52 protein-coding genes and 6 pseudogenes (2 of these 58 only partly in view) are annotated in these 57671 nt (G+C 44.7%); 21 read left to right on the forward strand and 37 right to left on the reverse strand.

The window, feature by feature from the left end; translation table 11 throughout:
- The 6 genes and pseudogenes from ACQY1Y_RS10080 to ACQY1Y_RS10105 form a co-directional block, all read right to left on the reverse strand.
- A protein-coding gene (locus ACQY1Y_RS10080; RefSeq protein WP_430014496.1) for a DUF6973 domain-containing protein crosses the window boundary here: on the reverse strand, positions 1 to 4109 show its 5' portion. Its footprint begins 3736 nt before the window's first position; only the first 4109 of its 7845 coding nucleotides appear in the window; it begins with the start codon at positions 4107 to 4109; its stop codon lies beyond the left edge, outside the window.
- Positions 4106 to 4618: a hypothetical protein gene (locus tag ACQY1Y_RS10085; RefSeq protein ID WP_430014497.1), complete on the reverse strand. Its 513-nt coding sequence runs from the start codon at positions 4616 to 4618 to the stop codon at positions 4106 to 4108. The genes ACQY1Y_RS10080 and ACQY1Y_RS10085 overlap by 4 nt, the downstream gene beginning before the upstream one ends.
- Positions 4619 to 4732: 114 nt before the next feature.
- On the reverse strand, positions 4733 to 5101 hold the full coding sequence (locus ACQY1Y_RS10090) for a clan AA aspartic protease (protein ID WP_287744787.1): 369 nt from the start codon (positions 5099 to 5101) through the stop codon (positions 4733 to 4735).
- Positions 5098 to 5373, reverse strand: coding sequence for a hypothetical protein (locus ACQY1Y_RS10095; RefSeq protein WP_079209427.1), 276 nt, complete (start codon positions 5371 to 5373; stop codon positions 5098 to 5100). The genes ACQY1Y_RS10090 and ACQY1Y_RS10095 overlap by 4 nt, the downstream gene beginning before the upstream one ends.
- A 60-nt stretch (positions 5374 to 5433) precedes the next feature.
- Positions 5434 to 5532 (reverse strand): annotated as a pseudogene (locus ACQY1Y_RS10100) (addiction module protein); the annotation flags it as partial.
- Positions 5533 to 5669: 137 nt separating this feature from the next.
- Complete coding sequence (locus ACQY1Y_RS10105) at positions 5670 to 5918, reverse strand: Ycf34 family protein (protein ID WP_002760106.1); 249 nt, start codon at positions 5916 to 5918, stop codon at positions 5670 to 5672.
- 94 nt (positions 5919 to 6012) lie between these two features.
- Between ACQY1Y_RS10105 and ACQY1Y_RS10110 the strand changes: the two genes are divergently transcribed.
- Positions 6013 to 7230 (forward strand): CCA tRNA nucleotidyltransferase, encoded by a 1218-nt coding sequence (locus ACQY1Y_RS10110; protein ID WP_430014498.1) that lies wholly within the window; start codon positions 6013 to 6015, stop codon positions 7228 to 7230.
- A gap of 225 nt (positions 7231 to 7455) precedes the next feature.
- On the opposite strand, the pseudogene ACQY1Y_RS10115 reads toward ACQY1Y_RS10110, so the two are convergent.
- The 4 genes and pseudogenes from ACQY1Y_RS10115 to ACQY1Y_RS10130 all read right to left on the reverse strand — a co-directional run.
- Positions 7456 to 7869 (reverse strand): annotated as a pseudogene (locus ACQY1Y_RS10115) (nitrilase-related carbon-nitrogen hydrolase); the annotation flags it as partial.
- 21 nt (positions 7870 to 7890) lie between these two features.
- Positions 7891 to 7998, reverse strand: a pseudogene (locus tag ACQY1Y_RS10120) (DUF4282 domain-containing protein); the annotation flags it as partial.
- 45 nt (positions 7999 to 8043) lie between these two features.
- Positions 8044 to 8586 carry a hypothetical protein gene (locus ACQY1Y_RS10125; protein ID WP_002803048.1) on the reverse strand — a complete coding sequence of 181 codons (543 nt, stop codon included), beginning with the start codon at positions 8584 to 8586 and terminating at the stop codon, positions 8044 to 8046.
- A gap of 322 nt (positions 8587 to 8908) precedes the next feature.
- Positions 8909 to 9994, reverse strand: coding sequence for a hypothetical protein (locus ACQY1Y_RS10130; protein ID WP_430014499.1), 1086 nt, complete (start codon positions 9992 to 9994; stop codon positions 8909 to 8911).
- A gap of 300 nt (positions 9995 to 10294) precedes the next feature.
- On the opposite strand from ACQY1Y_RS10130, the gene ACQY1Y_RS10135 reads away from it, so the two are divergent.
- Positions 10295 to 11794 (forward strand): NACHT domain-containing protein, encoded by a 1500-nt coding sequence (locus ACQY1Y_RS10135; protein WP_430014500.1) that lies wholly within the window; start codon positions 10295 to 10297, stop codon positions 11792 to 11794.
- The gene (locus ACQY1Y_RS10140; protein ID WP_430014501.1) at positions 11787 to 13109 is read left to right on the forward strand and encodes a tetratricopeptide repeat protein; all 1323 of its coding nucleotides are present in this window, start codon (positions 11787 to 11789) and stop codon (positions 13107 to 13109) included. Before ACQY1Y_RS10135 ends, ACQY1Y_RS10140 begins: the two co-directional genes overlap by 8 nt.
- Positions 13110 to 13218: 109 nt before the next feature.
- On the opposite strand, the pseudogene ACQY1Y_RS10145 reads toward ACQY1Y_RS10140, so the two are convergent.
- Positions 13219 to 13350, reverse strand: a pseudogene (locus tag ACQY1Y_RS10145) (ISL3 family transposase); the annotation flags it as partial.
- A 292-nt stretch (positions 13351 to 13642) separates the two neighbouring features.
- On the opposite strand from ACQY1Y_RS10145, the gene ACQY1Y_RS10150 reads away from it, so the two are divergent.
- Positions 13643 to 15079 (forward strand): NADP-dependent isocitrate dehydrogenase, encoded by a 1437-nt coding sequence (locus ACQY1Y_RS10150; RefSeq protein WP_004158424.1) that lies wholly within the window; start codon positions 13643 to 13645, stop codon positions 15077 to 15079.
- A 567-nt stretch (positions 15080 to 15646) separates the two neighbouring features.
- Here ACQY1Y_RS10150 and ACQY1Y_RS10155 read toward each other — a convergent pair.
- The 9 genes from ACQY1Y_RS10155 to ACQY1Y_RS10195 form a co-directional block, all read right to left on the reverse strand.
- Positions 15647 to 16138 carry a hypothetical protein gene (locus ACQY1Y_RS10155; protein WP_004158426.1) on the reverse strand — a complete coding sequence of 164 codons (492 nt, stop codon included), beginning with the start codon at positions 16136 to 16138 and terminating at the stop codon, positions 15647 to 15649.
- An 813-nt stretch (positions 16139 to 16951) separates the two neighbouring features.
- On the reverse strand, positions 16952 to 17221 hold the full coding sequence (locus ACQY1Y_RS10160) for a hypothetical protein (protein WP_004158427.1): 270 nt from the start codon (positions 17219 to 17221) through the stop codon (positions 16952 to 16954).
- Positions 17222 to 17286: 65 nt separating this feature from the next.
- Complete coding sequence (locus ACQY1Y_RS10165) at positions 17287 to 17685, reverse strand: hypothetical protein (RefSeq protein ID WP_149106483.1); 399 nt, start codon at positions 17683 to 17685, stop codon at positions 17287 to 17289.
- Between the two features lie 440 nt (positions 17686 to 18125).
- On the reverse strand, positions 18126 to 18530 hold the full coding sequence (locus tag ACQY1Y_RS10170) for a hypothetical protein (RefSeq protein WP_043998521.1): 405 nt from the start codon (positions 18528 to 18530) through the stop codon (positions 18126 to 18128).
- Positions 18509 to 18892, reverse strand: coding sequence for a DUF433 domain-containing protein (locus tag ACQY1Y_RS10175; protein ID WP_004158430.1), 384 nt, complete (start codon positions 18890 to 18892; stop codon positions 18509 to 18511). The genes ACQY1Y_RS10170 and ACQY1Y_RS10175 overlap by 22 nt, the downstream gene beginning before the upstream one ends.
- Before the next feature lie 506 nt (positions 18893 to 19398).
- Complete coding sequence (locus tag ACQY1Y_RS10180) at positions 19399 to 19863, reverse strand: DUF29 domain-containing protein (RefSeq protein ID WP_430014502.1); 465 nt, start codon at positions 19861 to 19863, stop codon at positions 19399 to 19401.
- Positions 19864 to 19879: 16 nt separating this feature from the next.
- Positions 19880 to 20338: a DUF29 domain-containing protein gene (locus ACQY1Y_RS10185; RefSeq protein ID WP_287730241.1), complete on the reverse strand. Its 459-nt coding sequence runs from the start codon at positions 20336 to 20338 to the stop codon at positions 19880 to 19882.
- Positions 20339 to 20381: 43 nt separating this feature from the next.
- Positions 20382 to 21365, reverse strand: a complete 984-nt coding sequence (gene msrP / locus ACQY1Y_RS10190) for a protein-methionine-sulfoxide reductase catalytic subunit MsrP (protein WP_430014503.1) — start codon at positions 21363 to 21365, stop codon at positions 20382 to 20384.
- An 85-nt stretch (positions 21366 to 21450) separates the two neighbouring features.
- Complete coding sequence (locus ACQY1Y_RS10195; RefSeq protein WP_430014504.1) at positions 21451 to 22836, reverse strand: cytochrome P450; 1386 nt, start codon at positions 22834 to 22836, stop codon at positions 21451 to 21453.
- A gap of 263 nt (positions 22837 to 23099) precedes the next feature.
- Between ACQY1Y_RS10195 and ACQY1Y_RS10200 the strand changes: the two genes are divergently transcribed.
- Entirely contained in the window at positions 23100 to 23855 is a 756-nt protein-coding gene (locus ACQY1Y_RS10200) for a TVP38/TMEM64 family protein (RefSeq protein WP_103113244.1), read from the forward strand.
- Between the two features lie 5 nt (positions 23856 to 23860).
- Here the strand turns inward: ACQY1Y_RS10200 and ACQY1Y_RS10205 are convergent, their stop codons facing one another.
- From ACQY1Y_RS10205 to ACQY1Y_RS10215, 3 genes are all read right to left on the reverse strand, one after another.
- A complete protein-coding gene (locus tag ACQY1Y_RS10205) occupies positions 23861 to 24484 on the reverse strand; it encodes a ribonuclease HII (protein ID WP_430014505.1) in 624 nt (207 codons plus the stop codon).
- Positions 24481 to 26652: an Rne/Rng family ribonuclease gene (locus tag ACQY1Y_RS10210; RefSeq protein ID WP_430014506.1), complete on the reverse strand. Its 2172-nt coding sequence runs from the start codon at positions 26650 to 26652 to the stop codon at positions 24481 to 24483. The genes ACQY1Y_RS10205 and ACQY1Y_RS10210 overlap by 4 nt, the downstream gene beginning before the upstream one ends.
- A gap of 807 nt (positions 26653 to 27459) precedes the next feature.
- Positions 27460 to 28215 (reverse strand): DUF2232 domain-containing protein, encoded by a 756-nt coding sequence (locus tag ACQY1Y_RS10215; protein WP_002732287.1) that lies wholly within the window; start codon positions 28213 to 28215, stop codon positions 27460 to 27462.
- Between the two features lie 524 nt (positions 28216 to 28739).
- Between ACQY1Y_RS10215 and ylqF the strand changes: the two genes are divergently transcribed.
- The 8 genes and pseudogenes from ylqF to ACQY1Y_RS10255 all read left to right on the forward strand — a co-directional run bounded on the left by ylqF (position 28740) and on the right by ACQY1Y_RS10255 (position 34215).
- Positions 28740 to 29579, forward strand: coding sequence for a ribosome biogenesis GTPase YlqF (ylqF, locus tag ACQY1Y_RS10220; protein WP_002732450.1), 840 nt, complete (start codon positions 28740 to 28742; stop codon positions 29577 to 29579).
- 161 nt (positions 29580 to 29740) lie between these two features.
- Complete coding sequence (locus tag ACQY1Y_RS10225; protein ID WP_430014507.1) at positions 29741 to 31225, forward strand: glutamate synthase subunit beta; 1485 nt, start codon at positions 29741 to 29743, stop codon at positions 31223 to 31225.
- Positions 31226 to 31378: 153 nt separating this feature from the next.
- Positions 31379 to 31621 carry a DUF433 domain-containing protein gene (locus tag ACQY1Y_RS10230; protein ID WP_002761871.1) on the forward strand — a complete coding sequence of 81 codons (243 nt, stop codon included), beginning with the start codon at positions 31379 to 31381 and terminating at the stop codon, positions 31619 to 31621.
- Positions 31622 to 31764: 143 nt separating this feature from the next.
- Positions 31765 to 32238: pseudogene (locus tag ACQY1Y_RS10235) on the forward strand (type II toxin-antitoxin system VapC family toxin).
- Between the two features lie 2 nt (positions 32239 to 32240).
- Entirely contained in the window at positions 32241 to 32402 is a 162-nt protein-coding gene (locus ACQY1Y_RS10240; RefSeq protein ID WP_192575067.1) for a hypothetical protein, read from the forward strand.
- 396 nt (positions 32403 to 32798) lie between these two features.
- Positions 32799 to 33215 carry a TIR domain-containing protein gene (locus tag ACQY1Y_RS10245; protein WP_430014508.1) on the forward strand — a complete coding sequence of 139 codons (417 nt, stop codon included), beginning with the start codon at positions 32799 to 32801 and terminating at the stop codon, positions 33213 to 33215.
- 17 nt (positions 33216 to 33232) lie between these two features.
- Entirely contained in the window at positions 33233 to 33721 is a 489-nt protein-coding gene (locus ACQY1Y_RS10250; RefSeq protein ID WP_430014509.1) for a RipA family octameric membrane protein, read from the forward strand.
- A gap of 218 nt (positions 33722 to 33939) precedes the next feature.
- A pseudogene (locus tag ACQY1Y_RS10255) lies at positions 33940 to 34215 on the forward strand (hypothetical protein).
- A gap of 541 nt (positions 34216 to 34756) precedes the next feature.
- Here ACQY1Y_RS10255 and ACQY1Y_RS10260 read toward each other — a convergent pair.
- Positions 34757 to 35755, reverse strand: a complete 999-nt coding sequence (locus tag ACQY1Y_RS10260; protein WP_149106478.1) for an adenosine kinase — start codon at positions 35753 to 35755, stop codon at positions 34757 to 34759.
- A gap of 164 nt (positions 35756 to 35919) precedes the next feature.
- A complete protein-coding gene (isiD, locus tag ACQY1Y_RS10265; RefSeq protein ID WP_002732311.1) occupies positions 35920 to 36132 on the reverse strand; it encodes a protein IsiD in 213 nt (70 codons plus the stop codon).
- A gap of 148 nt (positions 36133 to 36280) precedes the next feature.
- On the opposite strand from isiD, the gene ACQY1Y_RS10270 reads away from it, so the two are divergent.
- Positions 36281 to 37057, forward strand: a complete 777-nt coding sequence (locus tag ACQY1Y_RS10270) for an SDR family NAD(P)-dependent oxidoreductase (protein WP_193977813.1) — start codon at positions 36281 to 36283, stop codon at positions 37055 to 37057.
- A 179-nt stretch (positions 37058 to 37236) separates the two neighbouring features.
- On the opposite strand, the gene ACQY1Y_RS10275 is transcribed toward ACQY1Y_RS10270, so the two are convergent.
- The 9 genes from ACQY1Y_RS10275 to ACQY1Y_RS10315 form a co-directional block, all read right to left on the reverse strand.
- On the reverse strand, positions 37237 to 37518 hold the full coding sequence (locus ACQY1Y_RS10275; RefSeq protein WP_002774821.1) for a DUF2470 domain-containing protein: 282 nt from the start codon (positions 37516 to 37518) through the stop codon (positions 37237 to 37239).
- A gap of 504 nt (positions 37519 to 38022) precedes the next feature.
- Complete coding sequence (locus ACQY1Y_RS10280; RefSeq protein WP_002774825.1) at positions 38023 to 38502, reverse strand: hypothetical protein; 480 nt, start codon at positions 38500 to 38502, stop codon at positions 38023 to 38025.
- Between the two features lie 134 nt (positions 38503 to 38636).
- Positions 38637 to 39530 (reverse strand): ABC transporter ATP-binding protein, encoded by an 894-nt coding sequence (locus tag ACQY1Y_RS10285; RefSeq protein ID WP_002732759.1) that lies wholly within the window; start codon positions 39528 to 39530, stop codon positions 38637 to 38639.
- A gap of 131 nt (positions 39531 to 39661) precedes the next feature.
- Complete coding sequence (locus ACQY1Y_RS10290; protein WP_002734025.1) at positions 39662 to 40435, reverse strand: ABC transporter permease; 774 nt, start codon at positions 40433 to 40435, stop codon at positions 39662 to 39664.
- A 63-nt stretch (positions 40436 to 40498) separates the two neighbouring features.
- On the reverse strand, positions 40499 to 41122 hold the full coding sequence (locus ACQY1Y_RS10295) for a HEAT repeat domain-containing protein (protein WP_430014510.1): 624 nt from the start codon (positions 41120 to 41122) through the stop codon (positions 40499 to 40501).
- 185 nt (positions 41123 to 41307) lie between these two features.
- Complete coding sequence (locus tag ACQY1Y_RS10300) at positions 41308 to 41739, reverse strand: DUF29 domain-containing protein (RefSeq protein ID WP_002732680.1); 432 nt, start codon at positions 41737 to 41739, stop codon at positions 41308 to 41310.
- Positions 41740 to 41794: 55 nt separating this feature from the next.
- A complete protein-coding gene (locus tag ACQY1Y_RS10305; protein ID WP_430014511.1) occupies positions 41795 to 42607 on the reverse strand; it encodes a HEAT repeat domain-containing protein in 813 nt (270 codons plus the stop codon).
- Between the two features lie 143 nt (positions 42608 to 42750).
- A complete protein-coding gene (gene pyk / locus ACQY1Y_RS10310) occupies positions 42751 to 44526 on the reverse strand; it encodes a pyruvate kinase (RefSeq protein ID WP_002774839.1) in 1776 nt (591 codons plus the stop codon).
- A 152-nt stretch (positions 44527 to 44678) separates the two neighbouring features.
- Positions 44679 to 46370 (reverse strand): iron uptake porin, encoded by a 1692-nt coding sequence (locus tag ACQY1Y_RS10315; protein WP_430014512.1) that lies wholly within the window; start codon positions 46368 to 46370, stop codon positions 44679 to 44681.
- Positions 46371 to 46983: 613 nt separating this feature from the next.
- On the opposite strand from ACQY1Y_RS10315, the gene ACQY1Y_RS10320 reads away from it, so the two are divergent.
- From ACQY1Y_RS10320 to ACQY1Y_RS10330, 3 genes are read left to right on the forward strand one after another with little or no spacing between them, the layout of a single operon-like run.
- Entirely contained in the window at positions 46984 to 47799 is an 816-nt protein-coding gene (locus ACQY1Y_RS10320; protein ID WP_430014513.1) for a Ycf66 family protein, read from the forward strand.
- Positions 47800 to 47811: 12 nt separating this feature from the next.
- Entirely contained in the window at positions 47812 to 48348 is a 537-nt protein-coding gene (locus ACQY1Y_RS10325) for a TolB family protein (RefSeq protein WP_002732502.1), read from the forward strand.
- Positions 48345 to 48863 (forward strand): TolB family protein, encoded by a 519-nt coding sequence (locus ACQY1Y_RS10330; protein ID WP_430014514.1) that lies wholly within the window; start codon positions 48345 to 48347, stop codon positions 48861 to 48863. The genes ACQY1Y_RS10325 and ACQY1Y_RS10330 overlap by 4 nt, the downstream gene beginning before the upstream one ends.
- Before the next feature lie 166 nt (positions 48864 to 49029).
- Here the strand turns inward: ACQY1Y_RS10330 and ACQY1Y_RS10335 are convergent, their stop codons facing one another.
- Together ACQY1Y_RS10335 and ACQY1Y_RS10340 are read right to left on the reverse strand one after the other, a co-directional pair.
- A complete protein-coding gene (locus tag ACQY1Y_RS10335; RefSeq protein ID WP_430014515.1) occupies positions 49030 to 50127 on the reverse strand; it encodes a patatin-like phospholipase family protein in 1098 nt (365 codons plus the stop codon).
- Positions 50128 to 50544: 417 nt separating this feature from the next.
- Entirely contained in the window at positions 50545 to 51834 is a 1290-nt protein-coding gene (locus tag ACQY1Y_RS10340) for a glucose-1-phosphate adenylyltransferase (protein WP_002733318.1), read from the reverse strand.
- A 206-nt stretch (positions 51835 to 52040) separates the two neighbouring features.
- Here ACQY1Y_RS10340 and ACQY1Y_RS10345 point away from each other — a divergent pair, with 206 nt between their 5' ends.
- Entirely contained in the window at positions 52041 to 53405 is a 1365-nt protein-coding gene (locus tag ACQY1Y_RS10345) for a hypothetical protein (RefSeq protein ID WP_043998533.1), read from the forward strand.
- 196 nt (positions 53406 to 53601) lie between these two features.
- Here ACQY1Y_RS10345 and ACQY1Y_RS10350 read toward each other — a convergent pair whose 3' ends face one another.
- Positions 53602 to 55104, reverse strand: coding sequence for an ABC transporter permease subunit (locus tag ACQY1Y_RS10350; RefSeq protein WP_430014516.1), 1503 nt, complete (start codon positions 55102 to 55104; stop codon positions 53602 to 53604).
- 202 nt (positions 55105 to 55306) lie between these two features.
- Between ACQY1Y_RS10350 and ACQY1Y_RS10355 the strand changes: the two genes are divergently transcribed.
- The 3 genes from ACQY1Y_RS10355 to ACQY1Y_RS10365 form a co-directional block, all read left to right on the forward strand.
- A complete protein-coding gene (locus ACQY1Y_RS10355) occupies positions 55307 to 56062 on the forward strand; it encodes an amino acid ABC transporter ATP-binding protein (RefSeq protein ID WP_430014517.1) in 756 nt (251 codons plus the stop codon).
- Between the two features lie 282 nt (positions 56063 to 56344).
- A complete protein-coding gene (locus ACQY1Y_RS10360) occupies positions 56345 to 56695 on the forward strand; it encodes a hypothetical protein (RefSeq protein WP_036395550.1) in 351 nt (116 codons plus the stop codon).
- 79 nt (positions 56696 to 56774) lie between these two features.
- Positions 56775 to 57671, forward strand: partial view of an AAA family ATPase gene (locus ACQY1Y_RS10365; protein ID WP_016514970.1) — the 5' portion only. 615 nt of this gene lie beyond the right edge of the window; the window shows 897 of its 1512 coding nt (coding positions 1–897); the start codon lies at positions 56775 to 56777; the stop codon falls past the right edge of the window.

Below are 57671 nucleotides of genomic sequence, written 5' to 3' on the forward strand. Positions count from 1 at the left end.
ACCCAGTCGATACCTGCATTGGCCGCTTCTGTCACTACATCACCAGCGTTATCGACCACATAGCCATCGTCGCCACCGCCACCGCTCATCGTGTCAGCACCTAGGTCTCCATCGATCCAGTTGTCGCCGGTGTTGCCAGTGATCTGGTTGGCGAGATCATTGCCGGTTGCTGAGAGATCTTGCGAGCCGGTCAGGACGAGTTGTTCGACATTCCCACTGAGGGTATAGCTGATGGAGGACTGCACCCGGTCTGTGCCAGCGGCATCTTCCTCCTGAACCGAATCACCTTGGTTATCAACGATGTAGATGTCATTGCCAAGGCCGCCAATCATGGTGTCGGCACCGGCAGCGCCGTTGAGGGTGTTGTTCAGGGCATTGCCCCAGAGGCTGTTGTTGGCTTCATTGCCCGTACCGTTGAGGGCGGTACCAATCAGCACCAGGTTTTCCAGTCGTGCGCCGAGGGTATAGTTCAGCGAGGCCTCAACGGTGTCTATGTCGCTGCCTGTTTCGATGATGACATCGCCTGTGGCATCGATGCGATAAAGATCGGCTCCCCATCCACCATTCAGGATGTCGGCACCGGCACCCCCATCAAGGGTGTCATTACCGGCGAGACCTTCCAGTCGGTTGGCGGCGCTGTTGCCACTGAGGCGATTGGCAGAGGCATTGCCGGTGCCGTTGATGGCGGTGGTGCCAAGGAGGGTCAGATGCTCTAGGGTGCTGGCCAAAGTATAGGTGATGGAGGTACGCACATGATCCTCCCCAGCATTAGCTAATTCGATGACCACATCCCCCACGTCATCGACGGTGTAGGTGTCATCACCGCCAGCACCAGCCATGGTGTCAGCACCAGTGCCGCCGTCAAGGTTGTTGTTACCGTTGTTGCCGGTCAATTGATTGTTGAGTCCATTACCCTGACCATCGATGGCATTCCACTCACCTGTCAGTGTGAGGTGTTCAACGTTGGCACCCAGTATCCAGGAAACAGAGGATTCCACCGTATCGCTCCCAGCGTTGAGGGCTTCTATAACGGTATCAGTGGCCAGATCAACGATGTAGCGGTCGTTACCGGCACCCCCTTCTAGGCGGTCTTGCTCACTGCCACCGTTGAGGAGGTCGTCGCCATCACCACCATAGAGACTGTCGGTTCCTCCCTGGCCGTAGAGGGAGTCATTGCCGGCTAGAGCGGTCAGGATATTGCTGCCGCTGGTTCCGATGATCTCGTTATCCAGAGTGTTGCCGGTGCCATTGCGGTTGATGCCATCGTCCCAACTGATATACAGTTGTAAATTCTCCACATTGGCACCCAGGGTATAAGCAGAGCGAGTTGAATACACCCAGTCGATACCTGCATTGGCCGCTTCTGTCACTACATCACCAGCGTTATCGACGACATAGACATCGTCTCCAGCTCCACCGCTCATCGTGTCAGCACCTAGGTCTCCATCGATCCAGTTGTCGCCGGTGTTGCCAGTGATCTGGTTGGCGAGATCATTGCCGGTTGCTGAGAGATCTTGCGAGCCGGTCAGGACGAGTTGTTCGACATTCCCACTGAGGGTATAGCTGATGGAGGACTGCACCCGGTCTGTGCCAGCGGCATCTTCCTCCTGAACCGAATCACCTTGGTTATCAACGATGTAGATGTCATTGCCAAGGCCGCCAATCATGGTGTCGGCACCGGCAGCGCCGTTGAGGGTGTTGTTCAGGGCATTGCCCCAGAGGCTGTTGTTGGCTTCATTGCCCGTACCGTTGAGGGCGGTACCAATCAGCACCAGGTTTTCCAGTCGTGCGCCGAGGGTATAGTTCAGCGAGGCCTCAACGGTGTCTATGTCGCTGCCTGTTTCGATGATGACATCGCCTGTGGCATCGATGCGATAAAGATCGGCTCCCCATCCACCATTCAGGGTGTCGGCTTCGGCACCCCCATCGAGGGTGTCATTACCGGCGAGACCTTCCAGTCGGTTGGCGGCGCTGTTGCCACTGAGGCGATTGGCAGAGGCATTGCCGGTGCCGTTGATGGCATTGGTGCCAAGGAGGGTCAGATGCTCTAGGGTGCTGCTCAGGGTGTAGGTGATGGAGGTACGCACATGATCCTCCCCAGCATTAGCTAATTCGATGACCACATCCCCCACGTCATCGACGGTGTAGGTGTCATTACCCCCGCCGCCGGCCATGGTGTCGGCTCCAGCGCCACCGTCTAACCAGTCATTTGCCGCCGTACCATAGATCTGATCGTTCCCAGCACCACCATCTAGGTGCTGTGGTTGGGAGTTGTCGGTGGTGAAGGCCAAAAAGTCATTGCCGTCGCCAGCAAAGACAGCATAACGATCAGTTCCCAGCCAAAGGGTGTCATTACCTGATGTGAGGCGAAATACCCCTGCGCTTTGGAGTACGGAGGGTATTGGGCTTAATGGGATGATTCCATTTGTGAGCAGATCGGCAAATGGTGCAAGCCCAGTGTTTTCCAAGGCCGCGTTCACCGCTGTGGTGAAGCTTGTCGAAGTTGGATCACCCCCCACGTCCTGGATGATTTCCCGCGCCAGCGGGAGAACGGCCGCCCAATACCCTGCTACCGTAATTCCGTCACCAGCAGGAGCCTTGCTTTTGAAACTATTCAACAGATCCGCAGGGGTCTGTACGGTCATAAGTCTGTCGATTTCGGGTACATAGACAGCGCTATCGGCCATGGCACTACCTAGCGGGCCAGACATCAACAGCCTCGCTAGGATGCCATCCACAAGACCATTCCAGGAGTCAGTCAAGCTGCCTACGGCCTGGGCGTTGGGGTTTCGGATACCTTCCACGACGAATTGTGTACCCAGAAAGGCTTCTAGTGCTGCCAGCTTGCGCCCATCGAATAGTCCTCCTCGTGATGATGGGTCAACGGATTGCACACCCGCCCAGCGATAAATGATCTGCTCTGCCTGGCTGCGGGCGTTGGCAAGACTGCTGAGGTTCTGAGAAACAAAACCCGTAACCAGTGTGGCCAAAGCTCCATCCGCCAACATGACAGAGCGCAGTGACTTGACATCCCCACGTCCACGGATGTCAGGGAGATTGTCAATGGTGATGTTGCCCGTCAAGCTAATCGAGGAATTGGTATCAACATTGGAGACATCAAACCAGATATCTGCGACTAAGCCTGTTGTGCCATTTGTATATTCAAAGATCGACTGCTCGTGAATCCGGTTGCCTTCTGCCGTGAAGTTGACGGCTGTGTACCTCAAATCGATGGAGCGAATATTGAGGGAAGCAAGTGTACGCAACTCGCCTGTATCGGTAAGACCGTTACTGTTGGCATCGAGCCAAACTCTGAACCGGGACCAGACTGCATCACTGGCATTGATAACTCGGTCATTGTTGAGGTCATAGGTGACCAGTTCAGCAAAGCCTGAGCGTCCAAGATCACCGATTAGCTCATTGATGTTGTCGATTTGGCCGTTGGCGTTGCTATCAATTGCCAGCAGGCCATCCGTCGGCTTCACCCAACCCGTTTGTTCTTTGATGCCATCGCCATCCATATCGAAATAGACATTGGATGTCGCCCGCGGAGTGAGTTCAATGCCGTTGCCATCCAGGTCGAGAACGATGGGATCAATTAGGCGGCGTAGTTGATCCCGCAGGGCATCTGAGAAAGAGTCACCCACCTGGTCAATCCAATCACTTAAGTCATCGACTGCATCTCCAATTCGATCCGCAAGAGAGTCAAACAAGTCACTTAACCAGCTGTCTCCGTTGGATCGACGGGCATCATTCCAAGGATCAGTAATCAGGTCACCTCGCTTCAGCGCATCATTCACCTTCTGCGCGATTTCATTGCTGCTGCTGGCATTTTTGCCAATATCTCGCCCTACCGAGTTATTCCATTTATCCATGTTTTTCTCTTGCCAAGGCTGGTCATGTTGTAGATCACCTCTAATTTCGTTGAGGTCACCAAAAACATGAGCAGCAGGTACACCATATTCCCTAGCCATAGCTCCGCTTGCATAGGCATGTCGAAAGGCGTCCCAAGCACCATTATGTTTGGTATTTGGATCAATTCCATAATTCTCCGCGTATGTATTGGCTTCCTGCATATACCTGTTGTACAGGTTGTCAAATTCACTCATTTCATTTCTCCTACGACTAAAAAGATCCGATTTCTAGATTCAATTTTCACTATTGCCCCAACATCTAAAGGGACACAACTGGCTGGTACAAATCTCTTCGGCAATTGCGCTCTGTGTTCTGGCTGGATTTCATGAGTAGCCAAAATGTCAAGTTTTTTAGATCGCTTGAACTTGGATAGGCTTATTTCTTTAGGCATGACGATGATAAATGCCCAATGGGACTCATTCGCCACATAGCCAGTTGACTTTAGATAGGCATTGATGCGAGTACTGTATGGAACACCCTCCGAAATAGATTGTTGATAAGGATAGAGAACACACAGATGGCTATCGGGCATTTTTTCTAAAGAGCTAAGCTTGAGAACCTGACCAACCTCTAAATATCTCTGAAGATAATCCTGCTCAATCATTTGTCCGCCCTGCTTCGCAGTACATCCTGAGATTGACAGCATGAAAGTGCACAGAAGGCTAATCGGTAATATTTGGTGTAAACCAAGTAAGTTTTCCATGACTCGCAGTTGCATCCTTGTGCGTTGATTTAGGAATTTTTTTTGATTGGCATAAGCTTGACTTCGACTTCAACTCGGTTCCTTCATTTTATCGTGTAAGATGGCGATTGCACTCTACTCCAAAGCCTCAATCGTGACTAGACCACCCTCGATCGCTTGAATCCGCAGATCGTAACCTCGCAATAGCTGCATCCCGATTAGTGGAAGTGTCTCTGATTCGTTGATGTAAATCTCACGATATTGCCCATCCCAAATCACGCGCCCGATGTAAACCTCAAACGTACAGAAAGTTCCGTCACCTAATGTGGCAATATCTCGGCCCTCCCAACTCAACCCCAATGTGGCAATTATGTCAGACGGCAAGGTGAGAAAACCCGAAAATCCTGTATCAGTTACAGCATCTACCATCTGCGCTGTCTTATTATTCGTGAGCGCGATCGATAAGGTCGCTTCACACCTTTGATTCACACGACCTTGCATCATTGCTTTGTTCTCAAACTCCGTGTACCAAAGTGATCGACTGCTAGATGCCCAATCCGAATAAACCAAGTCTGAGCATCAGGCACTCGTGCAGAAAGTTGTTTCGATGCTGTCACCAAATCATCGGCAACTTCAAACGCTCCGGTTTCAATGTCAATCGCCACAATTTTGCCGTAATTGCCTTCTTCAACTTGAGAGCGCACTTGGGATTCATAGAGTTCATTACCACGTCGGGCAAATTCTTTTTTGCTGTAGCGGGGTTGTCGAATTACCATATCCTTGACTTCGATTTCAACTCGGTTTACTTATTTTATCCTGTAACATGGCGAGCGCACTTACAGCCGTCTGACTTGCGCTAAAGCCTCTTCGCCTGAAATTAGCTGAACAGAACCATTTCTCGCTTCATCTCTGCGTCCCTTAGCTTCAACAATCCACATCGACTCAATCGGAACTTTTTCCATGTACATGACCACTATTGCACGAGTACAGCAAGAAAAGTTAACGGGTCTATCCATTGCTGGACAAGGGTTTTCGGCTCTTGTAGTAGATATGTATGGGTAGTTCAGGTGTTTTAGGTGGGAATTGGTTCACCCGGCCGCAAACTAGACCATTTACCGGTTTCGCGTAAAAAGCTTTCGCAACCCACCACATCCCACTCCATTTCGATATAATCTTCTTTGGTGCGAATGTTAACGTTAATAGAAGGGTTCTTCGCTTCAAAGTCCGGTGTCTCGGTGAGATGACGTTCCTGATGTTGTGTTTCTACGGCATGATAGGTGAGACAGCGATCAACAAAATAGCAGTTAATACAAATACACATAGGTTTAACTCTATAAGTCTTTTCCGTTAATCTAGCTCAGTCTCTCCCCAAATAGGGCCGGTAAAAATTATATTTTTGTAAATTTATCTTCTCGATGTCTTGTCAAAAAAACCTAGATAGTTTAGTTAAAGAAGTTTTTGCGATTAATCAGCAAGAATTGCCAGAAAATGCTTATTTAGTCGGTGGTGCTGTGCGAGACGCTTTATTAAACCGTCAGAAAGACTATATTGACCTAGATTTTGTGGTTCCCGCAAAAGCGATCGAAATTGCTCAAACTATTGCCCATCAGTATAAGGCCGGTTTTGTGGTTTTAGATGCGGTTCGTCAAATTGCTCGCGTCGTTTTTCCCCAGGGGACTCTTGATTTCGCACAACAGGAGGGAGAATCTCTAGAAATAGACCTAAAAAGACGGGATTTCACCGTTAATGCTCTTGCTTATAATCTCCACACCCAAGAAATTTTCGATCCTTTAGGGGGATTAAAAGATTTAGGCTGCCAATCCCTGCGGATGATTTCCCCCGAAAATCTCCAAGATGATCCCCTAAGATTATTAAGGGCCTATCGACAAGCGGCTCAATTGGACTTTGAGATCGAACCCCATACCCGTGCAACTATTCGTTCTCTTGCCCCTTTATTGCACCGTGTAGCCGCCGAAAGGGTACAATCCGAGTTGAATTACCTTTTGCTCAATTCCCGTGGCAATAAATGGCTAAAAAGTGCCTGGGAAGATGGCTTATTATCTCTCTGGTTGCGTCGGATTACCCCCGCAAAAATGGAGCGAGTTATGGGGGTGGAAGCGGCAGCGGGATTTTTAGAATCTTTGTTACCGGAAAACTTTATCTTTTCCCCTTCTCAGTTACAGTTGACAAAATTGGCCCTATTGGTATCGGATATTTTGGCAGAAGCGGAAAAAGAGTTAATCGATCTCAAGTATTCCAGGGGGGAAATTCGCACGGTAATCACGGTAATTAAGTGTTTACCTCCTCTCAAGGAGGCAGATAATTTAAGTCTGCGGGAACAGTATTTTATTTATCTAAATACGGGAAAAGTATTTCCTGTCTTTGCCCTTTTTGCTCTATCGATGGGGATTAACAAAAATATCGTCGCTTCTCTGTTGACTTCCTATCTCGATCCCGATAATATTATCGCCCATCCCCGACCTTTATTAAGGGGCGATGATTTAATTAACCATTTACACCTGAAACCCAGTCCGATTATCGGTAAGTTATTAACCGAGGTACAAATTGCCCAAATTGAGGGCCAAGTCACAGTTTTTCAGGAAGCGATCGATTTTGCTAAAAAGTTATTATAAGTGGTTGGAGAACAGAGAAGTGAGGCTCTCCTATTCTTTGTGTGATAATTTTAACTTATAGTGATCGATCTCTGTGTCCTTTGTGTCTGGAGTGGTTCGTTCCACTCCCTCGCCCGCAAGACTATATCTTACAATACATTTTACCCACCACACCTGGGAGAGCCAGAAGTGAGGCTCTGTTCCCTATTGATAACCGTCCCTGGGAACTAATTTTCTGAGCGAATTTTAAACAAAAACACGATGCTGTAGGGAAGGCATTTGTCGTCGCACCTGTTGCAGACGTTGGGGATTAATTTCGGCAATTGCCACTCCCGCTTCTTCCCCCGCATCGGCTAAAACCACACCCCAAGGATCGATAATCATAGCGTGACCGTGGGTGTAACGGCGTGCGTAATTATTGCCCGTTTGAGCGGGAGCTATTATATAACAAGTATTCTCGATCGCTCGCGCTTGTAACAAAACTTTCCAATGATCTTTCCCTGTAAAAGCCGTAAACGCCGCGGGTACAAATAAAACATCGGCTCCTTGCTGCGATAAATAGCGATAGAGTTCAGGAAAACGCACATCATAGCAAATCGAGAGGCCAATTTTTCCCAAGCTATCGGAGCCATAAATCGGCGGTAAATCGATTCCTGCTAAAGGTTCCACAAATAGTCCACTTAAACCTCCTAGGGTAATCATAAACAAGCCTAAGATATAGAGAAACTTGATAATGGTAATGCTGACCATTTTCCGAAAGGTAAAAAAGTCTTGCCAGAAACTGTTCATTAAACCCTCTTATTGGCTTAGAAAAAAGATCATTTTTGAGGTAAATTACGAATTATTTTCAGGTAATTGTAAGGAATCTTGAGTTCCTTTTAAAGATTTACGCGCCACCTCTCTTGCGTCTCTGCTTAATTGTTCTATGGCTTTTTTAGAAACTTGTTCTAACCACAGTCTAGTACCATAAGAAATTGCCATAAGAGGTAGAATTACCATTAAGGCATAAATCCATGCTATCGCCAACAAAGCAAGGATAATTAAGACAAACATAATGCCATAAATTCCAGCACCACCAACTCCTCCGAAGATAGAGGTAAAGATATTCATAACAGTGGTTAGTACCCAAATAACGCCATCGGATAGCGCAATCAAAACTTTTAAAGCAATATTTGTCTGTCTTTCATATTCCTTGATTAAGTCTTCAATATTGCGTTTATTAGATTCTAACGCATCCGCTACGACATTATAGACGTATAAAGATTTCCCTTCTCCATTGTTATCAATTCCAATAATATTACAGGACTGATTAACATCTGGATTGCTGACTTTAAGCGTTAAAGGATTTCCCAAAAGTTGAACTTGTTGTTGATACATAATACACCAAAACCATACAATTTATTCAGGTAAAGTGCGAATTCTAACCTATCAGCTACTCAACAAAAGCCAATCATCCACTTATTTCTAAGTTTCGGTTGAACAGGCCGCATCTGGTATGCCAGTATAGCTTGAGAATAATTTGGGAATCTACCCAAACTGGTATCAATTTTAAAATAGCCTCAAACCCTTATAGAGTAAGGAATATGACATCTAAAGCTGAGATTGACTTCGGGACACTTAAGGATATAGCCAATTTTCAGGGTAATTTACCTTAAGTTCCCAAAATCTAGTATTTATCGGCAACCTATTGAGCTAGACTTCACACCGCAAACGCTTCCTTGTGTTTATGAAAAATCTGGTCAGCGTTGTGGTACTGATGTTTAATCATCCACTGCTCCAGTTCAATGAGATACCATTGACCGGCAAATGTTCCATATTTTAAGCAAACTTTTTCATTATCGTGTAGAGTGTGCTTAAACCCAAAACGTTCTTTATACAGTGCTTCAATTGTTTCGTCCCCTTTTGGATAAGTCGTGTAGGAAATTTCAGTGTGAGCAATATCATGTTTGTAAGTCAAGATAGCTCGAATCAATTGCTGATAAACAAGATAACTTGTTCCTTTTTTGCCAGTTCCCTTTTCATCATACAGAGAGAGACTTTCTCCGATGCTTGTTACATTTTTGGGTAACATCAAATGCTTTCCTGTGTGTTTTCCTTCACAAAATGTTGCCAGTTGACAAGGCAAATAGTAGCCATATTCAGGCAGAGAATAGGTATAGCGTGCAACACCGATTACCTGAGAGGGATTCTGTTCAGGATAGGCTAGAAAAATAACCGATTGGTGAGTAAATAAATCGTCGATTTCTTTGCGATAATTTTGTGACTCAGGATAGCGATTCTTGAGAAATAAGAAATAGGATTCAATTTCTGCCGGTGTTTCCGCTTCCTTGACCAGATAACCTTTGACCTTTGGCACATCAAAAGAAAGTGAGGCTCTTTTGCTAAGAATCCAGCAGTTGCCAATGTTATTTAATACAATAAACCCAGCACAAGAAAACAGAATCTTCACATATTGCTCAATATCAGGGGTTTGGGATATATCATAGACAAAGAGAAGACCGTTATCCTGTAACATTCTTCGGACAGTCCTTAAAGTGAATAGCGGATCTTTTTGGGTGTAATTTGTGGTCTTTAGCGTTTCAAATGTTTGTGCCGTTGAATCCTTTTCCTCGTTTGGTTTTAAATCAAGCCAACAAGAAAGTTGCTCATAGTGACGCTCTGGTATTTGACCGCTAAATAAGTGATTGACATCAACTCCATCCGACGACAGTAGCCGCACCGATGTAGATGATAATGAGATAAACTGTTTACCATTGGTTTGGTTGATTATTTGAGAAATAGCCATTTTGCTACCCTTAGGAAGAGGACAACGAGCAATGAGGCTCTCTTCATTGGGAGTAAAGCGATAGAAATCCTTAGATTTCTACAGAGAAGCAAGCAAAACGATGATTTTTGGGCGCAAAAAGCAAAAGAAGCTGGAATTAGAAAGAATTAGAAAGCTTGAATGGCTTCCTATACCTATAATTGAGCAAATAGCTGATATGTACTTAGTCACATTGAGAGAAAGTTTTTCAAAAAATGAGAATTTCTGGGGATAATTGATCAACAATAGAGAAATAAACTTATGTAGATTGAATAGAGAGCAATGAAGTTAAAACTCTCCGTAGCGGGACTTGAGCAAGTCAAAACCCGATGGGCGCAAAAACAAAAAGAAGGCTGGACTAGAGAGCATTTATGTAAGGAAGCTAGTCAATTTGCTGAACCTGATACCAATTGGGAGGAATTGTTCAATCTCCGACGTTACGCTTTGAATTGCACCCCAGAGACTTTAGATCGATTTTTAAGGAGGGAAAACATTCGATTAGGAGGTTTTGTTTCCTTTTGTCGAGCTTTGAACATCGACCCTTCAAAAGTCGCAGATCTAGATAATCTTTTGCAAAAACTGACTCAAGATATCGAGCCTATTTGGGTGGGGCGAGAGTCTCTTCAAAGTGATTTACTGGAAAAACTAAGAGGCGATTGTCGCATTGTCGTAATTACGGGAATAACAGGTATTGGGAAAACTGCCCTCGCCTACAAATTGGCCTTAGCTTTGTGTCAAGAAGGGTTTCCTCCTGAACTGCCTATTGATTTTGATGGGTTTAATCAACGGGAGGATCAACAGTCGCAATCAGAAGCACAAAACTTTATCAGCACAGCTATTGATTTACTCAATCGTGGCGATGAACCTGTTACGGCAAAACAAGCAAAAAACCCAGAACAATTATTAACTCAACTGGTTAATCATCTGAGCAATAATCGTCGATTAATTTGGTTTGATTCAATGGAAAATCTTTTACAAGGAGAACAACAAGATGGCAGTAATCGCTTTAAAGACCCCCTCTGGCGAGTCTTTTTTCAAAAGATATTAGAAGCCGAAAATTGTCAGACTCGAATTGTGATAACTTCGCAGGATAAGCCTGAAGATTTTGAAACTTTTAGTCAAGATCAATATTGGCATATTCAGCCATTAATGGGATTAGAGGATCAGGAAAGTTTACAGTTATTTGAACGTTTATTTCAACAAGCAGAAGTCGAATTAATTCTTCATGGACGTAACCTTGCTTACCTTAAAGAGATCGGAAAACTTTATGAGGGACATCCTCTCGCTATCCGCTTAATTTCTGGTGATATTATTGATAGACTGAATGGAGATATCGGCACTTATTATGAGGAGAATAAATCCCGATTTCGACGATTAAGAGAAATGATTGATGAAGCTCAAAAAGCCAATCCTGATGATTATTACAAAGTTAACTTAATGACCAAACAATTACGAAAACAACTGCTAGAGGAGGAAGTCGAAAGAACAATAGAGCGACTTGAAAACACTTTTAAAACTGCTTATTTATTGCTTATCTATGGTTCTACTTATTCATCTTTTGAATTTAAAAATGCGTGGTTTCAAAATCTTCAATTATTTTCAGAATACGAGGAACAGGATTTAGACTTAGCTCTTTTTACCTTGTTTAACCGTTATTTAGTAGAAACTCAAAAACAACTGGGATATGAACCACATATCAAACAGCACAGTTTAATTCGCAATGTTGCTTTCAAGCGTCTAGTATCTACCCAAAGAAAAGAAGGAAAACCAAATCATGAATGATTTTCAATCTCCTCAATTAAGAGTCAAAGAACGTCTCACAAGTATCGATTTTACTGTTTTTGGAGAACTCGCTCAAGTTAAACAAAAAGGGGAAATTTTAGGGGCGACAGGGAGTCATTTTGAAAAAGCACATTTTGGCGCATTTATCTGGCATTTAATTGGTTATGAACGCCATATTAAGGATAAAATGGGACAGCATCTCTCTATTCAAGAACGGGCAAGTCGTTATGTGGAAGCATTTCTCTGTCTATGTCGATTAGGTTGGTATAAAGAAGCTAAATCTTTATTTTCTTTACCCTTAGAAATTCATGATCCAACTTCTTTCCCTTTGCACAAACAATTACGCATCTGGGGACGCTATGAAGATGGCATAAAACTGTGTAAAGAATTATTAGGAAATCTTGACAATGAAACCGATTTTCTCTGTTTAAGTGAACTTGGTTATATGTATCGAGAATTAGGAGAATTTGACCAAGCAAAAAATTATGCAGAGAAACTCTTATCCTTAGCCGAGCAATTAAATAATCCTCTTTGGAAAGCAAGAGGAAAAGTAAATATAGCAACAATTGAGGGAATACAAGGTGAATATTTAAATGCTGAAATAGTACTGAATGAAGGTTTAAATCTAGCCGAGATTATTCCCGATTGTGACGAAAAATTTGAGATTATTAATGTTGCTTATTTAAATCTGGGTAATTGTTATGGTTATCAGGGAAAAGTTGACCAGACTATTGCTTGTTTAGAAAAATACTTAAAATGGGCAGAAAAAATTAAAAATCTTATTTATCAAGCAACGGCTTTACGAAATTTAGGAGAAGCATACCGGCGAATCAATGATTTGAATACAGCTATCGATTATACTCAAAGAAGTCTTGATTTATCTGAGCAAATAACCGATGAAGCAGGAATTATTTTTTCTTTGGGAAATTTAGCCGCAATTTATTGGCAACAAGCAAATTTTCAGGAGTCTGAAAAATACTTTAAACAACAAAAGAAAAGAGCTTTAGCTATTTCAGATGTAGCAAGTGTTGCCCATGCTTGTGCTGGATTAGGAGAAATTTATAGTATCACTCGAAAGGATGATCTAGCCTATCAATATCTTAACCAAGCTTTAGATATTGCCCTCGATATTGGAGAAAGATATATAGAACTAGAGACTTTAATTGTTTTGGCAGAATTTGAAGAAAAAACCCATGATCTTAAATCAGCTATTAATCACTGGCAACGCGCCTTACATCTTTCTGAAAAATTAAATATTCTCTCCCATAAAGAGAACTGTGAACAAAATCTAGAAAGGTTGTTAAACCCCAACTAAGTTGAGACTCGTATTATATACATGACTACAATTCCACGGGTACATTAAGAAAAGTTAATGGTTGTATCCATTAATGGATAAGGGTTTTCGGCTCTTGTAGTATATATATTTGATGGCAATTCGGACATTCAATTGTTTCATTTAAAAGAGCGAGCTTTAAGAAAATTGTCTGAGCATTTTTTTGATAATTGACCCCTGTTACATTCGGTAAATCGAGGAGTTGATCAAAATTTATCCACATAACCCACCTCCTGTTCTGTGTCACCATTATACCATGCTCACACAGAACCTAGAAAAGCCCAATTTTAGGTAAAGTGTCATCAAATTCCTGCGAAGTCTCTTGCCTCATCTCAACAAGCAATTTAAATACGTGGGCAGCTTAAAAAAGTCTTAACTATGGCAGTTATCTTAATGGTGAGGTACGAAGTTGATGCCAGCAAGGGAATCTTTAAGAAATTAGCCAAAATGCCTGAGTATAGATATTGACGGCGCTAGACTGCCAACGTATAGATAAATACTGTTTCTGGAAGCCCATGACTGTCAGCTACGAAAAAATTACCCCACCGACAACAGGCTCGAAAATTACTTTTTCTGACGGAAAACCTCTAGTTCCCGACGATCCCATCATTCCCTTCATTCGCGGTGACGGTACGGGGGTCGATATCTGGCCCGCAACCGCAAAAGTTATCGATGCAGCGATCGCCACAGCCTACGGTGGTCAAAGGAAAATCCATTGGTTTAAAGTTTATGCTGGTGATGAAGCTTGCGAAATCTACGGGACTTATCAATATCTACCCCAAGATACATTGACAGCGATTAAAGAATATGGTATAGCCATCAAAGGTCCCTTGACCACTCCCATCGGTGGCGGCATTCGTTCCCTGAATGTGGCTTTGCGGCAAATTTTTGACCTCTATGCCTGTGTTCGTCCCTGTCGTTACTATGCGGGAACCCCTTCCCCCCATAAAACCCCGGAAAAACTCGATGTCATTGTCTATCGGGAAAATACCGAGGATATCTATCTCGGTATCGAATGGAAACAAGGCACGGAAATCGCCGATAAACTGATTAATTATCTCAACACGGAACTAATTCCCGCCACTCCCGAACACGGTAAAAAACAAATTCCCCTCGATGCGGGTATCGGGATCAAACCGATTAGTAAGACGGGTTCCCAAAGATTAGTCCGCCGGGCGATCGAACGAGCGCTGACTTTACCGAAACCGAAAAATCAAGTTACTCTCGTCCACAAGGGTAACATTATGAAATATACGGAAGGGGCGTTCCGGGATTGGGGTTATGAATTAGCTAAGAGTGAATTCCGGGATGTGTGCGTTACCGAGATGGAATCATGGATCCTGAGTAATAAGGAGAAAAACCCTGATCTGAGCATCGAAGATAACGCCCGCATGGTAGAACCGGGTTATGATGCCCTCACCGACGAGAAAAAAGCCAAAATCTGCCAAGAAGTGACCAGTGTTCTCGATGCTATCTGGGAAACCCACGGCAATGGGCAATGGAAAGATAAAATTATGGTTAACGATCGCATTGCCGATAGTATCTTCCAACAGATCCAAACCCGTCCCGATGAATACTCGATCCTCGCTACTATGAACCTGAATGGCGATTATCTCTCCGATGCGGCAGCGGCGATTGTCGGTGGTTTAGGGATGGGACCCGGGGCGAATATTGGCGATACTTGCGCTATTTTTGAGGCAACCCACGGCACAGCCCCTAAACACGCCGGTTTAGACCGAATTAACCCCGGTTCGGTGATTCTTTCCGGGGTGATGATGTTGGAATACATGGGATGGCAAGAAGCGGCCGATTTGATTAAAAAAGGCATCGCAGCAGCGATCGCTAATCGACAAGTTACCTACGATTTAGCGCGTCTGATGGAACCCCCCGTTAATCCTCCCCTGAAATGTTCCGAATTTGCCGACGCGATTATCTCCCATTTTGGCGATTAATTTTCTGGTTAGGGTAGCCTGAAAACTGCCCTATTTTTCGGAAAATACCCTAACTACCGAGGTCTTGACAAAATAGGAAAAAACCAGAACTTCCCCCTTGATACCAAATTTCTAAATCCATGACAGACATCCAGGCTTGAATGCTTGCCAGGCGTTGTCAAGTTTGAAGATGATGGCGCATCAGAGCAGACTTGAAAACGCTTTAACAGTAAGGCTCTCGTTGTGTCGCAATTCATTCTTCATATTCTGATCTGACAACGCCGTAAGCAATGCCTGAAAGACATCCCCCACATATCCATTCTTTGTCATCAGATAAACCATCACCCATACTATCTTTATATCACGTCCAAAAGCCTGTTAGCCAGATTAGCCCACACCACACTTAAACCCACAGCTTCAATCAATGGGCATGGTGCGTTCCCCAAAATCGATCGCTGGAGCAGTGGGAGTCAGATTAGGGAACGCACCCTACAAGATTGGCGATCGCACTACAAGATCGGCGATCACACTGCTAGTAACCTCGATAATCACAATGGCAGCTTTCGGCAGTCCGCTCCAGCCGAATTGTTAGCCTGGGTGATGGGCAACTTTTAATTCTCGTTTTGCACGCCGAATACACCACCTAGCTGGTCGAACCTTGCTGCTGTCACGCAATTCCTTAAGGCGAATCTCAAGTTCACTGAACCTGTTTTTTAGCTCACTTTCATCTGCTGTCTTAGCTGCTTGATAGCCTTCTACTAAGCTTTGTAATGCTTTTATTAATCGGCGGCATTCGGCTTGATGATCATCACACTTAAAACCTGTATGGATTCCTGTAAGAATTGCAGCTACTAGAGATAAGCTGCCGCTAACTAGCTCCCAAGTGACACCCCAAAACTTAGATTGACCGAGAAGTGTAAATCCTGCTATGAGCGGTAACACGATCCCACACCCTCTAGAAAAAGCTCCAAAAGGCTCCAATACCCCAAGCCAAATCTCAAAAGCTCTTTGTTCTACTTTGAGTTCATACTCACGTTGGCTAAACAAGTCTAAAACTCGCTCAATTTGTTCGTGGTTCATCAACTTCCGTAATCCAAAAATAGAGTTTTGTGTTTGCCCGAAAATTTAGACCGTTGACATTTTACCAGTACAACGTATGGACGGGGTGCTGATTGAGCCTGAACCTGATTTACAGATAATTTACCTATTCCTAGTGGATTGATGACTAGGAGCAAACTTAGTAGAAATGCACTGAGAGAGAATAGAGGATTACGGCGAGTTTTCATGAGAGTGAGCTTGTAGGGCTGTAATTTCTTCGTCTAAAGATAAGCACCCTGTAAAAGATTTCATCCATATGTAAGTAATTTCCGGACAAACGCCAAAAGGTGAACTTGTGGCTGCTGTCTCAACCAAGGTCTAGCGGGCTAACGGTCTAGTTGAGCCGCCCAGACATCTCATGTTTCTCACCAATAACCTCTAGGGAGTCGGCTCCAACGCAGTGTTATGCTGATTACTGAGTTTGCTTACACTCAATAATATTGAGGTAAAACTTTGTTAACGTCCCCCAATGATCACCCTCTCAATTGATAACTTATAACTGAGATAACATCGTGTTTAAAACTAGGAAACAAACAGCATAAATGAAAATGCCACCAATTTTAGTTGCAATGGAGAATGAACCAAACAGAATAAACATTATCACAGCAACACTGATGATGAGTGCGAATATGAGTTTAACTTTTTTAAACATTTTAAATATTTCCATTCATAACTCCCAAAGACTAAAGCTACTACAACGATAAAACTCATTGGTAGTGTAGTTGGATTACTCTAACTACACTATCTTTTACTCATCCGATGTAATGCACTCGGACTGGTAAACTTGGAACTTTTCTAGAAGAGATTTCTCAAGAAGACAAGAAATTCATCTCCATATGTTCCTAATAATTTTTTCAGCCCAGGAACGTCAATGTCTTTGCCAGCTTGCATCAGTTGATGATGAAGTTGCAAAATTAGAAGATCATCTTTATCAACATCCTTATCCCCATCTTTATCAAACTTTTTAATAAACTTTAGGCGGGCATCATTAAAGTCAAAGTCACCGTCACCATCCTCATCAAGCATCTTCAATGCCGCACTTTTTATATCATTAAAGTCAATCATTTTTGCCTCTGCAATACTTTTAGGTTTTTAATAGAACTTCTGAGCATCAAAATCAATTTTGTAGTCTAGCCGCTACCTCCTGAAGTATTCTTGTCTTCATCTTTGGATGTGTCTGACTTCTTTTCTTCACGTTTAGCAGATGTTACTTCATTAAAAAAGAAGCCTGTCACAGCAGCAGCAAATGGAGTCAAGAATGAGTAAAGACTTTTCGCGGTACTATCAACAGATGTAATACCTTTCTGTATATTATCAACCTCCTCTTTGCTACTCTGAGTTCCAGGCTGAACCCCAGAAATCTTGTTGCTTAGTTGAATGACTACACCTAAGTGAAAACCTATTACAGTAGCTGTTCCCGACCATAGTATTATCGCCATTAATCCTGAAATTAAAAGCTTGAAATTTGTATCTGGAACCAGATTTGTAATTTTGATGTCAGGCTTCATATTCATATGGACATTACTCATATACGCTGGGAAGCATAACTACATATTATAGGTCAACTTTCCGTATAACACTCTTGAAAGTAACAATATGTGGAAACTTTCCGTATATCACTCCATTTAGGCGCAATCGCCAGAAGTTTTCCCTATATAACGCCCAAAAGCCTGTTAGCCAGATTAGCATATTGCCAAAAACCTTGTTTAACTAAATTCCTGACAATTAGGCTCATTCTAGCGATGATTCCTCTGTCTGACCGCACCCCTTGACAAAAATTTACAATTATTCGACCTTTAGCGATCGCTATCGGGAGATAGTTGTTTTTTGTTACAGCAGTGGGGAGAAGGGAGCGGGTTTTTAAAGTGGGATTGGGAGTTAATCATGCTATTAAAAACCGATTCAGTATAAAGACCCCGTTATGCCGTGTCCCTACAGATAGACTTCAACGGCCCTAGCATTCGCCGCGTCACGGAATAAAAATGCGTCTTGCGCCTTGATAATCTTCAATATCAACTACAATATCAACCAAACGGTTAACGCAACGATCTCGATAATCTGGCTCGGCAAGTAGTCGCTCAATATTACCGATTGTCACGACGGGTAATGATGTGGGGGTATTTTCCTCCCGCATCACTTGCTCCAGGGAATCTTTGCCTTTCATACTTCGGTTAGCGGTGATCAGGATCATCTGATTGGCTTGGGCATACCGCCAAACAACACGATCATCGCTCGTGACAGCTAACCCAACTTCTTCAAACAGAATAAAACGAATCGAGATCAAGTCAAGCCAACCACTCGCAGCAAGGACTCCGGCGAGGACAAGAGAATGCCCTCGTAAGTTATGATCAACTAGAAAATTCCTGCCCGTGATGCCAACTTGGCTTTTTCCGCTTGAAGTTTTGCTCGAATGGCTTCTGTGCCAGGTTTTGGCGGCTTAGCAGCAATACGGGCAACTCGCTCACGATTTTGCTCTTCATAGTATAGTCGGAGTTCTTCAGCTTCTTTGAGAACTTGCTGGTACTCAGCTTCCACATCCGCACGATGAGCCTCAATATAAGCCAGGGCAGTGTTAATTTGCTCTTCCGTCAGATCAAATAATCCCTGAATGAACTTAGGTGGATATTGAGCAGTCACATAATCCATTACATCATAGAGGGTGATGCGGGTTCCTGCGATTGTCAGTCCTCGCTCTGTACGAATGATAGCGGTTTGTTTATTTGATGCGAGCGTCATAGCTATAGTCTCAGTCTTTCACCATCTCATTCCATATTACCGCATGAAAAAGTAAGGTGAGCAAACGCCCACCCTGACTACTAATTCGCAAGCTCTTTAATCCTCAACCCAGACTTTCAAAATGTATTTCAGCCTCGTTCCTGCATCTAGCCAGTAGTGAACTCCAATATCTGGCAATTCAGTATCATTTGTGTGAGCATCACCAGGCCCCGTACTACACGATCGGCGATCAAATTTAGACCACAGCTTCAATCAATGGGCATGGTGCGTTCCCCAAAATCGATCGCTGGAGCAGTGGGAGCCATATTAGGGAACGCACCCTACAAGATCGGCGATCTGCTATGCAGTGCCTTCGGCATCGCACTGACAATTAGGCTCATTCTAGCGATGATTCTTCGATCTGACCGCACCCCTTGACAAAAACTTACAATTATTCGACCTTTAGCGATCGCTATCGGGGGATAGTTGTTTTTTGTTAGAGCAGTATGGAGCAGTCTAACTGATGGCTATATTTCCAGATTATCGCCCGCAGGAAACCAATCTTCATCGAGAATTTGTTCAAGGGAACCAATGGGAATAGCGGGGAAAGTATCGAGGGGTAATTGAGAGCGGTCACTGGCATTTTTTCGGGCTGAAAGATAACATTCATCAAAAATTTCGAGAATATATGGTTTCAGACTAGGACTATCTTTAAGTTCATCTAATATATCGAGACGAAAAGTTCTAATCTCTCCCTTCCAGTGACCTTCGTTTCTCTCTCTTTCTGCCGCCCAATATTTGAGCTTAAGTAAATGTTCTAATAATCGGGTTAACAGACTTTTAATTGTGCGCTTTTCACTCCTTCCCATACTTGCTAATTCCTCCAGTAAATTCTCTAAATCTACCCGCTCAAACTGTCTGGCTTGCAGTTGATTAATAGTAGTTCTAATCCAGAGATAAAAGTCTTCTTCGTACTGGGTTTTATTATCCATAATTTACCTCTATATATTACTCGTGGTCATTAGTAGGAAACCAATCTTCATCGAGAATTTGTTCAAGGGAACCAATGGGAATAGGGGGGAAAGTATCAAGAGGTAATTGAGTTCTAACTTGAGCCTCTTTTCTAGCAAATTGATAGCATTCCTCAAAGATTTCCAGAATATAGGGTTTCAAACTAGGGCTATCTTTAATTTCTTCGATTATTTGTCGGCGAAAGTTGAGAATTTCTCCCTTCCAGTGACCCTCATTTCTAGATTTTTCTCCTGTCCAGTAGGTTAGTTTCAGCAAATGTACCAGCAATTGAATCAAAGGATTTTCAATTTTGCGTTTTTCACTCCTCCCCATACTTGCTAATTCCTCCAGTAAATTCTCTAAATCTACCCGCTCAAACTGTCTCGCTTGCAGTTGATTAATAGTAGTTCTAATCCAGAGATAAAAGTCTTGTTCGTACAGAGTTTTATTGTCCATATATACTTAGTTAAACTGAATAAAACGAGGATAATCATCAAAATTAACTATACAAACTAGCCACATATTCACCGTAGCCATTATAGGGCAGGGTTTCGATAATTTCCCAAGATAAATCACTTCTACTGCCGATAAATTTCTCCGTTGCTTGCGACCAACGGGGATGGGGTTTACTGGGGTTAACATTAGCCTCAAAATCGTATTCGTGAGCGTCAATTGTGTTCCAGTAGGTGGCGGGTTGTTTGGCGGTAAATTCAATTTTTACTATCGATTTTGCTCCTTTAAAACCGTATTTCCAAGGGATAACCATTCGCAAAGGTGCGCCGTGTTGTTTTGGTAAATCATGTCCGAAAATTCCCACAGCAAAGAAAGCTAATTCGTTGTCCATTTCTTCAATTCTTAAACCTTCTGTATAGGGCCAGGGTAAGGGACCTAAATGTAATCCTGGCCCCTGGGTAATTTCTGGATCATAAAAGGAGGTAAAACGGACGAATTTTGCTTCGGGTTTTGGTTCCACTGCCGCAATTAAAGCAGCCATGGGAAAACCAAGCCAAGGTAAGACCATTGACCAAGCTTCCACACAACGAAAACGATAGATTCTTTCTTCGAGAGGAAAGGTTTTTTTAATAGTATCTATATCGTAGGTCTGGGGATTTTTTACCAATCCTCCCACTTCTACCATCCAGGGATTCGTCGGTAGTTTCTGCGCTTTTAACCAGATATTTTTCCCCCCTCCGAACTCATAAAAATTGTTATATTTCCCCGCTACAGTTTCGGCAACTACGGGACGATTTACCGTTAAAAACTGCGGATTTTTGCTGAACCCTTCAATTTTAGGTAATTGCAAACTTTTTTCTAAAGCTTCCGAGGAGGAGGATTTACCACAAGAAGTTAATAATAGGGAACTTCCCGCAATTCCTGCCCCGATTAACCCCTGTAAAAAGCGACGACGGTTAAAATAAACACTTTCGGAAGTAACTTCATTTTCGGAAATTTGCCAGGATTTAGCTAAACGAATTAAGACCATAATTATCCCCAATTTTATTGACAAAAAAGCAGAGTTATGATATGGGATACCACAACTCTGATTGTACAATATTTTGTCAGTTTTTTTAAGAAATTTCGGCGAGCATGGGGGCAGTCACCAGAGGTTCCCGTCGTCCTTTTAAGACCATGGGAACTCCTCGCGAGGGAGCAAGGGTGACACCGCGGCGACTGGGTTTTTCAGGGGTATTATTAACTAGAGTTAACTGATAATTGGCCAAAATTGTGGCGATAGCGATTTTCATCTCGTAGATAGCTAAAACTTCCCCAATACAACGACGCGCTCCACCACCAAAAGGCATATATTCGTAGGGGGTGAATTGTTTTTCTAAAAAGCGTTCTGGTTTAAAAGTATGGGAATCGGGGAAAGTTTGCTCACGGTGGTGAGCTAGATAAATACAACCCATAAGAATTGTCCCTTTTTCTAAAGGATAACCATCTAGTTCTACCGGTTCTTGCACTACTCGCGGAAAAGTTAACATTGCCACGGGATGAATGCGTAAAGTTTCCGAACAAACCGCCGAAAGATAGGGTAATCGAGTTATATCAATGGGGTTAGGATTATCTCCTAAAGTGGCTATTTCTTGGAGAATTTTTGCTTTAATTTCTGGATAGCGATGAGTCCAGTAGAGCACCCAAGATATAGCGGTGGCGGTGGTTTCATGACCTGCGAATAATAAGGTCATTAATTCATCGCGCAATTCCTTATCGCTCATCGGGTTGCCTTCTTCATCCCGGGCCGACATCAGTAGTGATAAAATATCGCTACGATTGGGGTTAGGATTAGCTTTTCTTTCGGCAATTTCTGTATAGATAATATCATCAATTTTTGCTTGGGAACGCTGGTATTTTCCCCAGGGACTCCAAGCACCCAAATCAGCCTGCAAAATTGGGAAAAATAACAAAGAAACCATCACCGGAGAGTTAAAAATATCGAGCATTTCAGCCAGAATTTTTTTCAGGGTTTGATAACGTTCCCCTTGACTAATTCCAAAAACTGCCTCCATAATTACTTGTAAAGCAATCGCTGTGGTCGCTGAACGGGTCTTAAAAGGTTGATTTTCTGGCAATTCTGCCATTACTCTTAGGGTAATATCGCGGATTAAATCGCCGTAGAAACGCATTCTTTCCCCGTGAAAAGGTGGCAATAAAAGCTGACGGCGTTTTTTGTGGATGTCTCCGTCTAACATGATGACGGAATAATCACCAATAATCGGGGCAATAATCCGATTGGCTTCCCCTGGCGCCGAAAATTTTTTACGGTCATTAGTTAAAACCTGTTGTAGGGCCGAAGGACTGCTGACAAAGATAAAATTATCTACAGTTAAACCCACTTTCGTGCTAAAAATATCGCCATGCTTGCGGGCGGCATTTTCCATAAAAGCTACGGGATTAATGATCCATTGTGCCATTTGCACGAAGGTGGGGGCTTTGACCTTGGGGATGATTTTCATAGATTGATTGCTATATCCAATGCTAATTATTTCTAATTGTGACATTTTTTCCCCAGAGACGACAAGGTGTAATATCAAGTAAACGGCAAAAATTACCCGGCTGTTGCTTGTCTTATCTTCTCAGAAAGACTGGGATTTTCTGGGAATTTTTAGGATTGGCTTTCTGGTCTAAACAATGATAATCGGGGTAGAATAGCCCCAGTTCTATTTAATTCGCTTCTATGGTTCAATCTCTTTTTTTTCATTCCTTATAGGGACTTTTTATGATTATTTCCAAGTTTTTGCCCTCGGAAAAAACTGTGATTATCAGGCATTTGCTGTTATTAACTACATTTAGCCTTGTTTTTCTCCTGACTACTCCCCCCGCTTTTGCTGTTGAATCCAGTGCCTCCACTGGTTTTAATCCTCAAACTATTCTTTTCCATGCCTTAACTTGGGTGGATAGTTTGGGGGCTGTGGGAGCGATCGCGTTTATAATTATCTATATTCTAGCTACTGTGGCCTTTTTTCCCGGTTCAATCCTGACTTTAGGGGCTGGTGTAGTTTTTGGCGTGGTTTTAGGCTCTTTTTACGTCTTTATCGGGGCAACTATCGGCGCTACTGCCGCTTTTTTGGTGGGACGTTATCTGGCTAGGGGGTGGGTGGCGGAAAAAATTCAAGGTAATAATAAATTTCAAGCTATCGATGAAGCTGTGGGAAAAGAAGGCCTAAAAATAGTGCTTTTAACCCGTTTATCTCCCATATTTCCCTTTACTCTGCTCAATTATGCCTATGGTGTCACCGGGGTTTCTCTGAAAGATTATCTAATAGGTTGCGCGGGCATGATTCCGGGGACGATAATGTATGTCTATATTGGCTCTTTAGCGGGCAGTCTTGCCACTATCGGGACCTCGGCACCAGCCACTAACCCAGTTTTATTATGGACTATTCGCCTTATTGGTTTTATCGCTACCGTTGCCGTCACCCTCTACGTCACAAAAATTGCCCGTCAGGCCCTGGCATCAGTTCTCAGTGAGTAAACCCCTCAATCGCCATCCCCACCCCACTCCGTCCTTGGGTGGGGACTGACGCGGATTTGTTGACAGGGACTAAAAGAGAGCCGGTGCTGAGAAGTAAGTCCATGGTTGCCAATCACTTCTAGGTGTTGAGCAGTGCCATAACCCTTGTGACGAGGGAGGCCATAATCGGGATAGCGTCCGTGCCAACGAGCAATTAAGTCATCGCGCCAGACTTTGGCCACGATACTAGCCGCCGCAATTACCGGCGATTGTTGGTCTCCCTGAATTACCGCCTTTTGGGGGATTGACAAATCTTTAATAATGTGCTTGCCATCGATCAAACAGAGACTGGGGGAAAGGGGTAATTTCCCGATAGCTCTGCTCATTGCCAGTAGAGAGGCATGAAGAATATTCAAGCGATCGATCTCTTTCACCGTAGCATAACCGATGCGACAAACAAAATCCCGTTGTATTTGCTGGCTCAATTTTTGCCGTTTTTGGGGGCTAAGTTGCTTACTATCCTTCACCCCCAACTCCCACAGCTGCGGAAAACCAGAGGGGACAGTGACCACTACCGCCGCCACCACGGGGCCAAATAAAGCCCCGCGCCCCACTTCATCGACACCAGCAATTAAGGGTTCTGCGCTCATGACTCATCGACAGTGGCGGAGGAACGACGACGACGACGACGCAGCACCGCAGTTTCAGCCTCTACTTGTGGCTCCTCCGTCACCTCGGCGCTCACCGGGGTTTCTAAAGGAATGACTTCGCCGAGAAAAACTGGAGTTTCGGGCGCAATCGGTTCGGGCGTAAAACTCGCTGGCGGACTAGCTTCTTGGTTGATTTCCTGACTAACTTCGCTAGTGGTGGAACGACGACGACGGCGCACCAAGGAACGATTTTCGGCTTCCTCGCCAGTTTCCGTCGCCTCTATGGGGGAGGTGGCGGCTGTGTCCTCGGCCTCTAGGGTAGGAGTCAAGGATATTTCAGGAGTGGCAGCCGTTTCTGGGTTTTCCGCTTCCCTTTCCCCTGGCAGTTTCACGGAAACAATCACCGATTTCGGGTCTTTAAACTCCTTATCCACGAGAATCAGGGGAGAAATGCCCATTAAAGAATAAACTTCCTGTTCTACGGGGGTCATTTCCACGGAAACCCGCTCCCGTTCGGTGACGGGGATATTTTTGCCAGCACTGGCATCTTCTCCTCGTTTCGAGAGACGGGCGGGGCGTTCTCGTTTTTCCTCAAGGCGTTGGGGTTCTGATTCCGGCTCGATTTCGTTGTTAACACCGTTAGTAGAGGCTTTTTCGCCCCGTTCCTCTTTGAGTAACAGTTCCGAGGGACGACGGCGACGGCGACGACGAGAATTATTAACCTGTTCTTGATAGTTGGGATGGAAGGAAAGATCTATATCTTGGGCGTTTTCTTCGGCCTCAAATTCGGAGAAAACTTCTAGATAGGGTTCGGCCGCCGCAACGCTAGGAGCGCTCTTATCGGGTAGAACTTTTGTATTAGTCGTGGCGATGACAAGGGTTTCTTTTTCCGCGCGGCTAAGGGTGGGGGTTTCTAGGGCGATGGCGTTGCCTTCTCCGGGTAGATGGGCTAAATGGCCCAGTCCGCCGCAATGGTCACAGGTTTTGCCAAATAATTCATAAATGTTTTTCCCCTGACGCTTACGAGTTAATTCCACTAACCCCAATTCCGATAATTGGGCAATCTGGGGCCGGGCTTTATCGCTTTTCAGGGCTTTATTAAACAATTCCAGCAGTTTCAACTGGTCGCGACGGGAATCCATATCGATGAAGTCCACCACCACCACACCGCCGATATTTCTCAAGCGCAGTTGTCGGGCGATTTCTGTGGCAGCCTCGCTATTAGTCCAGAGTACGGTTTCCCGGGCCGTGGCCGAACGGGTAAAGGAACCGGAGTTAACATCAATTACCGTTAAAGCTTCCGTCGGTTCGATGATAATGTAGCCGCCGGAGGGTAAATCAACCCGGGGTTTCAGGGCCTCGCGAATGGCGGCGTTAACCCGGAAATAGTCGAGAATTGGCTGGGTTTCCCGATGGGAGTCGATATAAACCCCTTCGAGAGCTTTGCCGCCGCCCCAGTTCGTCAATTGCTGTTTAACTCGTTTTACCGCCATCGGGTTATCCACAACAATGCGATTGACATCGGCACTGTACATATCCCGCAAAACCCTTTGAATAAAGTCATCATCGCGGTTAAGCAGGGCCGGGGCGCGGCTGCTGACGGCCATCTGTTGGATGCTCTCCCACTGTTTTTGCAGAAATTCCAAATCCTCGATAATCGCTTCTTCCGCTTTGCCTTCGGCCTCGGTGCGTACCAGCAACCCCATCCCCGCCGGTTTGACCAAAATCCCTAAAGCTCGTAAACGGGAGCGCTCGTCTTCACTGCGGATGCGACGGGAAAGATTCACCCCGCGACCATTGGGCATCAATACCAGATAACGACCGGGGAGAGTGACATTTCCCGTTAGTCGCGGTCCTTTATTGCCAGTGGGTTCTTTCATTACCTGTACCAGCACTTTTTGCTGGGGGGCCAGTAATTCCGTGATAGCACCGGCGGTTTTTTTCAGTCTTAGGGGACCCAGGTCGGTGACATGGATAAAGCCATTGCGTTCCGCATCGCCAATATTGACGAAGGCTGCATCTATCCCGGGGATGACGTTTTCTACTAATCCTAGATAGATGTCGGCCACCTGTTGATTACCTGTGGCTACAACTAATTCCTGAATTTGATCTTCCCAAAAAACAGCCGCTATATGGTGTTGTTCGGCTATGATTATTTGTTTTGGCATTCAATTTCCTCAATCTTTCGGTTTCAAAAGCGACGGACCATGGGCTATTTGTCTATGCTTTGAGGCTACTTCCGGAAATCTGGTCTTGTTAAGAAAGTTCTAAGAAGATGAGTCCGCATCGTTAAAGCCTCATCTTGATATTCATCTGCCCCCCAGACGTGGGAACTGAGTCTTGGTTTCAGTTGTTAAGTCTGTTTGGCAAGTGCTGGCTTGACCCACAATTGGACAAGCACAGCCAGGAGACGAGATTTTCAATTAATCCCTGAGTCTTGCTCGATAACAGCATTTTTTATCCGTTTCCGCCGGTTCTGTCTATCAGAATCTAGGAAAAAAGGAGTTTTTGAGTTACTCCCCTCGGCAACAGGTTTCTGTGGAAGGGAAAATAGCGCACTTTTCGATTTTCCAAAAACCACGATTCTTTTAAGAAATGCTTTAATCGAGTCTTATAGACGACTATAACTCACTCGGTCACTCTCTGACAAGACGATAATCGGGGAAAAATGATCGATTAACAGTTGACTGGAGATACTGACCATAAAGCACTAAGGGACTTGCGTGGGAATAATATCCCAGCCAGAAAATCGCTCTGTAGAAGAATCAGACCGGCCAGATGGCATATTATCAAAGCGCAAGTCCCTTAGCTGCGGAGGCGCTCGAAGGCTCTCCCCCTACTTAGAGTGATCAGCAAACCTGAACGCTCGGAGGGCGCAAGCATTGCGCCCCTACAGTAACGGATTTTGTCCACAATGTAGGGGCGAACTGCGTTCGCCCAAAAGGTAGATTATCAAAGCGCAAGTCCCTAAATAATTACTCATAATCTAGTATGACCTGCACCCATTTGGGCGGACGAGGAATCGGATTACCGAGGCGATCAAGAACTAATAACGCCACTAAATGCACGGCAAATAAGTATAATAAACTATTGACAAATATGCCCACAACTGCTATCGATTGCACTTGCAGCAGCGTCGGTTTAGCGAGAATCCCTAACTGGGTGAAAATCCAATCAATAAAATTAGTCGCTTGGGTAATCACATATAACCAGAGATTTTCGCCTAAAAGAATTGAAAACAGCCAAAAACGAAAGAATAAACCAAAAGCCCCCAACAGTCCCCCAGTCAAGATAGAAAATTCCCAGCGCGCACCCCGGCGCCAGCATAGCCCCAATTGTACCCCCATCAAGCCGTGGGGAATCAAAAAGACAATACTGCGAGTCGGTCCCATCAACACCGACAAAAGTAAACTAGAAACTAATGCTGTCATCCAAGCACAGCGAGCGCCCCAACGTAAATAGGCTAAAGCGATAGGAATCGGGAAGAAAACCCTTAATAACGGTCCGAGGGGAAAATAATAATCAATTAACCAGATTAAACTGGTAGCACTGGCCAAAAAAGCCGTCTCCACCGTGATCAGGGTAGAGATAGACTTGAGGGGAGATGGTTGGATAGGTTTAGCAGTGGGTTTATCTAGGGGTTTCCCTTCTTCCCCGAGATCTACCCAATTGGTTTCATCTATTGTCTCTTCTGAGGATTGAGCGGGAGCATTAGCGTTAGAATCGTTCATTCTATCAGTTATCCGGTGGTCGGTACGGGTTGGCCGGCTATCCTTAGCTTAGACTTGCGACTCCCAGTCAGGCAAGAGGCAAAAAATAAGTAGGTAGGTGTTAACAATTGTCAACCCCCCTGATTAAGGGGATCGAACCTAAAATCTATCTTTAATTTAATTAGGGCTTGCTGAATAAATGTGAAATTTAGGCAAGGTAAGGGTTTTGTGGTTTTTCTCGCGAAACAGCTGCAAGATTTTGAGAGAATCGTGCTTCCAAACCTTGCGTCTTCATCAGATTTTCTATCCGAATGCTTCGCCCGTACTTTTTGCCGCAAACCCTAATTATAACCAGCTACTTAGTTCCGCCATAGAACTCCCTTGAGCCATCTTGCACACTTTTCTCTTTTTGTCAAATTTTATGTTAAGAAAGATGTGACTAATGAATAGCTTAATAAAGAGGAATCTGATAATTTTTAACACCTACCCACTTAGCTATCTAGGGACTATTCCTGATAAGATCTAATTTTATACTCCCATCTCCCATGTCGTTAATTCAATGGTATCCTGGTCATATTGCCAAAGCGGAAAGAAAACTCAAGGAACATCTTAAACTCGTGGATGTGGTCCTAGAAGTGCGCGATGCTCGCATTCCTTTAGCCTCCCATCATCCCCAGGTGGACGATTGGATTGGCAATAAACCGCGCTTATTAATCTTAAATCGTCTCGATATGATTCCCGAATCTGCCCAGCAACAATGGGTAACATGGTTTAAAAGTCAAGGAGAAACCGTCTATTTTACTAACGCTAAACAGGGAGAAAGAGTTAAAGCAATTATCAAAGCGGCGGAAAAAATTGGCGATGAAATTAACCAAAAACGTCAACTAAGAGGAATGTTACCGCGTCCAGTGCGGGCCGTGGTGATTGGGTTTCCCAATGTGGGCAAATCTGCCCTGATTAACCGTTTATTGGGGCGAAAAGTCGTTGCCAGCGCCCGCAGGGCCGGAGTAACGCGACAATTACAATGGGTACGAATTTCCGACACCTTAGAATTATTAGACGCGCCGGGGGTGATTCCTTCCCGTTTAGAAAATCAAAAGGATGCGGTGAAATTAGCTATCTGTGAGGATATTGGGGATGCTGGTTATGATAACCAAAGGATAGCGGCGGCTTTTGTCGATTTATTAATAGAATTACAGTATGAAGGACTTTTACAATCTCGTTATGGGTTGAATACTCTAGACATAACCGGGGAGGATTTTATCGAAAAATTGGCCAATCTCAAATATCAAGAAGATAAAGAAAGGGCAGCCATGCAGTTACTCAATGATTTTCGTAAGGGAATAATCGGGGCTATCCCCTTAGAATTGCCCCCTTCCTCTTGAAATCGCCTATTTTTAACTCAATAGTTAATTAACCAATTTGTCAAAATTACCGCCTGTTACTCCACTGAGCTGCCGATAAGATTAAAGAAATCGGTAAAGTTGCGAGGATCGATCGAACTGTGAAGGAAGATAGGGAATAAACGACAGAGATAACAAAGACTATGGGCAAACCGACTGGCTTTATCGAATTCCTGCGTGAACTTCCTTCCGAACTTACCCCCCTCGATCGCCTTCATAATTGGGATGAGTTTCATCTTCCCATGCCAGAAGATAAACTCCGCAATCAGGCCGCCCGTTGTATGGATTGTGGTACACCATTTTGTCACACGGGAACCCTAATTAGTGGCATGGCCAGTGGTTGCCCGATTAATAACCTGATTCCCGAATGGAATGATTTAATCTATCGAGGATTGTGGCGAGAAGCCCTCGATCGCCTCCATAAAACCAATAATTTCCCCGAATTTACCGGTAGAGTCTGCCCCGCTCCCTGTGAGGGTTCCTGTGTTCTCGGTATTCATAATCCCCCCGTTACGATCAAAAATATTGAATGTTCGATTATTGACAAAGGTTGGGAATCTGGGTGGATTACTGCCAATCCCCCCGCCATCCGTACCGGCAAAAAAGTGGCTGTGATTGGTTCCGGACCTGCTGGATTAGCGGCCGCCGACCAGTTAAATAAAGCTGGTCACTGGGTGACGGTTTACGAACGGGCCGACCGACCCGGGGGCCTGTTGATGTACGGCATCCCCAACATGAAGTTAGATAAGGAAGAAGTGGTTCTGCGTCGTCTCCAGATGCTCGAACAGGAAGGGGTAAAAATGGTCTGTAACACGGAAGTGGGCAAGGATATCAGCAGCCAAGACCTATTAAACGAATATGATGCCGTGGTTATCTGTACCGGAGCCACCAAACCCCGGGATTTGAACATTGAAGGTCGCCAATTAAAGGGCATTCACTTCGCCATGGAGTTTCTCACTGCTAATACAAAAGCACTACTAGACGGACAGCCGGGGGAGGATTTTATCTCGGCTGCGGGTAAAGACGTAGTAATTATCGGCGGTGGCGACACGGGAACCGACTGTGTGGGGACTTCCCTGCGTCATAACTGCCGTAGCGTCACCCAATTAGAGATTATGCCGCAACCGCCCCGCGAACGGGCCGCCGATAATCCCTGGCCCGAATGGCCGAAAATCTACCGTCTGGACTATGGACAAGAGGAAGCGGCCGCGCGTTTTGGCGATGACCCCCGGGTTTATACCACCACGGCGACTAAATTCGAGGGGGATAGCGAGGGCAACGTCACAGGGATTCACACGGTACAGGTGGAATGGCAACGCAACGAAAAAGGGCAGTTTATCCCCCAAACGGTGGCAGGAACAGAAAAAGTCATCCCGACGCAATTGGTTCTATTGGCCATGGGATTTTTGGGACCAGAACAGCCTTTACTCGATGATTTAGGCTTAGAAAAGGATGGCCGCAGCAATATCAAGGCCGAACATGGTCAATTTGCCACTAGCTTACCGAAAGTCTTTGCAGCGGGAGATTGTCGTCGTGGTCAAAGTTTGGTGGTTTGGGCGATTAATGAAGGTCGCGGGGCCGCCAGGGAATGCGATCGCTTTTTGATGGGGGCGACGGATTTACCTTAAACCAGTAGTTAGGGACTTGCGTGGGAATAATATCCCAGCCAGAAAATCGCTCTCTAGAAGAATAAGACCAGCCCTAAATGGTACATTATCAAAGCGCAAGTCCCTTACTCCCGCTAAAGGTTAAAGTGATCATGAAACAATAGAATTACTCTAATGAAACTAGATCGTATTACGAGCAATCCAAACCGTATGAATGGGCAACCCTGCATTCGTAATCTTCGCCTTACGGTTCGTCGAGTGATTGAGCTACTGGCAACTTATCCCGATCGAGCAGAATTACATCAAGAGTTTCCGGAACTGGAGGATGAAGATATTCGACAAGCCCTAATTTTTGCCTCTTCTTACTTGGATGATCGCATCATTGAACTTCCTAATCGCTATGAAGCTGTTGCTTGATCAGGGACTACCGCTTTCTGCGGCAACTTTATGCTGACAAGAATATTTCACGTACAAGGTTGGGTTGACGACTGTTACCCAACACCCTCAGAACCAAGATTAAATGCGGTAGGATAGGCATTGGATAGATTTTCTAGATTGCCGTGAGCGAAACCGTCTATATTGAAACCAGTATCTTAGGCTATCTTACTGCTCGACCCAGCAGAGATATTGTTGTGGCCGCAAATATTGAGGTGACGAAGGAGTGGTGGAATACACGTCGCGGCGATTTTCAACTTTACTCATCCCAAGCGGTCGTGAAAGAAACCTCACAAGGTGATGTTGTGATCGCATCTCAACGACTATAAATCCTTGCTAATCTATCTTTACTCGACTTGAACCAAGCTGTGCTAGATTTAGCAGAGCAATTTTTGGAACGCAGCAACCTTCCCGCAAAAGCTGATATTGATGCTGTTCATATCGCCCCCGCAACCGTTCACGGCATGGATTACCTGCTCACCTGGAATTGCAAGCACATCGCCAATGCTCAAATTCAGGGAAAGTTGGCAGAGATCAGCCTTGATTTTGGCTACGAGTTGCCAATTCTTTGTACACCCTATGAACTTCTCGGAGGTTGATTATGTTTCAGGATGAGATTGTGGAAGAGATCCACAAAATTCGTGAAGAGTACTCTCGGTCATTCAATCATGACTTGAAAGCCATCTTTGCTGATTTGCAAAAGCAACAAGCTGAAAGTGGCAGAGAAGTTGTAACCTTATCTCGAAAACACGGTCTAACTTAGCCGTTATACTGAATCGGTTTTTAATAGCATGATTAACTCCCAATCCCACTTTAAAAACCTGCTCCCTTCTCCCCACTGCTGTAACAAAAAACAACTATCCCCCGATAGCGATCGCTAAAGGTCGAATAATTGTAAATTTTTGTCAATGGGTGCGGTCAGATCGAAGAATCATCGCTAGAATGAGCCTAATTGTCAGAAATTTAGTTAAACAAGGTTTTTGGGAATATGCTAATCTGGCTAACAGGCTTTTGGGGGTGATATAGGGAAAACTTCTGGCAATCGCGCCTAAATAGAGTGTTATAAAGAAAGTTGACCTATATCATTACTCTGGAGAGTTTTATGCAGAAAGTTGACCTATAATATGTAGTTAGGCCCTTTTATCAACAAGGATCCACCATGCCCACACTGAAGACTTACCGATTGTTCATCAGCCACTCGTGGACTTACGGAGACGCTTACGAGAAGCTTGGGAAGTTCTTTGATGAGCACCCCAACTTCACTTGGGAAGATTATTCCGTACCAAAGGATGACCCAATTCACAACGCTAAGAACGACTCCGAGTTGTATGCGGCAATCAAAGCTCAAATTGCTCCAGTCAACTGCGTCGTGATGCTTGCGGGCGTCTACAGCACTTACTCAAAGTGGATCAACAAAGAAATACAGATTTCAAAGACCGACTACAACAAGCCCATCATTGCTGTCGAGCCATGGGCTTCTGAGAAGACATCACAGATAGTGAAAGACAACGCTGATGCGATTGTGAAATGGCAAAGCAAGTCAATTGTTGATGCCATCCGTAATCACGCTATTTGATCTGTTCGGCGGATAATATGGGTCTCATCGGTCTCATCAGACGGAACAAAAAGTCTTACGGCACCGAATTCGAAAAGCACCTCTTCGAACAATACAAGCTGTATGTCGAGATGGCCGATCGGATCAGTGCAAGACGAATGCTGGCCAATTCATTCTTTGTTGGCGTTCACACAGCGCTGATTACGGCCTTCACAGTTCTGCTAAAGGAAAAAGTACTTCAGCCAACCTTGCTTGGCCTCACACCGTTCATTGCAGTAATTCTCCTTTGCTTTGTGTGGTGGCGCACAGTTGACTCATATCGTCAACTCAACTCGGCTAAATTCAAGGTCGTCCATGCACTTGAGCAAATGTTGCCGGTCGCGCCATATGACGTGGAGTGGGTTGAACTGGGGTCGGGAAAGGACAGGAAAAAATATCTTCCGCTTACACACGTTGAGAACTGGGTTCCAGTTTGCTTTGGATTCTTGTATGTTCTTCTTGCTGCCACCTTCTACTGCAAGGGCTAACAAGCCCCTCGAATGCGATCGCCGATCTTGTAGGGTGCGTTCCCTAATGCAAGTCCTACTGCTCCACTAATAGATTTTGGGGAACGCACCATGCCCATTGATTGAAGTTGTGGGTTTAAGTGCGATGCCGCTCTGGTGGTCCCAGTTGGGGAATGTTAGCGAAAATTCCCAATGTTTAGGTTAAAATAGAGGGCAAAAGTTGCCCCAGGGTCAAGCCAATGACAGTTCGTCAACCCCGCTACAGCAAAGAAGAATTCGCTCGACGTGGTAATGAGATTTATGAATCTCAGGTACGTTCTCAAGTGGAGGAGGGAAATCACGGGAGAATTGTGGCGATCAACATCGAAACTGGAGCGTTTGAGCTTGCCGACGATACGATTACTGCTACCGATCATCTCTAGGAGCGTGTCCCTGATGCTCAACCTTGGCTGATTCGGATTGGACATAGAGCCGTCTTCCGTTTTGGCAGTCGCAGCCAGAGAAAGCGAGTATGATGTGTGGGGATGGGTCTTTTGTATGGCTTTAAACTTCAGATTTAGGCAGTGGAAGGTGGGCGCGTTACAATTGAGGCGCTATGACTCAGCCAAAGTTATCGGTGAAGACGGTCTAACTTTACCGTTATACTGAATCGGTTTTTAATAGCATGATTAACCCCCAATCCAACTTGAAAAACCCGCTCCCTTCTCCCCGCCCTCCTATACCTTTTAAACAGGATTTAGTATGACTATCTAGGGTTTGCTGAATAAGTACGGGCGAAGCATTCGGATAGAAAATCTACGTTTTCACCGATAGGTTATTGCCCGAATGCTTCGCCCCTACAGGACGCGGGCCGATGAAGACGCAAGGTTTTGAACGACGATTCTCTCAAAATCTTGCACCTGTGGGAGCGAGAAAAGCCCCAAAACCCTTACTTTGCCTACATTTCAAATTTATTCAGCAAACCCTATCTAAATTACTCGTTAAGACTGTCTATGAGCAGGGAGCAGGGAGAAAAAACCTGACTCCCGATGACTGAAAGCTGATCACTGACAAAACCTATCCCAAAACGATCGAATCGCGCAGGGATTGAATTTCCTCGGTTTGTAAACGCGCTCCAAAAGTAGAAACCACCCGGGCAGCCGCTAGAGAAGCGAGATTTCCCGCCCCTTTGTAACCCATACCGTGGGTAATACCGTAGAGAAAAGCCCCCGCGTACATATCCCCCGCACCGACGGTATCGATCGCCTGTACGGGATGGGGGTCAATTTCCAGGAGATTTTCGCCATCATAGATCAAAGAACCACTGGCACCCCGGGTGATAGCGAATCCTTTGGCAATGGTTTTAAAATAGGCGATCGCTGACTCGATTTCCTCGCTGCCGGAAATAGTCAAAGCTTCCGACTCATTAGCGAAAACGAAATCTAACCCGGTTCCGATCATTTCCAGTAATCCCTCCCGGAAGAAGATCGCCATATTGGGATCCGACAGGGATAAAGCGGTTTTGACTCCAGCCGCCTGAGCAATTTCTCGCCCTTTAATAGCGGCAGCTTTGGCAGTGGGAGAGGTGACGAGATAACCTTCGAGATAGAGATAATCGGCATTAGCGATCGCTGAGGGGACTAATTCCCGTTCGGAAATTTCCCCAGTGATGCCGAGAAAAGTATTCATGGTGCGATCGGCATCGGGAGTGACGAAAACTAGACATTTTCCCGTGATTCCCACCTCTTTTTCGCCGCCGTGTTCATTGGTATGCAAACCACAGGCGCGCAGATCTTGTAGATAAAACTTGCCTAATTCGTCATTGCCCACTTTACAGGAATAGAAACCTTTACCCCCCAACTGAGCGATCGCTACTAGGGTATTCGCCGCCGATCCGCCACCGCTGCGTTTACAATCAAGAGCCAATTTTTCCATCAACTGGGTTTGACGATTTTCGTCCACCAGCGTCATCACTCCTTTATCGATGCCTAATTCTTGCAGTAATTCAGGAGAGACTGGAAATTCCATATCGACGAGCGCGTTACCGATCCCATAAACGTTGTATTGTTTGCCCATAATTTAGTCGATCGCCTAAAAATACTTTGTTATTGATAGTAGGGAAATAAGGGGCAAAAAGCTAGGGGCTTTTTTCAGCCAGAGAATACCATAATCAAAAATAATGGGTGTGCTAGTCTCACACCCCCAGTAATTTTTGTTAAGTTTTGTTTAACTAAGCAACCTTAAGCCTCATCGTAGGCTTCTAGATCCAACAGATAAAGATAAGGTTCGGCTAATTCCTGCCTTTGAAAAGCGATCGCTCGCAACAGATGCCAATCCCGCAAAGCCTCGAAGGGGTTGCTATACTCATCTTTTTCTAGTCGTTCGGCTAAAGAAGCAATATCAGCGGCGGTATATTTGGCAATATCTTGATCAGTGAAGCTTATAACTGTCATTTCTGCACCTTCCTCGACCTTTGTTCTGTTTCTAGCCTAACATATATTCTGAGTTGAAAAAATGTCTTCCCCGCCAAGTTAAGAACTGTAAATGAAAGGGTAATTGTGCTACAATTCCAGCAAAAAAGCTATTTTTGATTGATCTTCTATGAAAACAGCCCTCATTACTGGTGCTTCCACTGGTATCGGTGTCGTCTTTGCCCGTCAACTTGCCCAACGGCAAATGGAGCTAATTTTAGTCGCTAGATCTAGGGATAAACTAGAACAATTAGCAGCGGAATTGGGGGAACAATACGGGGTAAAAGTGACGGTTATCGTCCAAGATCTGACCGTTGCTGGGGCGGGAAAGCTAGTATATGATACGGTGAACCAAAAAGGAATCAACGTCGATTTACTGGTAAATAATGCCGGTTTTGGTGATTATGGCGCTTTTAGCGAGCGGGATTTAGCTCGACAGTTAGAAATGATCCAGTTAAATAATCTGGTATTGGTGGAATTAAGCCACTATTTTCTCCGTCCCATGCTTGCTGGTGCTGGGGGGGCAATTATCAATGTTGCTTCCATTGCCGGGTTTCAACCGCTCCCCTATCTTTCCGTCTATGCGGCGACAAAAGCCTTTGTCCTCAGTTTTAGCGAGTCTCTCTGGGCAGAAAATAAAGACAAAGGCGTTGAAATCCTTGCTCTTTGCCCCGGTCCGACGGAATCGAATTTTTTTGAGGTGGCCCGATTTCCCAGTGCCTTTATGGGCAAAAACGGCCGGTTAGATTCGGCGGAAGTGGTGGTACAAGAGGCTTTAACTGCCTTGGCAAACAAACGCCCCAACGTGGTAGCCGGTAAATTGGCTAATAAAATTATCGTCAATCTGCCCCGTTTTTTACCCAGAAGTTGGATCGTGTCTTTGATAGAAAAGCAATTCAAGCTATAACTAGGGTCTGCTGAAAAAGTTTTTCCGGGGGGTAGGGTGTGGGGTTTTACATATTTTCAGGGAAAAAGTAGCTCAATTTCCCCCGGATTACCCCCATGGCTGACACTTTTTAATGGCGAAAAAGTCTAAAAGTTTTATCCAACAAGGTTGTTAGATTTATGGCGCAAAATCGAGCTTTGTCAAGGGGTGGTTTGATTAACTTTTAGCATCTCAACCAGAATATTATGGGCATCCTTGGCTGATTCTAGGGTGCGCTCAAAAGGTATTCTAATTGTTTGACTCTCCCCTAATTTTTCTACGGCTAAATCCATGCCTTCGGGATCGATGAATAGCATTTGAGCGGTTTCTGCATCGGTAATATTGCCGTAAACTTGAGCGTAGAAAAGCACGGCATCACCGTGATCCTTGTTCATGTGTTTACAGATGCGATCGCTAATGGCGGGAGTGATAGTTTCAGACATAAGATTCTGGAAAAAAATCGATGATTGAGGTGGGGACGGATAAAAGCTAGTTCTAAATCGAGGCCAATGGGGGCATATTAGTTAGGGTAGCCTAATTAATCGCCAATTGCCAGATAATTTGGGCGTGGACATGGGAGACATCAATGATAAGTTTAATATTATTTTCTTGACAAAAATCCTTAATTGTGCATTGCTCTAATTGTCCCACTGAAGGTCAATCGGGGTAGAGAGTAAAGTCCGGGGCTGCCCGCGCATTTAATACTAAATCCGTTGAGTATAGGCTACTTAGGAGGATAGGCAAGAGGCAAGAGGCAAAAGGAGGAATAGATAATCAGTCTTTAATAACTGGATTTAGTATAAATTGCCTGTTGAGATGAAACAAGAGGCAACAGTAAAGGGATTGGGAGAGATTGAGCTAATCGGATAGGCGATTAAAATGCCTCTTAGCTTAAAACCCCACACCCTGCCCCCACCAAAAAACTTTTTCAGCACACCCTATATATTTTATCGTTCACAACCGACAACAGAAGCGGTGTAGGTATTACCGATGTGCTGAATACCATTGACAAAAAGATTGACTAGAAAAGGTTGATCATTTGCCCGGACTGTGGCAGTAATTGTTAAGGGTTTATCGGGTTCGATTCGTACTCCATTAGTATTAAAAAATTCCTCGTTAGTTTGATCGCTATACTTGAGAAACAGCCGGATATCGAAGGAGGCAGCCCGGGGGACAGAAACCGTAACGATAAACCTCTGAAAACGTCTCCCCCCCGGCACTGCCCAATCGGTATTCCAATTATTACGAGTTATCGTGACACCGAAAGGCCCTGGAACAGTGGGTTGTGAGACGCTTTTGGTAACTTCACTACCTTCACCCCCTAATAAAGAAAGTGGCCGACAATTTTGCGCCGCTGCCGGTAGATGTAAGCTTAATAATACCGCCGATAGACCCAATAACCCAGTGATAGAGGTTAATTTCATCATTGATTTTGTCTCCAATTAATAGAACCTATCCAAAAATTATAGATGATCATGACGGTAAAAAAACGGTAATTTAGCTTAATTGAGCTAAATTCCGAAAAAATGCTGATCATCAACCTGAATTCTCAAAAACGGTGTTAAAATTGATTCATAATTTCCATATAAATATGTTCTAACTGTACCGTCTGACGGGCGAGAGAATCAATATTAATGCCATCGAATGCCTGAATAATCTCGCTTAATTCTAGATGTTCATCTAACCAAAAAGCTAAATCTTTACCGTAAAATTTGGGAGTAAATCCTAATTGTTTCCCTCGATTAATTGCCGCTTCTTGATCCTGGGTATCCATGATAATAATTTCCTTAGCAGGAATATGCTGACGCAGCTGATTTAAATTACCTTCGGCAATAATACGACCTTGTTTTAAAATGCCGATACGTTGACAGAGACGCTGTGCTTCATCGAGGAGATGGGTAGTTAATAAAATTGTCATTCCCTGTCGCCGTAATTCTCCGATTAAATCCCAAATTTCATAGCGAGATTCGATGTCTAAACCAGTAGTTGGTTCATCGAGAATTAATAATTTTGGCTGATGAACAATAGCCACGGCAATATTCATCCGGCGCTGCATTCCACCGCTTAAAGTTTCCACCGGACTACGGGCGCGATCGAGCAAATTTACTGCGGATAAACTGCTTTTAATCCGATGACGACGCTGGGGGCGATCGAGTCCATAAATCTGAGCAAAAAAGTTGAGATTTTCCTCACAAGTAAGGGATTTGTACAATAAATTTTCTTGTGGGGCAACCCCAATTAATTCTTTAGTAACTCTCGAAATTGGCAAATAATTAAAGGTAATTTCTCCCGATGAGGGTTTTAATAAATTACAAATTAAGTTAATAGTGGTGGTTTTTCCCGCACCATTTGGACCAAGTAAACCGTAAATTTCCCCCGCTTCAATATGAAAGTTTAATTGATCTAATACTAAGCGTCTTCCGTAATTTTTTTTGACATTACTAATAGTCAGCATTTTTAATAAAGTAATAAGGATAGTCAGAAGTCAGGAAGCAGGATTAGGGAGTGTAAGATATGGGAAGACAAATCAATAAATACTCTTGCCTTTTCTAACTGATAACTGATAACTGATAACTGATCACTGATTTACAATCGGCGTTCAAGGTTTAACATTTGTCGATAGGTAAGCCAACCACCTGCTACCATAGCTAGAGCAAAAAGACAGAGAAAGCGAAAATGAGAGCTAATATCTTCTAGATTTTCGCCCTTTGCCCAAACAGCAATTAAAGCTTCATTCATGTGGTAGATCGGGTTATATTTAGCCAGAGATAGAATATTGTCGGGGAATAAAGCAGTCGGAAGAAAAACGCCGCCTAAAATTAATAAAGGAACCCCAAAAGTTCCCACCAAAGCATTAACATCTTCTGTTCTTTTCGCCAGTTGAGTACCGAGGATAAATCCTAAACCCACATAGGCGGTGATACTAAGGAAAATAATTAATAATTCTAGAGGAATTGAGCCTTTAAAAGTGGCTCCATACTGTTTAGCAATAGAATAAACTAAAACTGTCTGACAGGCAGCAATCACACAATGGGCGAGAAAAATGCCGATAAAATAGGAAACACCGCTTAAAGGCGATAAAAATAACCGTTTAATCGTTTGTTGTTCCCTTTCTGCTACTACCGTCGCCACGGTTCCCCCCAAACAACTAAAGAAAAGTGCCGCCCCGACGAGGGTGGGAGGAGTAGCCAGAGCCATTGCCTCAGCAAGCTCAATTTTGCCTTTTTCTGCCATAATATAGCCATTTAAGAGCAGGACAAGTATCGGGAAAATGCCCCAGAGAATTAAGCTACGCCCGCGCCGGATTAATTCCACTAAAATTCGTTGAGCGATCGCTAAAATTTCCTGCCAATATTTCATAGAATGTTAGTGTAATTGTTTCTCCCTGTAGAGAAATGAGTTTTTCTACTTTGTGACTTAGGCTTATTGTAAGTGTTCCAGAGCTTGATCGGCACGCAATCTTACCACTATTTCCGCTTCTGTCTCCCCAATCTGTCCTAAAAGTTCCCGAATCGCCCCGCGAAATGCCGCCGCCGCAGTTCCTAATCCCTCCAATCCGATGATCGCCGCATATCTAACCACCCACTCTGGATCCCCTTGCAAAAGTTTCTCCAGTGCCGCAAAAACAGCCTTCTGAGCCTCAGAAACCCGACTTTTCTCCAAATCAGACCAAATTATATTTCCTAAGCCCCTAGCCGCCCCTCGCCGCACACTAAAGGAAAAATCACTCACCGCCGCCTCAAGTAATAAGTCCAATCCTCGCACATCGCCAATTCCTGCTAGGGCGCGGGTTGCCCAAGCTCTCGCCCCATAATTATAACCGTCTAGGTTGGCTAGTAAATAGGGAACCGCCGCTTTGCCGATGGCGATTAAACCATCCACGGCTGCCACGGAGGCGCCGGGGTTGTTATATCTCAGCACATCGGTGAGGGTGGGTATTGCCGCTTCACTTTTGGCGGCGGCTAAGTTTTCCACGGCGGTTAGTAACTCATTAGCTGAGTCGGCTTTTTCGACGGCGATAATTAAAGTCTCAACGGTGGGAAGCATTGGTTATCAGTGGAGGGGATGAGGAGTTGGGGGTTGGGGTGTGGGGAAGTGGGGTGTGGGGTGTGGGGAAGTGGGGAAGTGGGGAGAATAAATAAAATAATCTCCTGTCTCCTGTCTCCTGACGACCGGCTACTGACTCCTAACTCCTATCTCCTAACCCCACCAAGAAACTTTTAAAGATAATTTTATCGCCAAACTTTTTTCTGTAAAATCTGACTAATTTCTTGGGAAAAAGGACAATCATCGGGAAAGTTAAAAGATTGATAATCGGGGTTATCTCGCAAGCTTTTTAAAGCCGTGGCATAGCAATCTAAAAATACTTGATCCCAGTAGGGTTTTAAACTAGGAGAATCTCTCAAAAGTTCCCCTAGTTCCCGTTGACTGCGCCTAATAGTTTCTTGCCAACCTCGATAATCCTCAACGTAATCAGTATAGCAAAGTTTGAGGCATTGTTCTAAGATGGTGGTTAACCGGTTGCGGAGTTCACGTTTTTGACTTCTGCCCAAACTTTCTATCTCCTCGATCAAGTTTTCCCAGTCAACTTGATCAAAGTTTTTTTGTCTTAACAGAGTGATTGTCTCGTTCAGCCAGCCGACATAATCAGTTTGAATTAGCATAAAAACCTCTGGATTGCATCGGTTTTAATTTAGATACAAAATAACCAATGATTAATTACAATAAACTATCCATTAAAGTGAGAATTTCCGAGATATTTTCGCCCCTAGAATTAGTTTTTAGATGGTTTTCTAAAAGTTCCTTGAGAGCAACCAGTTTCAGACTATTTTCCGCCAAAGTATTAGCGATCGCACGGGCAGCTGGCAGATAACCCGTAGCACCTAAATCCATTAAAGCAGAACGACGCAGTTGTAATTCTTCCCCTTGCAAGGCATTAATCAGAATATCGCCATAGTGGGGGTTAGCCGTGAGTTGATAGAGGGCGCGGGCAGCCGCATAACGCACTTTTTCGACGAAATGCCTTAAAAATGGTTCGATGAGGGGAATCGCTTCCGTCGCTTGCAGGGTTCCCAAGGCTTCGATAATCGCTTCGTAGGGTTGGAATAAATGGGGTTTTCCCGCCACTAAAACAGCCCCTTCGATGCCACCCTCTAATAGTTTCTTTAAAGGTGCGATCGCGCTTCGATCCTGAAGCATTTCCAATGCCTGGGCAGCCGATTCGCGCACATAATAATCTTCACAGTCGAGACAGGCAATCAAAGCGGGAACACAACTGAGATCATCTAATTTCCCTAAAGCGCTGGCAGCATTGCGTCGCAGGGGATAACCGCCATCGGGAGTGCGATCGCTTTCGTCCTCTAAAGCGGCAATTAAGGCCGAAATCGCCTCCGGTTGACGAACACGAAATCTACCCAACCACCAAGCAGCATAATAACGCGCGCCTAGGTCTTCTCTTTGCTGGATATTAGCGATCGCTTGTTCAACGGTATAGGCCGGATTATCGACGGCAGCAGAGTAAGAATCGCTCATAGACAAGTGAAAATGGGTGTGGGGTGTAGGGTGTGGGGTGTGGGGTGTGGGGTGTGGGGGGATGGGGAGAATAAATAAAACCTGTCTCCTGTCTCGCGTCTCCTGACTCCTGACTCCTGACTCGGAGAATACTGATGACTGACTCAGTTTTTCATAGTTGCCGCACCCTTGCCAATACCAGAATAAATTAAACCCCGTTGAGCATCGAGACTAATGATCACCCCTTCGCGGATAATTTTCGTGGCATCTTTAACCCCGACAATCACAGGAATACCCAATTTTAAACCGATAGTAGCGGCGTGATTATTCATCGCGGTATCTTCGGTGATAATTCCGCCAGCTTTCCGCATCATATCCACATATTCGGCGCTGGTGGTGGGAACGACTAAAATCTCCCCGTTACTAAAACTACCCACTTCTCGGGCATTATGGGCTACTCGCGCCCGGCCACTGGCCACACCCTGGCCGATACCCGTACCCTTGCCCAAAAGGGATTTTACCACTTCCACCTTAATTAAATCCGTGGAACCGGCCACCCCTTGCAGAGTTCCCGCCGTCATCACCACTAAATCACCATCCGCGAGGAGGTTATTTTCCTGAGCAAGATTCATCGCCACTTGAAAAGTTTGGCTAGTGGAGGGTAAATCGAGCAATAACATCGGTTTTACCCCCCAAACTAGCTGTAACTGCTGTGCCACTTCCCGATGGGGAGTAACGGCTAAAATCGGGGTTTTAGGGCGAAATCTGGAGACATTACGGGCAGTAGAGCCGGTTTTTGTCAGGGTAATAATTGCCGCTGCCCCCAATTGTTCGGCAATTTGACTAACTGCCGAGGAAATAGCGTTAGGAATCGATTGTTTATTGTTAGAGCGAGCGGTACTGTTGATCTGTTCCCGTTCGATCCTTTCGGCAATGCGGGCCATGGTTGCCACCGCTTCGATGGGATAATGACCCACAGCCGTTTCATTGGAAAGCATGACCGCATCAGTGCCATCTAAAATCGCATTGGCCACGTCCGAAACCTCGGCACGGGTGGGACGAGGATTACTGGCCATACTGTCAAGCATTTGAGTGGCGGTGATAATCGGGATGCCTAGCTGATTAGCGGTGTTAATCAGGCGTTTTTGCAGGATTGGCACGTCTTCGGCTGGTAATTCTACTCCTAAATCCCCCCTAGCCACCATAACACCATCACAGAGGGATAAAATTGCCTCCATTTCCTCGATCGCTTCGTGTTTTTCAATTTTAGCGATCACGGGGATAGATTTCCCCGCACTGGCGATTAATTCTTTAATTTCGAGGATATCTTGGGGATTACGCACAAAACTAAGGGCGATCCAATCCACATCCCACAGCAGTCCGAACATTAAATCCTTTTTGTCCTTATCGGTTAAAGCTTTCACCGACAGATAGACGTTGGGAAAATTTACCCCTTTATTACTGGATAAGACACCCCCAACCACCACGCGACAGGACAGGTCGCCTTTCAGGCGATCCACTGATTCCACCCGCATTTCGACTTTACCATCATCGAGCAGAATTCTCGAACCTTCTGGGACTTCTTGGGCCAGAGAGGGATAGCTAATGGAACTGATTTCCTGATTACATTCCACATCCCTAGAAGTAAGGATAAAGGGTTCCCCCGGTTTCAGGGTAATCGACCCACAGGCAAATTTACCTAAACGAATTTTTGGCCCCTGTAGATCCTGAAGGATGCCAATCGGTTGATTGAGTTCAAAGGCTAACTGACGGATCAGGTTAATGCTGTGACGATGGTAATCGTGATCGCCATGGGAAAAGTTTAATCTAAATGTCGTCGCCCCCGCCTTGATCATCTGACGTAATGTTTCCTTATTTTGCGAGGCTGGGCCAATCGTGGCCACAATTTTAGTGCGACGGGGGAAAGACAGAGAGTGCATAGATAAGCAACTAAATAGGCGAAGTAAATATAGCAGCGTTTGGGACGCTCCGATCATCTTCTCATAAATGGCTATATCCAGTGAAAAGTTAAAAGTAAAAAAAACGGTGAGATCTACAAATCCCACCGTTTTTTCAAGTCCGTCAACTCAGCTTAGAAACGGAAAGTTGTCCGGATGACACCAACCAAAACGGAGTTACCTTGGTTGTTAGCGTTGAAGACCGCATAGGCACCGGGGGTAATCAGGATGTTTTTGGTGACTGGGAACTTATACTGGGCTTCTACCATGTAAGCGGTGCTGCTTTCTTTATCGGAACGGGGTACTTGACCACCACCTAAAGAGAAGGCCGCACCTTCGGCAAAGAGGTCGAGGACGGAAAGATTAAGGTTCCAAGACCAGATACCAGTGTTATCGTCTCCGATCGCATTATTAACACCAGTGGCCGAGGCATTAGCATAACCCCCCCATGCCCCTAGATTTAAGACTCCAGGGATAACCTGGGCGCTCGCTTGAAGACCGAAACGGTCGGCTACAGTAGCAACGTTACCGAAGGGACGCTCCGTCAGAGGGCTGCTGACGTTACCGAATAAACCAGAACTCATACTAGCCGCAGTTTGATAACTGCGAACATAGACGAAGTTAATATCGGCAAATTTGATGAAGGAGAAACCAACCTGAGCACCCGCACTGTAGGAACCGTTAAATAAACCGCTACCGGGGTTAGGATTGCTGGCTCCATCAGTCCCACCACTAGCTAGGTAGGTTCCTGTGACTTGGAAAACATCCCCGACATTAAATCTGACCGCCGCACCAACACCATCGGGACCGCGGAAGACGATGTTATTGTAGCGTTGACCGCGAGATAAAGCACCTGTACCGCTATCGGCGAGGAAGGGGTTAGTAGTGATGAAAACGTCATCTAGGTTTAACTCGTTAGCACCAACCCAAATGGTGATTTTACCGAAGGGAGTATCGATGGGAGCGCGGTAGAACAAGTCATCGATGGTGACATCGTTGTCCCGGCCATTATCGTATGCTAGACGGGTCATGTTGGTTCTCGTCGGACCACTTTGGTTAAAAGTGTTGTTAAAGTTACCCGCTTGTAAACGGGTTCTTAACAAATCTTTACCGGTGAAGCTGGTTTCAAAGTTGAGACGAACCCGGTTATTAAATACTGTTTGGGTCTGATCTTGATTGGTGCCTCTAGTCACCGTACCGTCGGTATTTCTAAGGAGAGCCTGACCACCGAAGCTATCGGCGACACTGAAGATTACCTCACCTCTGAGTTTGGTGGTGGTAGAAAATTGATTATTTTCCAAGAAAGAAACGCGCTGTTCGAGGTTATCTACTCTCGCCCCTAAAGCCGCTAGTTCGCTTTCAAATTCTTGAACAAGACGTTTTAATTTATCGATGTCTTCTCTGAGTACACCCACACCATCTTGAATTAAACGTTCCATGACGTTCAAACAAGCGTTTAAACCGGCGGCAAATTCCCAACGAGTGGTAGCGCGATCACCACGGAAGGTACGGTCAGGATAACCAACGATACAACCGTAACGTTCCACAAGACTTCTTAATGCCTCGTAGGCCCAAGCGGTGGGAGATACGTCCCGCAGTTGGTTAACGCTAGTCACCTGGGACATGGAACCTTGATAGACACTCGTATTAATCTGCTGACTATTTTGGGCACTCTGAATACGATCGAGTTGCTGCTGCGCAGCCGGATCAATTTTCAGTTGAGGTGTCCCCGACATAGTTTGAGCCACTGCACTGCCAGCAGCTGCCACGGAAGCACCTAATACTAAAGGAGTTACCTTTGCTATATTCTTGAATAGTTTTGACATGGGTCAATCCTCACACCTTATTCTATGGATTGAATGGACTATGAATACAAACAGACTATATGTTCAGCCTGAATTATGATCATATTCTATGCCAATTCCCCCTTGGCTGGGTTAAGTTAATTTTATGATATGACAGAAAAATTTCTGTCTGAATCTTATTAAGATTAGGACTTAGGTACTTGACAAATTAACCATGATGTGCATCAAGGAAAATCCCTCCTTTCAGACTTGCGGCGATTAACTTCCCAAGGATAGCGATCGCTCAAAAGTGATCAAGAAATCACGTTAAAATGCCCGAAACCCGTGTATCACATTTAGTCAATCCTGTCAATGGGTAACTTCTAAAGATTTTGTTAAAATCTCAGCCTTTTCAGTTATCAGTTATCAGATGTGAGTTTTCAGTTCACTGATTACTGTTCACTGATCACTGATAAAATCTCCGCACTCCCCTAACAATAGTTGTGTGAACGAGGGTGGTTAATATATTGCTGGACTTTGGGGTTAGAATATAGCTCGATGCCTAGAGTTAAAAACAGCAGGATTGCTTCTGAAAGCTGAGGGCTAGAGATAAAGACTCGATTCTTAAATTTAAGCACCGAGAAGGGAGATAAAGATGGTCAATTTTGGGCTGAATTCGGCCAGTATCTTAGGAATTTTTCTGGCAGTGGCCGGAGCCGGGTTATACTTCCTGCGCTCGGTGCGGCCGGAACTTTCCCGCGATCATGATATATTTTTTGCCGCCGTTGGGTTATTGTGCGGTTTAATTCTACTTTTTCAAGGGTGGCGACTGGATCCAATTTTGCAATTCGGACAATTTCTGCTGACCGGGGCAGCGGTGTTTTTTGCCTTCGAGACGGTAAAATTAAGGGGTTTAACCACAGAACAGGCCCGCCGCGGCACGTCTTTTGTGGATGAACGTCCTGTGAGTCGGGAATATCGAGCCGAATTGGAACCCCTCGACACCTACGAACCAGAGGAACGTTACGAAGATAATCCCCGTTTACGCGGTTACGATGATCCCCGCTCTTCCCGCACTTCTAGTTATCAGGACGAGGAACCCCGCAGCACCCGCACCCGTCGGCCGGCCGATACCGGCAGTCGCAAAACCGCTAATCGTCGTCCCCGCAATAGTTCCCCCACTAGCGATCGAGATGTTTATGATCAGCGCCGTAGCGGTGATGATTGGGAAGAAACCAGTTCCCGTCCCCGTCGTCGTCCCCCTAGTGAAGAAACGAGCAGTAAACCACCCCGCACTAGCCAAAAACGTCGTCCTCGCCCAATAATTGAGGATGATCCGCCATTTAAAGGGGAATACGTCGATTATCAACCGATCGATTCTAGCGATACCGGCGATCGAGAAGATTGGCAGAGACCGGATAATAGTGAACGGGAGTCGAGTAATGATCATCCGACTAGGTTTGATTATTAAGGAGTAGGTCCGATGACCAAAGCTCCCTTTTTCCTGTTTATCTGCTTGTTTTTAGGGGTTATAGGCGGTTGTAATCTCAATAACCCCGGTTTATCTACAGGAACCCTCAATAGTCGCTATAATGACGAAAAACCTGCCCTGAGTGGTGATGGTCGTTGGCTGGCTTTGCTGTCTAATCGTCGCGGTAGTAATCAGATACTGCTGTATGATTTGCAGACAAAACAATACCAGACCCTAGGGGGATTATATACGGGTCAAGAAATTACCGATAGCCCTAGTTTAAGCCAAACGGGGCGTTATCTGGCTTATGTGGTGATTATTGAGGGTCGTCCCGTCATCGCTTTATATGATCGCATTACCGATCGTTCTGAGTTATTGAGTCAAAATTATCGCGGTTGGTTGCGAAATCCCCGTCTTAGTCCCGATGGTCGTTATCTTGTCTTTGAGTCAGCTCGTCGGGGACAATGGGATGTGGAGGTTCTCGATCGCGGTCCGAATATCGAGTTAGATATTGCCGATGGCAGTCCCGTTGAAAGTCCCAAACCGTGAAACGTTATTTTTTTATTAGTCTTGTTGCTGTAATTAGTTTGTTAACTGGATGTGCGGGTTATCCCAGTTTATTGTCTTTTCCTTTCGATCGAGGGGGGAGAAGTTTAAATAGTGCTGCTAGTGAATTAACTCCCTATCTTGCCTCTCGCTATCTCGTTTTTGCTTCCGATCGCAATGGTTCCCAAGCTATCTATCTTTTTGATGCCATTGATCGTCGTTTATTGTCTTTACCCAGACTAAATTCTCTCGATCAGATCGCTTCTAGTCCTTCCATTAGTGAAGATGGTCGTTATATCGTTTTTACTGCTAGTCGTCAGGGAAAAACGGCTATTTATCTGTATGATCGACAAACTCAACAGAGAAGGGAAATTGCTCCCGATCTGCTCGCAGAAGTACGCAATCCGATCATCAGTGCTGATGGTTCTAAAGTGGCTTTTGAAGCGGCAAAAAATGGGCAATGGGATATTATGATTTACGATCTATCTGGACGGGTATTAGTCAATGAAAATCAGTGATCATTAGACCTCTTGTAAAAATCAAAAATTGTTGTTAGGGTTAGGAGTCAGTAGCCAGTAGTCAGTAGTCAGGAGAATTAAGAATGAATAATAATCAATTAAATAGTCTATTGACAGATTTCATGCTATTTAATCCTTATTTTTGTCGTTTTTGAAACCTCAAAAATTATCCTAAACCCATAGCTTTTAGTCGATGTTCTAGAAATTGTTTTCCCTGTTTTTCCCCGTCAGCAATCAGACGCTGGATATTGGCAGGAGAGCGATCGAGTTTACTTTCATAGTTGAGACTATTGGCCAATTCCGCCGACATTTCGATCATAGGAATATGATAATTCTGATCGAGATCTTCTGGGAAAGATTTAGGAATTTTTAATGGTTCTGTTAATCCGATCTCGCTCAAAAATTCCTCTTTAAAGGCTCCTTTGAGAAATAATTGATTGAGAAAGTCAATCTGATCGAGACCTTGAAATAGGGAAACATTGCCTTCTAATTCATTACGGCGATCAGCAATATCATCGGATTGCACGGGGATCTTATCTCTAGAGGTGGGATTAATTTTAATTACCCAAATTTCATCAGGAATATTTTCGATTCCAACAAATTCACGGCGAATTAAAGAACGGATGGGGGGATTATCGGAAAATAGTCCATCCCAGTAGGCCATAGTTTCAATGGTGACAGCAGGAAAAATGTTAGGAACACAAGCAGAAGCTAGGATATGTTCAATTTTAACTGCTTCCTGGCGCGAGTTAAATTTACTTAATTTTCCTGTGAGGATATTACAGGCCCCCATTAATAAAATTGGTGGTTCTGGTTTAGCTCCCCAAGTGGCTAATTCCGAGAAGTCAATATGCGCTCTTAGTAACTGATCAAAGTTGGTAAAGCGACTGCGTAAACCATAGGTAGCTATAGAAAATAAGGTTTTAGTAATCGGAGAGGAAGGACTGAGATTATACTGGGGAATTAATCCTTTGCTGGCCAATTCTAGAGCTTTAATAGCTGAGTCATTAAATAGTTGTTCTTGGGGAGTTCGAGCGCTATTATCTTCCCAAAAATCAATCATTCTTTTCCAAACGATGCTATCACCTTTTTTGAGAGCATACCAGGTGAAAAAGGCACAGATAGCACCGCCAGAAGTACCACTGAGACTGACAATATTAAAGTAATCTTGTACTTTATTGTCAAATAATGCTTTTAATGCACCGGCAGTAAAAGCAGTTTGACTGCCGCCTCCCTGACAAGCGATCGCGATTTTGGCTTTCATAAATATCCTTTGAATGGCTTCTATCTAAGCCCTAGGGCTTTAATTTAAGGTTAATTGATAAACTTAAAATCGGATGCAAAAATATAGAAATTTTTCTGATTTTCAGAAGAGCTGCCCGGGATATTTTGCCATCACTTCTAGGAAAGGATAAGTAGGTAGGTATTAAAAACTTTCAGATGCCCCCCTTATTAAGGGGGGATTAAAGGGGGGACTAAGGGGGGATCGGCACCCCCCTTATCAAGGGGGGCAGGGGGGATCGAACCTAAAATCCATTGTTAATTTAATTATAACCAGCTACTTAGGATTTCAAGAGAATTGTCTAGGTAATTAGCTGAAGCCATCAGCCTGCGGCTATATTCAAGCGATAATAACTAGAAAAATGGAAAAACTGATAACTGATAACTGATAACTGATAGATTAAATTACCGTGCCGTCGGGAATAGTGGCATTTTTGAAAATAACCACGATGCCGCTGCGAACATAGAAACCTAAATCTTCGCGATTAGCTTCTTCCACACGATCTTTGTTAACAATTAAAACATTGGAACCAATGCGAGCATTTTTGTCCACAATTGCCCGACGAATAGTGGAACCGGGACCGATACCCACGGGAATTTTGGCATTTCCGATCAGACTTTCCCGTTCGGGGAAAGACTCATAAAAGTCGGCTCCCATCAGCATTGTATCCTCGATCGTGCAGTCTTTGCCGACTCGACTACGAATACCTAAAATCGAGTGATGGATGCGAGATTCTTTGAGAATACAACCTTCAGAAATCATCGATTCTGTCACCGTACAATTGAGCATTTTTGTGGGTGGCAGATAGCGAGAACGGGTATAGATGGGGGCTTTTTCATCGTAGAAACTAAAGGCGGGATTTGGTTGTTGGGTCAAGGCGAGATTAGACTCATAAAAGGCTTCAATCGTCCCGATATCCTCCCAGTAACCCTTAAATAAATAAGCCTGAAGATTGTAGTCTTTAGCCGCCGAGGGAATAATTTCCTTGCCGAAATCGGTCTGTTCTTTATTGGCATCGAGCAGATCGATTAAAACATTCTTTTTAAAGACATAAATTCCCATGGAAGCGATGTAGGGACTTTGACGAGCTTGGTCGGGACTTAAGCCTAAAATCGTCGTATCTACCCGCATTCTTTCCAATTCTGCCCCTTTGGGTTTCTCATAAAAATCGACAATTCGCCCCGAATCATTAATTTTCATCACCCCAAAAGCGGAGGCCCGACGTTCATCGATGGGAACCACCGATAAAGTGATATCGGCGTTGGTTTCCCGATGGCGTTCGATGAACTTACCGTAGTCCATGCGATAGAGATGATCTCCGGAGAGAATTAGATATTCATCGATATCCCAATCCTTCATCGTCCAGATATATTGTCGTACTGCGTCGGCCGTGCCTTGAAACCATTGAGGATTTTCCATGGTTTGTTGAGCCGCCAAAACTTCCACGAAACCATCGCTAAAACCCGTAAAATTATAGGTACGATTGAGGTGACGATTGAGGGAAGCGGAATTAAATTGCGTCAACACATAGATTTTGTCAATCTGGGAGTTAATACAATTGCTGACGGGAATATCGATTAAGCGATATTTTCCCGCTAGGGGGACGGCAGGTTTTGCCCGCAGTTTCGTTAACGGATAAAGGCGAGTTCCGGCCCCGCCACCCAAAATAATAGCTAATACTTTTTTCACGCGCGTAACCCTCGCGATTGGCAGTTTCCTTCTCAAAGTAAGTGTAGGATGATAGCGCACCTTATTGATAGAGGGGAAACAAAAATCTAGATCCAAAAGTCATCAAGAGGGAATTGATCGGAGTCTTTGCGGATAAATTCGCTAAAATCATGAATTTTTGGGCTAAATCATTAATATTCACCTTTTTTCTCCCTTTACCGTACCTGGTGACTGCCACGGTGACGGGCGATCGCTGTTCTTGGTTAGCCCAAGGTTCCGATGTACAGACTTTCGGTAAACAAGGTCAAAGTGGGAAAGCTGGCAAGATCGGCGGCCAAGGCAAAAATAGTGACAGTTTAACCCTTTTTCTCGATGGTTCTCCCCTAAAACTCGATATTTCAGGACAAAAAGGGGTCGATGGTGAAAATGGCGGCAATGGCAGCGATGGCAACTGTAGCGGTCAACCTAGCAACGTCACCAGAAATCTTCAGGCGGCCGGTGGTGGCAACGGTGGCAATGGGGGTAATGGTGGTGATGGGGGCAATGGCGGCGCTTTAACCCTCTATGCCACTAATTTAGATTTTTTAAGACAAGTAACGGTCAATGCTGCCGGAGGCGCTGGGGGTTTTGGGGGTCAAGGAGGTCAAGGGGGCAAGGGTTGTCGCTGTTCCCAACCTTTCTGGACAATTCAAACCTGTAGCGGTAGGCCGGGTGATGCCAATTATAGCTGTACCACCAGAGAATTTAGCTGTCAGGACGGTCTGGATGGGGCGACGGGTAATAGTGGTCGTAACGGTCGCGAGGGACGTTTAGGACAGTTAACTTTAATTCAAATCGATCGCCCTTTAACTGCCGATCAACCGAGCGCAACTGTTCCCCTTTCGGAGTTAAAAGAACGGGGTTATATTCTCTCTAAAAATAGTTGGGAAACTCGCACTGGGGCAATGTCTTTATTTTCTCCCGGTTCCCTGATCGATGATCAATATCGGATTTTATTAGATCGATCGGAACGTTCTTTTATTTTAATTTGGAATGCCCCCCAAGAGTTTAACCGGTTTGCTAATCAGCGTTTTACTTTAACCCTCGATGCTCAAAAGGAAATGAAGGTAACTGTCCCCAGTGAACTCTGGATCGAGGGAACCACTCAAAAACGCAATAATGTTACGGAATTTGTCGTTTATAATGCTGTTTTTGAACGAGATGTCACCCAATTAGAAGCAAAAGGTATTACAGGAAATGGTACTGATTTAAGGCTTTTTCTCGAAGATAAAGCTTCCCAATCGAATTTAATTGGCACTAAATTTAAACTGCGTTATCGCGTCACTCGTTGGCAAGCAGACGACCTGCAAACCAGTCCCAGAACTGATTTTGTCACTCGCTATGAAGGAGATATGCCTGCTAATTTAATCCGACAGGAGGGCAATCAATTTATTCTGGATATCGGTCAATTACCCTTACCTGTGGAATCCTTGCGATCGGGTACGGGGGTAGAAATCGAGTTACTTGCTACTCGTTCTTTTGCCGGTTATTCCAAAGAACAAAAAATCGTCATCCGCGACACGATTAAAGGGGCAAATATGCCACGGAGATAAGTCAAAAAAGTTCCCTTCTCCTTTCTCCAGTGCAATGTTAAGTAGGTAGGCGTTAAAAATTATCAACTTACCTCGTCTATATTTCACATTTATTCAGCAAACCCTATCTAACTACCTCTTGCCCCTTGCCTATCCTAACCAAGAAATTAATTTTGCCCTATTACTTATCAGTTCCCATCTGTTGCGTCTAAGCTTTCTATTCCTGTTTAGATTTATGTAGGGGATCCATATAAATCTCTAAGCGCTTAAATACCACAGAGGAAAGGGTAGTTAAAACCAAATAAACTACAGCAACAGCGATATAAATCTCGAAAGCTTTATAGGTAGTGGCCACCATTAATTGACCTTGCCGGAATAATTCTTCAAAACCGATTACTGCCGCTAAACTGGTATCTTTAATTAGGGTGATAAATTCATTCCCCAAGGGCGGCAACATCCGGCGAAAAGCTTGGGGAAAAATCACCTCGTGCATGGTTTGCACTGGGGACATCCCTAAACTAGAACAAGCTTCCCATTGACCATTATCGATCGATTGAATACCGCCGCGCATAATTTCAGCTAAATAGGCCGCTACATTTAAACTTAGGGCAAATAGGGCCGCCGGTAAACGATCTAAGTCGATATTTAAGCCAATTTCTCGGAACAACCCGGGCAAACCAAAATAGATCAAGAATAATTGCACCAGCATCGGTGTTCCCCGAAAGAAATCCACATAGATGCGGCAAATTATTTTTAACCATTTGTAGGGAGAAATCAGGGCAATAGCCACTAAAGTTCCACCGATTAACCCGAACAGAAAAGACAGAACTGTTAACAGAATTGTCCAGGGAACCCCTTTCACAATCAGGTTATAGAATAATTCTCCCCAGTTAAACCTCGATTCCTGTAAATTCTTTAAAGCTGGGGCAACTAAGGGTAATTCTGGCGGTTTTTCTCCAAACCATTGCCTAAAAATAACATCGTACTGACCACTTTCTATAACTCGACCGAGAGCATCATTAATTAACTGGAGATAGGGGGAATTTTTGGGTAAAGCAATGCCGTAGAATTCCTCCGTTAATAATTCTCCGACCACCTTTACTCCCCTTAAACCCGCTTGTTTAATTGCATACAAAGTCACGGGTTTATCGTTAACTACCGCCTCAACTCGACCATTAATTAATTCCTGCAAAGCTAAAGCGGCCGAGTCAAATTGACTAACTGTTGCCCCCGGTATTTTCGCCGCTTCTAAGGCTCCTGTTGTGCCAATTTGGACGGCAATTCTTTTGCCTTTTAAGTCTTCAAAATTTTTAATCGTCTTATTATCTTCCCGAACAGCGATCGCTAAACCAGCCCTAAAATAAGGTCGAGAAAAAGAAATCGCTTGAGCGCGTTCGGCGGTGATGGTCATGCCACTAATAGCGGCTTCCACTGTTCTCGCTTGTAGAGCCGGAATAATGCCATCAAAGGGTAAATTTCTAAAGTCAATGTTGAGATCGGCTTCCTTGCCAATCGCCCGCATTAAATCGATATCAAACCCAGTTAATTGTCCCCCTTGTTGAAATTCAAAGGGCGGAAAAGTCGCTTCTGTGGCGACTCGAAAAGGATTAGGAGGAGTCTGAGAAAAAGCGGGAATAACAGTTAATCCGAGCGCTAAAACTAATCCTAACAAGGCAAAGATAACTCTCTGTACCGCCCGCCCTCGCCAAAATTTAATCATTTTTTAATTGTTTCTCCTTGATTTTTTCGCTCAACTAAGTTAGTAATTTCGTCCTACTTCCCACCCAAGACAGATGTAGAGAGACTATTTGAGTATTATGATTATTCCTCTTGATAAAATGTCGTCAAGGATACAATCTGGCAGAAACTAATCTCGATACCTTTATACAGACAGAATGTAAAATTTTTTACGAGAGGACATCATGACCACTACCACCCCTGTGATTGTTAGTGAAGGTTTACGCAAAAGTTACGGCTCTTTAGAGGTACTTAAAGGAGTTACAGGCACTCTTTATCAAGGGGATGTGGTATCGGTAATCGGTCCCTCTGGCTGCGGCAAAAGTACCTTTTTACGCTGTCTCAATCGTTTGGAAACAATTAACGGCGGCCGCTTGGAGGTGATGGGAATTGACATCTCTTCCCCGAAGTTAAATCAATCGGTCCTCCGCAAGTTACGCAGCCGGGTAAGTATGGTGTTTCAACACTTTAATCTTTTTCCCCATCTCACCGTTTTACAAAACTTGATGTTGGCCCCCAAGCAAGTGTTACACCACTCGGAAAATGAGGCTAAAGAGACCGCAATTCATTATCTGGAAAAGGTGGGTTTGGCCCCAAAAGCCGATGTTTATCCCGACCAATTATCGGGAGGACAAAAACAACGGGTGGCGATCGCTCGCAGTCTCTGCATGAAACCAGAGGTGATTTTATTTGATGAACCCACTTCGGCCCTGGATCCGGAATTAGTCGGGGAAGTGTTAAACGTCATGCGTCAATTGGCCGATGACGGTATGACTATGGTAGTCGTCACCCACGAAATGCAGTTCGCTAAGGAAGTCTCTAACAAGGTTTTGTTCTTTAATCAAGGTGTGATCGAAGAAGCAGGCGATCCCGACACCTTTTTTAATCATCCCCACAGCGAGCGCTTACAAGCCTTTTTAAGTCGCATCAATAGTAATTAGGGTTGGCTGAATTCAGGAGTCAGAAGACAGGAGTCAGAAGACAGGAGTCAGGAGTCAGGAGTCAGGAGATTATTTTTATTTATTCTCCCCACACCCCACACCCTACACCCCACACCCCACACCCCACACCCCACACCCCACACCCCACACCCCACACCCCACTTCCCCAACAATTGTAAAGAAATGTTACAATTATGCCGTTATAACAGCTTACCATCTTGACAGGAGAGAAAGACAGTGGTTATAGTAGAGACACATACCCGGGTAAACCAATTTAGTGATATGCAAGACAAGCAAAAAGTCACACTGTACCTTCCCCCTGGAGTCCATCGTCAACTGAAAATCAAAGCCGCGATCGATGAAGAATCGATGTCAGGGCTGGTGGAAAAAGCGATCGCTTTCTACCTAAAATACCCCGAAAAGGTAGAAGAAATCGAAGCCGCCGCCTACGGCAAAACCTATCAGGTTCATGTCTGTCCCGAGTGTGATGCCGCGTTAGTGATGAAAGAAGATCGGCTAAGGTCGATCAAACGCCAGCCCGCAATAGTGGGCGACGAGTTCCCGCTCGAAGTTCCCGAACCCGTTGGCGTTCAAGGAACCACAGAAGGAGAAGCAGCCTTAGTTCCCTGCTAAACTCTCAGTAGCCGAACAAGGCATCTACAGCCATCAGCCGCCCAAGGTCAAAACCGTTACCACAAATAGGGTCGATGTTATGAAAGAAGAGCTAGGAATTCTCGTCAAGGCTCAGTATCCCCTGATTTACCTCGTCACCTCCGAGGAGGAAAGGGCGGAAGAAGCCATCAGCAAAATAGCCCAACTAAATACACAACATCGACGGGTGTTTGTCTGGACTGTCACCCACGGCATGATCGAACTGGGTCAACCGCGCCAAACCAGTCAACATAATACCGTGTCGCCAGAAGCGGCGATCGAATGGGTAGTGCGTCAACGGGAAGGGGGTATCTACATCTTTAAAGACCTGCATCCGTTCATCACTTCTGCTCCGGTGACTCGCTGGTTAAGAGATGCGATCGCCAGCTTTAAAGGAACCGAAAAAATCATTATTTTAATGTCTCCCCTGCAAGAAGTCCCCATAGAACTAGAGAAAGACGTGGTAGTTCTAGATTTTCCCCTGCCGGACATGGGAGAGTTGGATACGGTTCTCTCGCAACATCTAGGCAAAAATCAAAATCGTCGTACCACCACAGAAGTCCGGGAAAAACTGCTGAAAGCGGCCTTGGGGTTAACCAAAGATGAAGCCGAAAAGGTGTACCGCAAGGCCTATGTAAAAGCCAACAAATTAACGGAAGACGAGGTAGAAATCGTCCTTTCCGAGAAAAAACAACTGATTCGCCGCAACGGAATTTTAGAATACATTGAAGAGGACGAGACCATCAATGCCGTCGGCGGTCTGGAAGAACTAAAAAAATGGTTAAAACAGCGCTCGAACGCCTTTACAGAAAGAGCCAGAGGTTACGGACTCCCCCAACCGAAAGGAATGCTAATTTTAGGAGTACCGGGCTGTGGTAAGTCCTTAATTGCCAAAACCACCTCGCGCCTCTGGAGTTTACCGCTCCTGCGCTTAGATATGGGACGGGTTTACGATGGT

This window comes from Microcystis ichthyoblabe FBCC-A1114 (assembly GCF_050500245.1).
Taxonomy (GTDB): domain Bacteria; phylum Cyanobacteriota; class Cyanobacteriia; order Cyanobacteriales; family Microcystaceae; genus Microcystis; species Microcystis ichthyoblabe_A.

What these genes read in the sequence shown, in the direction of transcription:
- ACQY1Y_RS10250 (WP_430014509.1), top strand. Translation starts at nt 33,233, where the DNA reads ATGGGTCTCATCGGTCTCATCAGACGGAACAAAAAGTCTTACGGCACC.
- ACQY1Y_RS10105 (WP_002760106.1), bottom strand. Translation starts at nt 5,918, where the DNA reads ATGTGTATTTGTATTAACTGCTATTTTGTTGATCGCTGTCTCACCTAT.
- ACQY1Y_RS10215 (WP_002732287.1), bottom strand. Translation starts at nt 28,215, where the DNA reads ATGAACGATTCTAACGCTAATGCTCCCGCTCAATCCTCAGAAGAGACA.
- ACQY1Y_RS10350 (WP_430014516.1), bottom strand. Translation starts at nt 55,104, where the DNA reads ATGATTAAATTTTGGCGAGGGCGGGCGGTACAGAGAGTTATCTTTGCC.
- ACQY1Y_RS10200 (WP_103113244.1), top strand. Translation starts at nt 23,100, where the DNA reads ATGATTATTTCCAAGTTTTTGCCCTCGGAAAAAACTGTGATTATCAGG.
- ACQY1Y_RS10155 (WP_004158426.1), bottom strand. Translation starts at nt 16,138, where the DNA reads ATGAACCACGAACAAATTGAGCGAGTTTTAGACTTGTTTAGCCAACGT.
- ACQY1Y_RS10225 (WP_430014507.1), top strand. Translation starts at nt 29,741, where the DNA reads ATGGGCAAACCGACTGGCTTTATCGAATTCCTGCGTGAACTTCCTTCC.
- ACQY1Y_RS10295 (WP_430014510.1), bottom strand. Translation starts at nt 41,122, where the DNA reads ATGCTTCCCACCGTTGAGACTTTAATTATCGCCGTCGAAAAAGCCGAC.
- ACQY1Y_RS10305 (WP_430014511.1), bottom strand. Translation starts at nt 42,607, where the DNA reads ATGAGCGATTCTTACTCTGCTGCCGTCGATAATCCGGCCTATACCGTT.
- ACQY1Y_RS10110 (WP_430014498.1), top strand. Translation starts at nt 6,013, where the DNA reads ATGTCTTGTCAAAAAAACCTAGATAGTTTAGTTAAAGAAGTTTTTGCG.
- ACQY1Y_RS10270 (WP_193977813.1), top strand. Translation starts at nt 36,281, where the DNA reads ATGAAAACAGCCCTCATTACTGGTGCTTCCACTGGTATCGGTGTCGTC.
- ACQY1Y_RS10360 (WP_036395550.1), top strand. Translation starts at nt 56,345, where the DNA reads ATGCAAGACAAGCAAAAAGTCACACTGTACCTTCCCCCTGGAGTCCAT.
- ACQY1Y_RS10285 (WP_002732759.1), bottom strand. Translation starts at nt 39,530, where the DNA reads ATGCTGACTATTAGTAATGTCAAAAAAAATTACGGAAGACGCTTAGTA.
- ACQY1Y_RS10230 (WP_002761871.1), top strand. Translation starts at nt 31,379, where the DNA reads ATGAAACTAGATCGTATTACGAGCAATCCAAACCGTATGAATGGGCAA.
- ACQY1Y_RS10315 (WP_430014512.1), bottom strand. Translation starts at nt 46,370, where the DNA reads ATGTCAAAACTATTCAAGAATATAGCAAAGGTAACTCCTTTAGTATTA.
- ACQY1Y_RS10290 (WP_002734025.1), bottom strand. Translation starts at nt 40,435, where the DNA reads ATGAAATATTGGCAGGAAATTTTAGCGATCGCTCAACGAATTTTAGTG.
- ACQY1Y_RS10205 (WP_430014505.1), bottom strand. Translation starts at nt 24,484, where the DNA reads ATGAGCGCAGAACCCTTAATTGCTGGTGTCGATGAAGTGGGGCGCGGG.
- msrP (WP_430014503.1), bottom strand. Translation starts at nt 21,365, where the DNA reads ATGGTCTTAATTCGTTTAGCTAAATCCTGGCAAATTTCCGAAAATGAA.
- ACQY1Y_RS10175 (WP_004158430.1), bottom strand. Translation starts at nt 18,892, where the DNA reads ATGACGCTCGCATCAAATAAACAAACCGCTATCATTCGTACAGAGCGA.
- ACQY1Y_RS10325 (WP_002732502.1), top strand. Translation starts at nt 47,812, where the DNA reads ATGACCAAAGCTCCCTTTTTCCTGTTTATCTGCTTGTTTTTAGGGGTT.
- ACQY1Y_RS10160 (WP_004158427.1), bottom strand. Translation starts at nt 17,221, where the DNA reads ATGATTGACTTTAATGATATAAAAAGTGCGGCATTGAAGATGCTTGAT.
- ACQY1Y_RS10090 (WP_287744787.1), bottom strand. Translation starts at nt 5,101, where the DNA reads ATGATGCAAGGTCGTGTGAATCAAAGGTGTGAAGCGACCTTATCGATC.
- ACQY1Y_RS10140 (WP_430014501.1), top strand. Translation starts at nt 11,787, where the DNA reads ATGAATGATTTTCAATCTCCTCAATTAAGAGTCAAAGAACGTCTCACA.
- ACQY1Y_RS10195 (WP_430014504.1), bottom strand. Translation starts at nt 22,836, where the DNA reads ATGAAAATCATCCCCAAGGTCAAAGCCCCCACCTTCGTGCAAATGGCA.
- ACQY1Y_RS10335 (WP_430014515.1), bottom strand. Translation starts at nt 50,127, where the DNA reads ATGAAAGCCAAAATCGCGATCGCTTGTCAGGGAGGCGGCAGTCAAACT.
- ACQY1Y_RS10245 (WP_430014508.1), top strand. Translation starts at nt 32,799, where the DNA reads ATGCCCACACTGAAGACTTACCGATTGTTCATCAGCCACTCGTGGACT.
- ACQY1Y_RS10165 (WP_149106483.1), bottom strand. Translation starts at nt 17,685, where the DNA reads ATGAGTAATGTCCATATGAATATGAAGCCTGACATCAAAATTACAAAT.
- ACQY1Y_RS10320 (WP_430014513.1), top strand. Translation starts at nt 46,984, where the DNA reads ATGGTCAATTTTGGGCTGAATTCGGCCAGTATCTTAGGAATTTTTCTG.
- ACQY1Y_RS10085 (WP_430014497.1), bottom strand. Translation starts at nt 4,618, where the DNA reads ATGGAAAACTTACTTGGTTTACACCAAATATTACCGATTAGCCTTCTG.
- ACQY1Y_RS10210 (WP_430014506.1), bottom strand. Translation starts at nt 26,652, where the DNA reads ATGCCAAAACAAATAATCATAGCCGAACAACACCATATAGCGGCTGTT.
- pyk (WP_002774839.1), bottom strand. Translation starts at nt 44,526, where the DNA reads ATGCACTCTCTGTCTTTCCCCCGTCGCACTAAAATTGTGGCCACGATT.
- ACQY1Y_RS10130 (WP_430014499.1), bottom strand. Translation starts at nt 9,994, where the DNA reads ATGGCTATTTCTCAAATAATCAACCAAACCAATGGTAAACAGTTTATC.
- ACQY1Y_RS10355 (WP_430014517.1), top strand. Translation starts at nt 55,307, where the DNA reads ATGACCACTACCACCCCTGTGATTGTTAGTGAAGGTTTACGCAAAAGT.
- ACQY1Y_RS10125 (WP_002803048.1), bottom strand. Translation starts at nt 8,586, where the DNA reads ATGTATCAACAACAAGTTCAACTTTTGGGAAATCCTTTAACGCTTAAA.
- ACQY1Y_RS10150 (WP_004158424.1), top strand. Translation starts at nt 13,643, where the DNA reads ATGACTGTCAGCTACGAAAAAATTACCCCACCGACAACAGGCTCGAAA.
- isiD (WP_002732311.1), bottom strand. Translation starts at nt 36,132, where the DNA reads ATGACAGTTATAAGCTTCACTGATCAAGATATTGCCAAATATACCGCC.
- ACQY1Y_RS10300 (WP_002732680.1), bottom strand. Translation starts at nt 41,739, where the DNA reads ATGCTAATTCAAACTGATTATGTCGGCTGGCTGAACGAGACAATCACT.
- ACQY1Y_RS10180 (WP_430014502.1), bottom strand. Translation starts at nt 19,863, where the DNA reads ATGGATAATAAAACCCAGTACGAAGAAGACTTTTATCTCTGGATTAGA.
- ACQY1Y_RS10095 (WP_079209427.1), bottom strand. Translation starts at nt 5,373, where the DNA reads ATGGTAATTCGACAACCCCGCTACAGCAAAAAAGAATTTGCCCGACGT.
- ACQY1Y_RS10185 (WP_287730241.1), bottom strand. Translation starts at nt 20,338, where the DNA reads ATGGACAATAAAACTCTGTACGAACAAGACTTTTATCTCTGGATTAGA.
- ACQY1Y_RS10275 (WP_002774821.1), bottom strand. Translation starts at nt 37,518, where the DNA reads ATGTCTGAAACTATCACTCCCGCCATTAGCGATCGCATCTGTAAACAC.
- ACQY1Y_RS10135 (WP_430014500.1), top strand. Translation starts at nt 10,295, where the DNA reads ATGAAGTTAAAACTCTCCGTAGCGGGACTTGAGCAAGTCAAAACCCGA.
- ylqF (WP_002732450.1), top strand. Translation starts at nt 28,740, where the DNA reads ATGTCGTTAATTCAATGGTATCCTGGTCATATTGCCAAAGCGGAAAGA.
- ACQY1Y_RS10280 (WP_002774825.1), bottom strand. Translation starts at nt 38,502, where the DNA reads ATGATGAAATTAACCTCTATCACTGGGTTATTGGGTCTATCGGCGGTA.
- ACQY1Y_RS10260 (WP_149106478.1), bottom strand. Translation starts at nt 35,755, where the DNA reads ATGGGCAAACAATACAACGTTTATGGGATCGGTAACGCGCTCGTCGAT.
- ACQY1Y_RS10240 (WP_192575067.1), top strand. Translation starts at nt 32,241, where the DNA reads ATGTTTCAGGATGAGATTGTGGAAGAGATCCACAAAATTCGTGAAGAG.